At 61.8% G+C, this 57,671-nt stretch carries 46 protein-coding genes (1 of these 46 running past the window's edge); 24 read left to right on the top strand and 22 right to left on the bottom strand.

The features are described from left to right. Positions 1 to 74 precede the first annotated feature (74 nt). Positions 75 to 1,628, bottom strand: coding sequence for a methyl-accepting chemotaxis protein (locus ACO6VD_RS01610; protein ID WP_422416557.1), 1,554 nt, complete (start codon positions 1,626 to 1,628; stop codon positions 75 to 77). Between the two features lie 268 nt (positions 1,629 to 1,896). Between ACO6VD_RS01610 and ACO6VD_RS01615 the strand changes: the two genes are divergently transcribed. Next, positions 1,897 to 2,775: a DUF2242 domain-containing protein gene (locus tag ACO6VD_RS01615; RefSeq protein WP_422416559.1), complete on the top strand. Its 879-nt coding sequence runs from the start codon at positions 1,897 to 1,899 to the stop codon at positions 2,773 to 2,775. Positions 2,776 to 2,990: 215 nt separating this feature from the next. On the opposite strand, the gene ACO6VD_RS01620 is transcribed toward ACO6VD_RS01615, so the two are convergent. Continuing rightward, positions 2,991 to 4,031: an AraC family transcriptional regulator gene (locus ACO6VD_RS01620; protein WP_422416561.1), complete on the bottom strand. Its 1,041-nt coding sequence runs from the start codon at positions 4,029 to 4,031 to the stop codon at positions 2,991 to 2,993. A 7-nt stretch (positions 4,032 to 4,038) separates the two neighbouring features. After that, complete coding sequence (locus ACO6VD_RS01625) at positions 4,039 to 5,160, bottom strand: nitrilase-related carbon-nitrogen hydrolase (protein ID WP_422416564.1); 1,122 nt, start codon at positions 5,158 to 5,160, stop codon at positions 4,039 to 4,041. Between the two features lie 192 nt (positions 5,161 to 5,352). Between ACO6VD_RS01625 and ACO6VD_RS01630 the strand changes: the two genes are divergently transcribed. Together ACO6VD_RS01630 and ACO6VD_RS01635 are read left to right on the top strand one after the other, a co-directional pair. After that, positions 5,353 to 7,389, top strand: a complete 2,037-nt coding sequence (locus ACO6VD_RS01630; RefSeq protein ID WP_422416566.1) for an FAD-dependent oxidoreductase — start codon at positions 5,353 to 5,355, stop codon at positions 7,387 to 7,389. Positions 7,390 to 7,462: 73 nt separating this feature from the next. Continuing rightward, positions 7,463 to 8,359, top strand: coding sequence for a 1-aminocyclopropane-1-carboxylate deaminase/D-cysteine desulfhydrase (locus ACO6VD_RS01635; protein WP_422416568.1), 897 nt, complete (start codon positions 7,463 to 7,465; stop codon positions 8,357 to 8,359). Here the strand turns inward: ACO6VD_RS01635 and ACO6VD_RS01640 are convergent. Further along, complete coding sequence (locus ACO6VD_RS01640; RefSeq protein WP_422416570.1) at positions 8,356 to 8,904, bottom strand: cytochrome b; 549 nt, start codon at positions 8,902 to 8,904, stop codon at positions 8,356 to 8,358. The genes ACO6VD_RS01635 and ACO6VD_RS01640 overlap by 4 nt on opposite strands. Before the next feature lie 169 nt (positions 8,905 to 9,073). On the opposite strand from ACO6VD_RS01640, the gene ACO6VD_RS01645 reads away from it, so the two are divergent. Next, positions 9,074 to 10,360, top strand: coding sequence for an arsenic transporter (locus tag ACO6VD_RS01645; protein ID WP_422416572.1), 1,287 nt, complete (start codon positions 9,074 to 9,076; stop codon positions 10,358 to 10,360). Positions 10,361 to 10,446: 86 nt separating this feature from the next. On the opposite strand, the gene ACO6VD_RS01650 is transcribed toward ACO6VD_RS01645, so the two are convergent. Then, positions 10,447 to 11,388, bottom strand: a complete 942-nt coding sequence (locus ACO6VD_RS01650) for a DUF1853 family protein (RefSeq protein ID WP_422416574.1) — start codon at positions 11,386 to 11,388, stop codon at positions 10,447 to 10,449. Between the two features lie 136 nt (positions 11,389 to 11,524). Between ACO6VD_RS01650 and ACO6VD_RS01655 the strand changes: the two genes are divergently transcribed. The 11 genes from ACO6VD_RS01655 to ACO6VD_RS01705 all read left to right on the top strand — a co-directional run bounded on the left by ACO6VD_RS01655 (position 11,525) and on the right by ACO6VD_RS01705 (position 23,513). Beyond that, positions 11,525 to 12,415 (top strand): NAD(+) kinase, encoded by an 891-nt coding sequence (locus ACO6VD_RS01655; protein ID WP_028945842.1) that lies wholly within the window; start codon positions 11,525 to 11,527, stop codon positions 12,413 to 12,415. After that, positions 12,412 to 13,386, top strand: coding sequence for a metallophosphoesterase (locus tag ACO6VD_RS01660; protein ID WP_422416576.1), 975 nt, complete (start codon positions 12,412 to 12,414; stop codon positions 13,384 to 13,386). Before ACO6VD_RS01655 ends, ACO6VD_RS01660 begins: the two co-directional genes overlap by 4 nt. Continuing rightward, a complete protein-coding gene (locus ACO6VD_RS01665; RefSeq protein ID WP_422416578.1) occupies positions 13,383 to 14,255 on the top strand; it encodes a rhomboid family intramembrane serine protease in 873 nt (290 codons plus the stop codon). Before ACO6VD_RS01660 ends, ACO6VD_RS01665 begins: the two co-directional genes overlap by 4 nt. A gap of 13 nt (positions 14,256 to 14,268) precedes the next feature. Beyond that, entirely contained in the window at positions 14,269 to 14,529 is a 261-nt protein-coding gene (locus ACO6VD_RS01670; RefSeq protein WP_038608730.1) for a YeaC family protein, read from the top strand. After that, complete coding sequence (locus tag ACO6VD_RS01675; protein ID WP_422416580.1) at positions 14,526 to 15,356, top strand: DUF2797 domain-containing protein; 831 nt, start codon at positions 14,526 to 14,528, stop codon at positions 15,354 to 15,356. The genes ACO6VD_RS01670 and ACO6VD_RS01675 overlap by 4 nt, the downstream gene beginning before the upstream one ends. Positions 15,357 to 15,369: 13 nt before the next feature. Beyond that, positions 15,370 to 18,027, top strand: coding sequence for an aminopeptidase N (gene pepN, locus ACO6VD_RS01680; protein WP_422416582.1), 2,658 nt, complete (start codon positions 15,370 to 15,372; stop codon positions 18,025 to 18,027). A gap of 252 nt (positions 18,028 to 18,279) precedes the next feature. Then, entirely contained in the window at positions 18,280 to 19,311 is a 1,032-nt protein-coding gene (locus ACO6VD_RS01685) for a WD40/YVTN/BNR-like repeat-containing protein (protein WP_422416660.1), read from the top strand. A gap of 20 nt (positions 19,312 to 19,331) precedes the next feature. Further along, complete coding sequence (locus ACO6VD_RS01690) at positions 19,332 to 21,713, top strand: efflux RND transporter permease subunit (RefSeq protein WP_422416662.1); 2,382 nt, start codon at positions 19,332 to 19,334, stop codon at positions 21,711 to 21,713. A gap of 103 nt (positions 21,714 to 21,816) precedes the next feature. Then, positions 21,817 to 22,107: a DUF5629 family protein gene (locus ACO6VD_RS01695; RefSeq protein WP_422416583.1), complete on the top strand. Its 291-nt coding sequence runs from the start codon at positions 21,817 to 21,819 to the stop codon at positions 22,105 to 22,107. After that, complete coding sequence (locus tag ACO6VD_RS01700; RefSeq protein ID WP_422416585.1) at positions 22,073 to 23,212, top strand: lactonase family protein; 1,140 nt, start codon at positions 22,073 to 22,075, stop codon at positions 23,210 to 23,212. The genes ACO6VD_RS01695 and ACO6VD_RS01700 overlap by 35 nt, the downstream gene beginning before the upstream one ends. A 121-nt stretch (positions 23,213 to 23,333) precedes the next feature. Continuing rightward, entirely contained in the window at positions 23,334 to 23,513 is a 180-nt protein-coding gene (locus tag ACO6VD_RS01705; RefSeq protein WP_038616324.1) for a hypothetical protein, read from the top strand. Between the two features lie 211 nt (positions 23,514 to 23,724). Here ACO6VD_RS01705 and ACO6VD_RS01710 read toward each other — a convergent pair whose 3' ends face one another. From ACO6VD_RS01710 to ACO6VD_RS01770, 13 genes are all read right to left on the bottom strand, one after another. Then, positions 23,725 to 24,318 (bottom strand): glutathione S-transferase, encoded by a 594-nt coding sequence (locus ACO6VD_RS01710; protein WP_422416586.1) that lies wholly within the window; start codon positions 24,316 to 24,318, stop codon positions 23,725 to 23,727. Further along, on the bottom strand, positions 24,315 to 27,962 hold the full coding sequence (locus tag ACO6VD_RS01715) for an AAA family ATPase (protein WP_422416587.1): 3,648 nt from the start codon (positions 27,960 to 27,962) through the stop codon (positions 24,315 to 24,317). The genes ACO6VD_RS01710 and ACO6VD_RS01715 overlap by 4 nt, the downstream gene beginning before the upstream one ends. Next, positions 27,959 to 29,200 carry an exonuclease SbcCD subunit D C-terminal domain-containing protein gene (locus ACO6VD_RS01720; RefSeq protein WP_422416588.1) on the bottom strand — a complete coding sequence of 414 codons (1,242 nt, stop codon included), beginning with the start codon at positions 29,198 to 29,200 and terminating at the stop codon, positions 27,959 to 27,961. Before ACO6VD_RS01720 ends, ACO6VD_RS01715 begins: the two co-directional genes overlap by 4 nt. Before the next feature lie 63 nt (positions 29,201 to 29,263). Then, the gene (locus ACO6VD_RS01725; protein ID WP_422416589.1) at positions 29,264 to 30,892 is read right to left on the bottom strand and encodes a BatD family protein; all 1,629 of its coding nucleotides are present in this window, start codon (positions 30,890 to 30,892) and stop codon (positions 29,264 to 29,266) included. Further along, positions 30,889 to 32,610 (bottom strand): tetratricopeptide repeat protein, encoded by a 1,722-nt coding sequence (locus tag ACO6VD_RS01730; RefSeq protein WP_422416590.1) that lies wholly within the window; start codon positions 32,608 to 32,610, stop codon positions 30,889 to 30,891. Before ACO6VD_RS01730 ends, ACO6VD_RS01725 begins: the two co-directional genes overlap by 4 nt. Beyond that, positions 32,607 to 33,683, bottom strand: coding sequence for a vWA domain-containing protein (locus ACO6VD_RS01735; protein ID WP_422416591.1), 1,077 nt, complete (start codon positions 33,681 to 33,683; stop codon positions 32,607 to 32,609). The genes ACO6VD_RS01730 and ACO6VD_RS01735 overlap by 4 nt, the downstream gene beginning before the upstream one ends. After that, entirely contained in the window at positions 33,676 to 34,170 is a 495-nt protein-coding gene (locus ACO6VD_RS01740; RefSeq protein ID WP_422416592.1) for a DUF4381 domain-containing protein, read from the bottom strand. The genes ACO6VD_RS01735 and ACO6VD_RS01740 overlap by 8 nt, the downstream gene beginning before the upstream one ends. Next, positions 34,167 to 35,111, bottom strand: coding sequence for a DUF58 domain-containing protein (locus ACO6VD_RS01745; protein ID WP_400173997.1), 945 nt, complete (start codon positions 35,109 to 35,111; stop codon positions 34,167 to 34,169). Before ACO6VD_RS01745 ends, ACO6VD_RS01740 begins: the two co-directional genes overlap by 4 nt. Positions 35,112 to 35,115: 4 nt before the next feature. Then, positions 35,116 to 36,075 carry an AAA family ATPase gene (locus tag ACO6VD_RS01750; RefSeq protein ID WP_400173998.1) on the bottom strand — a complete coding sequence of 320 codons (960 nt, stop codon included), beginning with the start codon at positions 36,073 to 36,075 and terminating at the stop codon, positions 35,116 to 35,118. A gap of 129 nt (positions 36,076 to 36,204) precedes the next feature. Next, positions 36,205 to 37,533, bottom strand: a complete 1,329-nt coding sequence (locus tag ACO6VD_RS01755; RefSeq protein WP_422416593.1) for an MFS transporter — start codon at positions 37,531 to 37,533, stop codon at positions 36,205 to 36,207. Positions 37,534 to 37,578: 45 nt separating this feature from the next. Beyond that, positions 37,579 to 38,772, bottom strand: coding sequence for an L-2-hydroxyglutarate oxidase (lhgO, locus tag ACO6VD_RS01760; RefSeq protein WP_422416594.1), 1,194 nt, complete (start codon positions 38,770 to 38,772; stop codon positions 37,579 to 37,581). Positions 38,773 to 38,890: 118 nt separating this feature from the next. After that, positions 38,891 to 39,601 (bottom strand): FadR/GntR family transcriptional regulator, encoded by a 711-nt coding sequence (locus tag ACO6VD_RS01765; protein WP_422416595.1) that lies wholly within the window; start codon positions 39,599 to 39,601, stop codon positions 38,891 to 38,893. Positions 39,602 to 39,675: 74 nt separating this feature from the next. Next, complete coding sequence (locus ACO6VD_RS01770) at positions 39,676 to 40,029, bottom strand: hypothetical protein (RefSeq protein ID WP_422416596.1); 354 nt, start codon at positions 40,027 to 40,029, stop codon at positions 39,676 to 39,678. A 350-nt stretch (positions 40,030 to 40,379) separates the two neighbouring features. On the opposite strand from ACO6VD_RS01770, the gene ACO6VD_RS01775 reads away from it, so the two are divergent. Further along, positions 40,380 to 45,245, top strand: coding sequence for an NAD-glutamate dehydrogenase (locus ACO6VD_RS01775; protein ID WP_422416597.1), 4,866 nt, complete (start codon positions 40,380 to 40,382; stop codon positions 45,243 to 45,245). Positions 45,246 to 45,402: 157 nt separating this feature from the next. On the opposite strand, the gene ppsR is transcribed toward ACO6VD_RS01775, so the two are convergent. Further along, the gene (ppsR, locus tag ACO6VD_RS01780) at positions 45,403 to 46,221 is read right to left on the bottom strand and encodes a posphoenolpyruvate synthetase regulatory kinase/phosphorylase PpsR (protein ID WP_045195025.1); all 819 of its coding nucleotides are present in this window, start codon (positions 46,219 to 46,221) and stop codon (positions 45,403 to 45,405) included. Positions 46,222 to 46,397: 176 nt separating this feature from the next. Between ppsR and ppsA the strand changes: the two genes are divergently transcribed. The 8 genes from ppsA (at position 46,398) to ACO6VD_RS01820 (ending at position 54,487) form a co-directional block, all read left to right on the top strand. After that, positions 46,398 to 48,773: a phosphoenolpyruvate synthase gene (gene ppsA / locus ACO6VD_RS01785; protein WP_422416598.1), complete on the top strand. Its 2,376-nt coding sequence runs from the start codon at positions 46,398 to 46,400 to the stop codon at positions 48,771 to 48,773. A 111-nt stretch (positions 48,774 to 48,884) separates the two neighbouring features. Further along, entirely contained in the window at positions 48,885 to 49,901 is a 1,017-nt protein-coding gene (locus ACO6VD_RS01790) for an alpha/beta fold hydrolase (protein WP_422416599.1), read from the top strand. Between the two features lie 68 nt (positions 49,902 to 49,969). Continuing rightward, on the top strand, positions 49,970 to 50,458 hold the full coding sequence (rraA, locus tag ACO6VD_RS01795) for a ribonuclease E activity regulator RraA (protein WP_422416601.1): 489 nt from the start codon (positions 49,970 to 49,972) through the stop codon (positions 50,456 to 50,458). A 27-nt stretch (positions 50,459 to 50,485) separates the two neighbouring features. Then, positions 50,486 to 51,481, top strand: a complete 996-nt coding sequence (locus ACO6VD_RS01800) for a zinc transporter ZntB (protein ID WP_422416603.1) — start codon at positions 50,486 to 50,488, stop codon at positions 51,479 to 51,481. A 95-nt stretch (positions 51,482 to 51,576) separates the two neighbouring features. Next, a complete protein-coding gene (locus ACO6VD_RS01805; protein WP_371128640.1) occupies positions 51,577 to 51,831 on the top strand; it encodes a CrfX protein in 255 nt (84 codons plus the stop codon). 2 nt (positions 51,832 to 51,833) lie between these two features. Continuing rightward, complete coding sequence (locus tag ACO6VD_RS01810) at positions 51,834 to 52,658, top strand: mechanosensitive ion channel family protein (RefSeq protein WP_128326090.1); 825 nt, start codon at positions 51,834 to 51,836, stop codon at positions 52,656 to 52,658. A 114-nt stretch (positions 52,659 to 52,772) separates the two neighbouring features. Further along, positions 52,773 to 53,339: an RNA polymerase sigma factor SigX gene (gene sigX / locus ACO6VD_RS01815; protein WP_036990388.1), complete on the top strand. Its 567-nt coding sequence runs from the start codon at positions 52,773 to 52,775 to the stop codon at positions 53,337 to 53,339. Positions 53,340 to 53,449: 110 nt separating this feature from the next. Next, a complete protein-coding gene (locus ACO6VD_RS01820; protein WP_400172177.1) occupies positions 53,450 to 54,487 on the top strand; it encodes an OmpA family protein in 1,038 nt (345 codons plus the stop codon). Between the two features lie 202 nt (positions 54,488 to 54,689). Here the strand turns inward: ACO6VD_RS01820 and cobA are convergent, their stop codons facing one another. The 3 genes in view from cobA to ACO6VD_RS01835 are tightly spaced (at most 29 nt apart) and all read right to left on the bottom strand, a layout consistent with a single transcriptional unit that may run on beyond the window. Beyond that, a complete protein-coding gene (gene cobA, locus ACO6VD_RS01825) occupies positions 54,690 to 55,433 on the bottom strand; it encodes a uroporphyrinogen-III C-methyltransferase (protein WP_422416606.1) in 744 nt (247 codons plus the stop codon). 29 nt (positions 55,434 to 55,462) lie between these two features. Next, a complete protein-coding gene (locus tag ACO6VD_RS01830; protein ID WP_422416608.1) occupies positions 55,463 to 57,133 on the bottom strand; it encodes a protein kinase domain-containing protein in 1,671 nt (556 codons plus the stop codon). Between the two features lie 9 nt (positions 57,134 to 57,142). Continuing rightward, positions 57,143 to 57,671, bottom strand: the 3' portion of a protein-coding gene (locus ACO6VD_RS01835) for a nitrate/nitrite transporter (protein ID WP_422416609.1). 683 nt of this gene lie beyond the right edge of the window; only the last 529 of its 1,212 coding nucleotides appear in the window; its start codon lies off the right edge, out of view; its stop codon occupies positions 57,143 to 57,145.

A 57,671-nucleotide genomic window follows, 5' to 3' on the forward strand; every position in this document is an offset into this window, starting at 1 on the left:
GGGTGTTTTCTTCCCGGGGGTCTGGGTTTGCCACCCACGCGCATTGGGGCCCCCCCCCCGCTCCCACCGAGTTGTTAAACCCTGAATCGCGCCACCAGCTGCTGCAGCTCACCACCCAGCCGTGCCAGCTCCACCGAGGAAGCTGCGGTCTGCTGTGAGGCCGTAGAAGACTGTTCTGCCACATCGCGGACACTGAGCACGCTGCGGTTGATCGATTCGGCCACAGCACTCTGCTGCTCGGCTGCGGTGGCGATCTGCAGGTTCATTGTCTGAATGCTGGTAACCGTCTGGGTAATGGCCTGCAACTCAATGCCCGCTTCGTTGGCCAGTTGCACCGTGGTACCGACCATCTGATGGCTGCTGTGCATCATTTCAGCGGCTTTTTGTGCGCCTTGTTGCAGCGAGACGATCAACGCTTCGATCTGTGCAGTGGATTGCTGGGTGCGTTTGGCCAGCCCGCGCACCTCGTCGGCGACCACGGCGAAGCCGCGGCCGGCATCGCCCGCCCGTGCCGCTTCTATGGCTGCGTTGAGCGCCAGCAGGTTGGTCTGCTCGGCAACGGCGTTGATCACGGTCATGACGCTACTGATGCGATCGCTTTCGGCTGATAGCTGGTTGACGGCATCAGTGGAGCTGCCGATGTCGGCGGCCAGTTGGCCGATCTGGGTCAAGGCTCGCTGCACCACCAGGTTGCCCTGATTGGCCTGGCTGTTGGCCTGGCGGGTGGCTTCACTGGCTTCTTCAGCGTTGCGCGCCACTTCCTGCACCGTAGCGACCATTTCGCTCATTGCCGTGGCCACCTGGTCGGTTTCGAGCTTCTGGCTGCTGATGCCGGCGCTGGTCTGTTCAGTGATCGTCGACAGTTCTTCGGCGGCTGTGGATAACTGACGGGTGACGTTGCCAGCCTGGCCGAGCATCTCGCGCAGGTTGTTGCCGCTTTGCTCCAGCGCTTGCAGTAACTGGCCAAATTCGTCGCGACGCGGCTCGCTGGCGGTGTTGGTCAGGTCGCCTTCACCGATACGTCGGGCAATCGCCACGGCCTGACGCAACGGCTGGGTAATCTGGTGGATGATCACGGCGCTGATGGCGGCCCCCAGTACCAGGGCGCAGAACAGCAGGGCAAGCATCAACGTGCGGCTATTGCTGGACTCCTCGTTGCTCTGCTGGTTCTGCAGGCTGATCAACTGATTGATTGCCTCCAGGCCCTTATGCACCTTCTCCAGCAGTTGGTCGTGGAGCTGTGCCTGTAGCGGGCTGTTGACCACAGCCGCCTGCAACTGCTGGAACTGCTCCAGGTAGCGCTGCAGGTCTTCTCGTGTCGTGCTGAGCAGGCGTTGTGAGTCGGCGTCTGTCAGGTGCTTGAGGTTTTCATCGAGTAGTTGCCTGGTTTCCTGGTGGGCCTTGTTCAACTGGTTGGCGAAGCTGGCCTCACGGCGTTGTTCGAAGCTCAATTGCGCCGCACGCATCTCATTGAGGTTGTCGAGGATGTAATTGACCGACACCAGCCGGTCGGCGCGCTGCGTCAAGGTGTTCAGGCTGTTGATGGCAGTGACGGCGAGTAGCACCATCAGTACCAGGATGGGGGTGAAGCCAAGCAACAGTTTCATTTTCACCGAGAGGTTTTTCACCGAGGTAACTCCTGTTGTCCTGTCCATTTGGGTGCTAGCTACTTGCCAGCGTAGTCGGACATTGGCTTGGTGAGGAGCAAGTTCGATAGGCTGTCTCAGTAAGCCCCCGGTGAATGAATTCAAGATTTTTCGACCAGTGGCGTCCGGCCTCATCTACTTGATTTACTGCCCCGTTGGTGAATTTTCTGTGGTGATTGCCCCGCTGCGGTTTCAGTGACCCGCCGATGTGTTGCACAATAGGCGTTGATCGTTTTACTCAGGATTTGCAATGTCAAAATCAACCGTCTTCAGTGCGCTCGGGCTGGCCCTTGTGCTGGCGGGTGTTTCCGGCTGTTCTTCGAAGAAAGCTGCGATCTACGAACACGAGAATTTCGACGACTCGGGTACCTATTCGCGCAGCTTCCCGGTCAGCGAAGCCAGCACCTGCGAAGCGGCCCGGCGTGCCCTGCTCAGCCAGGGTTACATCATCACCAGCAGCGATGCCGGCCAGGTCAATGGCAACAAGAGTTTTCAGCAGACCGGTGAGTCGCACCTGCAGATCAGCTTCAACGTGGTCTGTGCCCGCGACAGCGGCGACGAGCAGCGCTCGACCATGTTTGCCAACGCCTTGCAGGACCGTTATGCGCTGAAAAAATCCAACACCTCGGCCAGTGTTGGCGTCGGCGTGCTGGGTTCGTTGTCGATGCCGATCGGCTCCACCGACGATTCCATGGTCAAGGTCGCCAGCGAGACCGTGACCTCGGCCAAGTTCTACGAGCGCTATTTCGCCCTGGTCGAGAGCTTCCTGCCCAAGGAGCAGAAGAAAAAGGTCTCGCTTAAGAAGTCGGTAGAGCAGCCAGCGCCAGTCCTGGGGATACCTGAAAATGCACCTGCTCCAGCACCAGCAGCGTTGGCCCCGGTTGAAGCCGCTGCACCTGCGCCTGCAGCGGTGGTCACTGAGCCGACGCCTACGCCTGATCAACAAGTACCGGTCGTCGAGGCTGCGCCAGCGCCTGTAGTCGACGACAGCGCCGGTTCCAAGCCCGTGCCACCGCCGGTCGAAGCGGCGCCGATCAATGTCGAGCAGCCCGCGCCTGCAGCGGCTGAGCCGGTGTCGAGCGTGACGCCGGCAGTACCTTCCAGCAGTCCTGAGCAGGCGCCGCAGTAAGGGCGGATAATTTTTTCATCTGCTGCTACGTTGTCTTGATAAGCGTCATTGTCATTTTTCTTTCATCGCGGCACTTTAGGCTCGATGAAGAATCAATGAAATGAATGAGAAACGACGGAGCAGACGATGGACGACTATCAGGAAGAACTACTCGAATTGCGCGCCTTTGAGCTTGACCCACCCGAGCCTGCCGAAGACGCCACCGAGCTGTAATCTCAGCCGGTACGCCGCTGACTGCGGCGAAACTCGCCCGGGGTCATGCTGTTCCAGCGCTTGAATGCGCGCTGAAAGGCCTCGGCCGAGGCAAACCCGAGCAGGTAGGCAATCTCGCCAAAGGCCAGTTCCGTGTCACGGATATAGGTCATGGCCAGGTCATGCCGGGTGTCGTTGAGAATGGCGCGAAACTGCGTGCCTTCCTCGGCGAGTTTGCGCCGCAGTGTCCAGGTCGGCAGCTGCAGGTGCCGCGCCACTTCCTCCAGATCCGGTTCCCGTCCGCCATTGAGCAGCGGCCCCAGCAAATGCGCGATGCGTTCGCCCAGGCTGCGGATGCGCGTGCGTTGTTCCAGTTCCGCCTCACATAGCTTCAACAGATGCTGCCAGGTGCTCGGGCAATGCGCCGGGTTGCGCAGCGCGAGGCTCGCTGTGCTCAAGCGCAATTGATTGGTCTGCGCGCCAAACTGTACCGGGTTGCTGCACAGCGCCAGGTAGTGGACGGCATAGGCGGGTGCTTCGAATTCGATGTCTACCCGTTCGGCCACCAGATTGATGCCGACAAGGCTCGACAACTGTGCCAGCCAGCCGGACAGCACGGAGTCCACGACAAAGCGATTGTAGGCGTTGTAAGGGCTGATGGAATAGAACCGCAACCAGGCACCGCTGCCGTCCTCATGAAAGCTTGAATGGCCGCGGTAGTTGGCGGCATACAACGGCTCGAAACGCAGCAAAGTACGCGCCGCATCACCGACGGTGGGGGCCTGAGCTGCAGTGACGCCGGCCAGTCCGGCCTGGTTCAGGCGACTGACACGGCCCATGTGCAGGCCCAGCGCCGGGTCAGCGGTCAGTTCGATGGCGGCGTGGCCCAGGTGCATGTAGCGCGGGATGGACAGGCGCGCACCCGCCTGCGCCAGGCGTGCAGAGTCCAGGCCGTAGCGCTCCAGCAGCGCTGTGGGCTCGATACCACGTTCCTGGAGGGTTTCACTGAGGGGCTGGATGAAACCGACTGACAGGTCCCCGAGGCGCATCCGTGGGCGGTTCATGGCCGAGCTACAGCCACAGGTTGAGCAAGCGCGCGCCTGTGGCGCTGTTGCCGTTGAAAGTCAGGCCGGCACGATTGGCAAAACCCTGGCCTTCGGCGACCACGTCCCAGAAGCGCCCGCGCAGGAACACGCTCATGCTGCGCATGTCAGTGGGGTTGGCATGGAGAGTCAGTGTGTGCCAGGCCTGGGCTTCGCTGACTTCGCCGGGCTTGAATGGCAGGGTGGCGGCCAAGGGCTGATGACGGTTACCGCGCCAGGGGCCGTTCCAGCTGTCCTTGCCACCCAGGAACACCGGGTTGGCGAGAATCTGCGCCGACTGGTTGGCCAGCTGTTGCTGATTGCTGGGGTACCAGCTGTCGCTGCCGATCAGCACGCCCAGGCGACCGGCTGGGGTTTGCAGTACTTGCGGTGGCTGGTCGGTGCCGCTGTCGATATAGCGGCGCACGTCGCTGTCCGGGTGTTGTTGACGCTGCGGCTGGCCGAGCACTGAACCGTCGCCGGCGAATACCAGGCTGCTGTTGTACAGGGCGCCCGATCCGACCTTGAGGATGCCGTGTTCGACATAAGGCGAGGGCAGGACAATCGAGCCCGCCACCAGGGTCACGCCGAACTCTTTCGCCAGACCGCCGAACACCTGCTGATAGTCGCTGGCCATCTGCTGCGCTTTCATGCGCAGGTGAGCATCGGCGCGGCGGTCATCACCTTCGGCGGCGAGCATGGCCAGGCCGTAGCGGATCGGATTGCTCAACTCCAGCCATTGCCAGGCCTCACGGCGTTGGGTGACCTGGTACAGCTGGTTTTTCTCACCCCGAGCCCAGAGCCAGGTGCCGATGTGCTCAGGCAGGATGACAATTGTTCGGGAGTTGATCAGGCCTTGGGCGCGGGCCTGCTCCAGATAGGCGGCCAGCTTGCGGTGCAGGCGCTGCAAATTCTGGTAGTCACCGGGAAACAGCTGCGGCTCGACCCCCAGCAAGTTGCCGTGGTCGGCAGGAACGCCCTCGTTCATGGCCAGCTCGATGCGCAGGTCGGACAGGTAATGCCCCGTCGGCCGTTGCTCGGTCCAGAACCCGTAGCCACAGAGCGCAGCAATGACCACCAGCGCCAGGGCGCTTAAGAGAAGTTTTCGCATGAAGCAGCACAGCGCCAACAAGGGATTCGGCCATTAGGGTAGACCCCCGGTGCATTAGGATCAATAACTTGTCACTTTCGGTCATTGAGCCTTGTAGCCCAGCTCTTTAATGTCGGCCTCAGATAACTGACGGGCCCCGCCACCCAGGCGAGGTGCCCGCATCCCGTGATTACGCCTGTTGTGGAGTTCACTATGGCCGCCGCTCGTTACCCGCATTTGCTCGCCCCGCTGGACCTGGGCTTTACCACCTTGCGCAACCGCACCCTGATGGGTTCGATGCACACGGGCCTGGAAGAGAAACCCGGTGGTTTCGAGCGCATGGCGGCCTACTTTGCCGAGCGTGCCCGTGGCGGTGTTGGCCTGATGGTCACCGGCGGTATCGGTCCGAACGTGGAGGGCGGGGTGTACTCCGGCGCGGCCAAACTGAGCACCCCTGAGGAAGCGGAAAAACACCGCATCGTTACCCAGGCCGTGCACGAGGCGGGTGGCAAGATCTGCATGCAGATTCTCCACGCCGGTCGTTATGCCTACAGCCCCAAGTCGGTGGCGCCAAGCGCCATCCAGGCGCCGATCAACCCGTTCAAGCCGCGTGAGCTGGACGAAGAGGGCATCGAAAAGCAGATCCAGGACTTCGTCAATTGCTCGTTGCTGGCACAAAGCGCCGAGTACGACGGTGTCGAAATCATGGGTTCGGAAGGCTACTTCATCAACCAGTTCCTCGCCGCCCACACCAACCAGCGCACCGACCGCTGGGGCGGCAGCTATGAGAACCGTATGCGCCTGGCGGTGGAAATCGTCAGCCGTGTGCGTGAGGCTGTCGGCCCGAACTTCATCATTATCTTTCGCCTGTCGATGCTCGACCTGATCGAAGGCGGCAGTAACTGGGAAGAGATCGTGCAACTGGCCCAGGCCATTGAAAAGGCCGGTGCGACCATTATCAACACCGGTATCGGCTGGCACGAAGCGCGGATCCCGACCATTGCCACCAAGGTGCCGCGAGCGGCCTTCAGCAAGGTTACCGCCAAGCTGCGTGGCGCCGTGCAGATCCCGTTGATCACCACCAACCGGATCAACACGCCTGAGGTGGCCGAACAGATCCTCGCCGAAGGCGATGCCGACATGGTCTCCATGGCGCGTCCGTTCCTTGCAGACCCCGACTTCGTCAACAAGGCCGCGGCGGGCCGTGGTGACGAGATCAACACCTGTATCGGCTGCAACCAGGCCTGCCTGGACCACACCTTTGGCGGCAAGCTGACCAGTTGCCTGGTCAACCCGCGGGCCTGCCATGAAACCGAGCTCAATTACTTGCCGGTCACCCAGGTCAAGCAGATCGCCGTGGTCGGTGCCGGCCCTGCCGGGCTCGCTGCTGCGACCGTGGCTGCCGAACGAGGTCACCAGGTGACCCTGTTTGACTCGGCCAGCGAAATCGGTGGTCAGTTCAACGTGGCCAAGCGTGTACCGGGCAAAGAAGAGTTCTATGAAACCCTGCGCTACTTCAAGCGCAAGCTGCAGACCACCGGCGTCGAGCTGTGTCTGAATACGCGTGTCGATGTCGAGCAACTGGCGGTGGGCGGTTTTGATGAAATCATCCTGGCCACTGGCATCGCTCCGCGTCTGCCGGCGATTCCCGGGATCGAGCACAGCAAGGTGCTGAGCTACCTGGACGTGTTGCTTGAGCGCAAGCCAGTGGGCCAGAAAGTGGCGGTGATCGGTGCCGGTGGTATCGGTTTCGACGTCTCCGAGTTCCTCGTCCACCAGGGCAAGGCCACCAGCCAGGACCGCGAAGCATTCTGGAAGGAGTGGGGTATCGATACCGCACTGGAGGCCCGCGGCGGGGTGGCTGGCATCAAGCCTGAACCTCATGCACCGGCGCGTCAGGTGTTCCTCCTGCAGCGCAAGAAATCCAAGGTCGGTGATGGCCTGGGCAAGACCACTGGCTGGATTCACCGCACGGGCCTGAAGAACAAGCAGGTACAGATGCTCAACAGCGTCGAATACCTGGGTATCGATGATGCAGGCCTGCACATCCGTATCGCCGAGGGCGAGCCGCAGGTGTTGCCTGTCGACAATGTGGTGATCTGTGCCGGCCAGGACCCGCTGCGCGAGCTGCAGGATGGATTGCTGGCTGCCGGCCAGTCCGTGCACCTGATCGGTGGCGCTGATGTGGCTGCCGAGCTGGATGCCAAGCGGGCGATCAACCAGGGTTCGCGCCTGGCCGCTGAGCTCTGAGTGCTGCGCGCGGCGGGATGCTCATCCCGCCGCGCTGTTAGACTGCTGTTTCCCTGCGGCAGTGATCTTGTACATGAGCGGTTTTGACACACTTCCCATCGCCCCCCTGCAGCGCCTGGAGTTGAACTGGTTACGCCCGTTCGGCGTCGAGCTGGCGCTGCTGCGCCTGGACCTGATTGACCCGCTGATCAGCGGCAACAAGTGGTTCAAACTTCTTGAACACCTGCGTTTGGCCAGACAACTGGGCGCCCCCGGCGTCATCAGCCTGGGCGGCGCGCATTCCAATCACCTGCACGCGCTGGCAGCGGCCGGAAAACGCTTCGGCTTTGCTACCGCAGGCCTGTTGCGCGGCCATCCGCAGGACACCCCCACCGTTCGTGACCTGCAAGACTTCGGCATGCACCTGCACTGGCTGGGGTATGGCGGCTATCGCGCGCGTCACCAACCGGACTTCTGGTTGCCCTGGCAAGCGCAGTACCCGGGTTGGCACTGTGTGCCCGAAGGGGGTGGCGGCGCGCTGGGCGCCAAAGGCTGTGCCTTGATCGTTGAACAGGCGCGGGCACAATTGGCGGCGTTGGGCTGGCTGGACTATGACGCCTGGTGGCTGGCAGCGGGAACCGGCACTACCCTGGCGGGGCTGGTGTTGGCAGAAAGAGGTGAACATCAGGTCCACGGCGCGTTGGCGGTACCGCTCGACCATGGCGTACCGGCCCAGGTCGAAGCCTTGGCCGGGGCTGATGGATACCGCTTGTACGATGCCAGTCGTGGAGGTTTTGCCAAGGTCGATGAGGCGCTGCTGGCGTTTATCGCCGCCTGCGAAGCCGAGTCCGGCGTGCCACTGGAGCCGCTTTACACCGGAAAAGCCCTGCTGGCGCTACGCGAGCAGGTTGAAGCCGGTGCTTTCACCCCCGGCACTCGCCTGATCTTCCTGCACAGCGGCGGCCTGCAGGGCCGCCGCGGTTTTGCCTAGTTGTTGCGTGGCAGCATGCGCACCAGGGTGTTATCCCGCTGTACATAGTGATGATAGAGCCCGGCCAGGGCATGCAGGCCGATCAGCCAGTAACCCCAGCTGCCGATGCGTTCGTGCCAGCCCTTGATGAATTTGGCCATGTCCGGGTCCGGCGCGATCAGCGCGGGCAGCTCAAAGCCATAGAAGGGAATCGGTTTGTTGGCCGCGCTGAGAATCAGCCAGCCGGCCAGCGGCAGGCCGATCATCAGCAGGTACAAGGCCAGATGCATCAGGTGCGCAAGGCCGGTCTGCCAGGCCGGAGGGGCCGGGACGATCGGCGGCGCCGGCCGGCCCAGGCGCAGCGCCAGACGCAGCCAGACCAGCACGAATACCGTCAGGCCGAGCATGAAATGCAGGTCTTTCATCAGGTTGCGCTCGACGCTGTCCTTGGGAAACAGTCCGCGCAGTTCGATCAGCGCATACACCGCCGCCAACAGCACCAGCATCAACCAGTGCAAGGTAATCGACAGGCCGCCATAGCGAGCCGGGGGAGTCTTCAGGGTCATGGTCATTCCTCGTGATCAGGTCTGGATCCGCGCTCTTTTGGCGCAGTGATATCACTGTAATCGGCGGGCAGCTGATTACTTGCTTATTGCAACAAATAATTGCCAACACCACATTGATCTGTCGCTAGAATCCGCCGTTTCGCCCACTTTTATTTCCAAGGCTTCTGTAATGCTGATGGCGTCGCTGATTTTCCTCCTGACCATTACCCTGGTGATCTGGCAACCCCGGGGCCTGGGGGTTGGCTGGAGTGCAACGGGGGGGGCCTTGCTGGCATTGCTCAGCGGCGTGGTGCAGTGGGGCGATATCCCGGTGGTCTGGCAGATCATCTGGAATGCCACCGGCACCTTCATTGCACTGATCATCATCAGCCTGTTGCTCGATGCTGCCGGCTTCTTTGCCTGGGCGGCGCTGCATGTGGCGCGCTGGGGGCGGGGCAGTGGGCGACGGTTGTTCTGTTACATCGTGCTGCTCGGGGCGCTGGTTTCGGCGTTGTTCGCCAATGACGGGGCGGCCTTGATCCTCACACCGATTGTGGTGGCCATGCTCCTGGCCTTGCGCTTCAGTCCCGCGGCGACTTTGGCCTTTGTCATGGCTGCAGGCTTTATCGCCGATACCGCAAGCTTGCCGCTGGTGGTGTCGAACCTGGTCAACATCGTTTCGGCGGACTTCTTCGGCATCGGTTTCAACCGCTATGCCGCGGTGATGCTGCCGGTCAACCTGGTCAGCGTGGCGGCAACCCTGGCGGTGCTGCTGTGGTATTTCCGCCGCGATATCCCGGCCGACTACGACCCGCTGCAACTGGATCGCCCGCGTAGCGTCGTGCACGACCCGGCGACCTTCGTTGCCGGCTGGTTGGTGCTGGCGATCCTGCTGATCGGCTGCTTTGCCCTGGAGCCGCTGGGTATCCCCATCAGTGCAATCTCGGCGGTGTGTGCCGCAGTCCTGCTGCTGGTGGCCGCGCGCGGGCACAAGATATCCACACGCAAGGTGCTCAAGGAGGCGCCCTGGCATATCGTGGTGTTCTCCTTGGGCATGTACCTGGTGGTCTATGGCTTGCGCAACGCGGGGCTGACCGATTACTTGGCCGGCTGGCTCGATGATTTCGCCGCAGGCGGAGTGTGGGGCGCCGCGATGGGTACGGGGTTGCTGGCGGCATTGCTGTCGTCGGTGATGAACAACTTGCCGACCGTGCTGATTGGCGCGCTGTCGATTGACGCCAGTTCCGCCAGCGGTGTGGTCAAGGAAGCGATGATCTACGCCAACGTGATCGGCAGCGACCTGGGACCGAAGATCACCCCGATTGGCAGCCTGGCCACCTTGTTGTGGTTGCATGTGCTGGAGCGCAAAGGGTTGAAGATTGGTTGGGGCTACTACTTCAAGGTCGGGATTGTGCTGACCGTGCCGGTGTTGCTGCTGACCTTGGCGGCGTTGGCGCTGCGTTTGAGCTTGGGGTAGTGGTGGATTTGATCGCGGGGCAAGCCCGCTCTCACAGGAGCAGTGCAGAACCGGTGGGAGCGGGCTTGCCCCGCGATCAACTGCAGTCACCCCGATAAATTCGGCCACACATCAGACACCAGAAACACCCGCTGCGCTTCCTCCCAGTCTCCGTCCAGGCCTTCGACCAAACGCACCAGCAGCTGTGCAGGTGCCAGCGGATCAAGCTCCTGCAACCAGGCACTAAAGCGTGCCTGAATCCAACGCTCCTCAGGCATACACCGCGCCGGCGCCAGCCAGGCCTGGCGCGGCAACGGCTGCCAGCATCCAGGGTTTTGCTCGACAAAGCCCTGCCAATCCCGCTGATGCAACCACTGTCCACGCAAATGCTGTGGGTGTGAGCCCTCGGGTGAATCGGCATGACCGGGCCAGGGATAGAACAGGTAGCCCGCGAGCCAGAGCTGGGCACTGAACTGCTCGATATCCAGTGCGGCCAGGGCTTCGCGGCTCTCTGCCCGGGCGGAAATTGGCAGTTGGTGACCGGTCAGATGCGCCAGCTTGCGGTCCAGGCGGTCATGGCAGCCTGGGCCGAGCCAGTGCGCCGGATCCTTGCCATCGCCGCCGGGTGGCCCCAGATAAAGCTTGATGGCCAGTTCCAGGTGATGCACGCCTTCAGCATCGCGCAGCAGAATATCCAGCTCACCCAGGGTGTGGCCACCGGTACGGATCGGCAGATTGGCGGCCAGCAACTCGACCCCTGGGGCCTGCTGCAAGGCAAACTGCCAGAGACGTTCGTAGTACAGACCCAGGCGCCGGGTGGTGACTAGATTCAACCAGTGATCCAGTGCGCTGCGGTCGCGATCAAGGGCATGCAGCCACTGATGCAGACGCCCGGGGTGCGCGACCCAGTCGCTGGCAGCCAGCGGATGACGCTGGGGCCAGGGCGTGTCGTGGAGCATCGGTGGCGCGAGGATGACCCAGGCCAGGTCGCGCACTTGGGGCTGGCGCAACTGGCGGGGCAGGTCGATCAGGCCGGGAAAAGGGTTCATCCAGCGAGCATAGTCCCTAAGCCCCGGGCCTTGGCGATTTTCTCCGGTGTTTGCCGCTACCCGGCGCTTTCGCCCATAATCGAACTCTTTGGCGAACCTCGCCTCTTTACCCGCCGTAGTGCCTAGCAGGAGCCCCATGGAGCAATTTCGCAATATCGGTATCATCGGTCGCCTTGGCAGCTCCCAAGTGCTCGATACTATTCGCCGACTGAAAAAATTCCTGCTGCAACGGCATCTGCACGTCATCCTCGAAGACACTATCGCCGAAGTCCTGCCCGGCCACGGCCTGCAGACCTCATCGCGCAAGCTGTTGGGCGAGGTCTGCGACCTGGTCATCGTCGTCGGCGGCGATGGCAGTCTGCTCGGCGCCGCCCGTGCGCTGGCCAAGCACAACACGCCAGTGCTGGGGATCAACCGCGGCAGCCTGGGCTTTCTCACCGATATCCGCCCTGACGAGCTGGAGGTAAAGGTCGCCGAAGTGCTCGACGGTCATTACCTGGTGGAAAACCGCTTTCTGCTGCAGGCCGAAGTACGCCGTCATGCCGAAGCCATCGGTCAGGGCGATGCGCTCAACGATGTGGTGCTGCACCCGGGCAAGTCGACGCGGATGATCGAGTTCGAAATCTACATCGATGGCCAGTTCGTCTGCAGCCAGAAGGCCGACGGCCTGATCGTCGCGACCCCGACCGGTTCGACCGCCTACGCGCTGTCGGCGGGCGGGCCGATCATGCACCCGAAACTCGACGCCATCGTCATCGTGCCCATGTATCCGCACACCCTGTCCGGACGGCCGATTGTGGTCGATGGCAACAGTGAGCTGAAGATCGTGGTGTCCAAGGACCTGCAGATCTATCCGCAGATTTCCTGTGACGGCCAGAACCACTTCACCTGCGCGCCGGGCGATACCATCACGGTGAACAAGAAGCCGCAGAAGCTGCGCCTGATCCATCCGCTGGACCACAATTACTACGAGGTCTGCCGGACCAAACTCGGTTGGGGCAGCCGCCTGGGTGGTGGAGGCGAGTGATGCTCGATCCAGCCCGTAGTTACGACCTGATTGGTGACGTGCACGGCTGTGCGCACACCCTCGAACGCCTGCTCGATGCCCTCGGCTACAAACGCCAGGGCGGGGTCTGGCGCCATGCCCAGCGCCAGGCACTGTTCCTTGGCGATATCATCGACCGCGGCCCGCGGATCCGCGAGGCGCTGCATATCGTCCATGACATGGTCGATGCCGGCCAGGCCCGCTGCATCATGGGCAATCACGAGTACAACGCCCTGGGCTGGAACACCCCGGCCTTGCCCGAGAGCGGCAAGCAGTTCGTGCGCGAGCACAACCCGCGCCACGGCCGCCTGATCTACGAAACCCTGACCCAGTTCGAGAACCATCCAGGTGACTGGCACGATTTTCTCGAATGGTTCTACGAGCTACCGCTGTTTCTCGATGCCGGGCGTTTCCGCCTGGTCCACGCCTGCTGGGATCCACGATTGATCGGGGAGTTGCGCAAGCATCACCCCGATGGCTGTATCGACGAGCATTTCATTCAGGCCTCTGCGGAGCCCGACAGTTTTGCCGCGACCGTGTGCAACCGTTTGCTGCGGGGCACCGACATGCGCCTGCCGGACGGTCTGACCCTGACCGGAGGCGACGGTCTGACCCGCGCCTTCTTCCGCACCAAGTTCTGGGAAGAAGACCCGCAAACCTACGGCGATATCGTCTTCCAGCCCGATGCCTTGCCCGAGAAGGTTGCCAGTACGCCGCTCAGTCACACTCAGAAGAACGCCTTGCTGCGTTACGGCGAAGATGAGCCGATGTTGTTCGTCGGCCATTACTGGCGCAGTGGCAAACCGGCACCGATTCGCTCCAACCTGGCCTGCCTGGATTACAGTGCAGTGCTGTATGGCAAGCTGGTCGCATACCGTCTTGATGATGAAACCCGAATCGACCCGCGCAAATTCGTCTGGGTCGATGTGGACCGGCCGGAGGCCAGCCAATGAGTGCAGTGGTGGTGTTACGCATGCCCTTGAACATTGACCTGAGTGGCTTTGTCGGGCTGCTGCGGCGCCTGCAGGTGCCCCATCGGGTCAGCGAGGAGGGCGGCGAACAGGTGCTCTGGGTGGCGGAAAACCTCGCCGAGGATGTCCGCGACCTGTACCAGCGCTTTCCCGAGGGCGATGCCGACTTCCAGTTGCCGGCCGATACCGCGCTGGCGCCACCGGCAAGGCCATCCATCGCGGAACAGCTGCGGACCAGCAAAGCCACGGCAGTGGTGCTGCTGTTGTGCCTGATCGTGGCTGGGCTGACCGGGCTTGGGGACAACTTTGCCACCCTGAGCTGGCTGACCTTTCTCGATTTTCGCGTGCAGGGCGACTACCTGTATTTCACCCCGCTGGCCGCAAGCCTGGCAGACGGCCAATGGTGGCGCCTGTTCACGCCGATGCTGGTGCATTTCGGCATCCTCCACCTGGCCATGAACGCCCTGTGGTACTGGGAACTGGGCCGGCGCATCGAGCTGCGCCAGGGGCCCTGGTCGCTGCTGAGCCTGACCCTGCTGTTCAGCCTGGTATCCAACGTCGCGCAGTACCTGTTCGGCGGACCGAGTCTGTTCGGCGGCCTGTCGGGCGTGCTTTACGGGCTGCTCGGGCATCTCTGGGTGTACCAATGGCTGGCGCCCAATGCGGTCTATCGCATGCCGCGTGGGGTATTGGTAATGATGCTGGTCTGGCTGCTGCTGTGCCTGTCCGGACTGGTCAGCCTGCTGGGCTTCGGCCAGATCGCCAACGCCGCCCACGTCGGCGGGTTGTTGGTCGGTTGCCTTAGCGGGCTCTTGGGCGGGGCGTTGGCCCGGCGTAAACTGACGATTTGATTTGGGAGACGCTATGTCCACTTTTGCGCAAATGATCGAAAACATCACCCCGGAAATCTACGAGAGCCTGAAACTGGCCGTGGAACTGGGTAAATGGGCGGATGGGCGCAAGCTCACCACCGAGCAGAAAGAACTGTCGCTGCAAGCGGTGATCGCCTGGGAGATGCAGAACCTGCCGGAAGAGCAGCGCACCGGTTACATGGGCCCGCAAGAATGCAGCTCGAAGTCGGCACCGGTCGCCAACATCCTGTTCAAGTCGGATGCGATCCATTGATCGAACTTGGCCGCGGCTCCATCAGTAAAATGTCGGCGCGTCTCGACGCGCCGGTGGTGCAGTACGCTTTTCGTCTGGGCGAGCAGGAAGTACCGGTCAATCCGCTGATCGGCAAAACCCTGCGCCTGGAATACCTCGGTGCCATCCATTGCAGCCACTGTGGTCGCAAGACCAAGACCAGCTTCAGCCAGGGTTACTGCTACCCGTGCATGACCAAGCTGGCCCAGTGTGATGTGTGCATCATGGCCCCGGAGAAATGCCACTACGATCAAGGCACCTGCCGCGAACCTGCCTGGGGCGAGCAGTTCTGCATGACCGATCATGTGGTGTACCTGGCCAACTCCTCGGGTATCAAGGTCGGCATCACCCGTGCCAGCCAGCTGCCCACCCGCTGGCTTGATCAGGGTGCAAGCCAGGCCCTGCCGATTGTGCGGGTCGCCACGCGCCAGCAATCGGGGCTGGTCGAAGACCTGTTCAGAAGCCAGGTCGCCGATCGCACCAACTGGCGTGCGCTGCTCAAGGGCGATGCCGAGGCGGTTGACCTGCTGGCTGTGCGCGATCAATTGTTCGATAGTTGTGCCGAGGGCTTCAGCGCCCTGCAAGCGCGCTTCGGTCTGCAGGCCATCCAGCCGCTGAGCGACGCCGAAGTCCTGGAAATCCGCTACCCGGTCGAGGCCTACCCGAGCAAGATCGTCAGCTTCAACCTGGACAAGAACCCGGTGGCTGAGGGCACGCTGCTCGGCATCAAGGGCCAGTACCTGATCTTCGATACCGGTGTGATCAATATTCGCAAATACACGGCGTACCAGATCGCCGTGCATCAGTAAAAAGGACCGCCACATGCGTACCGAACAGCCGCAAGTGATCTACCTCAAGGACTATCAGGCACCCGAGTACCTGATCGACGAGACGCACCTGACCTTCGAACTGTTCGAGGACCACAGCCTGGTCCACGCGCAGCTGGTCATGCGCCGCAACCCCGCTCGTGGCGCCGGTCTGCCGCCGCTGGTCCTCGATGGCCAGCAGCTGGAGCTGCTCAGCGTGGCACTGGACGACCAGGCCCTGAGCGCTGGCGACTACCAGCTCGATGACAGCCACCTGACCGTGCAACCCAAGGCCGCGACCTTCACCCTCGACACCAGCGTGAAGATCCACCCGGAAAGTAACACCGCGCTGGAAGGGTTGTACAAATCCGGCAGCATGTTCTGCACCCAGTGCGAGGCCGAAGGCTTCCGCAAGATCACCTATTACCTCGATCGCCCGGACGTAATGAGCAAGTTCACCACCACGGTGATTGCCGAGCAGCATCGCTACCCGGTGCTGTTGTCCAACGGCAACCCGGTCGGTACCGGGCCGCAGGAAGATGGCCGGCACTGGGCGACCTGGGAAGACCCGTTCATGAAACCGGCTTACCTGTTTGCTCTGGTAGCCGGTGACCTGTGGTGTGTCGAAGACAAGTTCACCCGTCAGTCGGGTCGTGACGTAACCCTGCGCATCTATGTCGAGCCGGAAAACATCGACAAATGCCAGCACGCCATGACCAGCCTGAAGAAGTCCATGCGCTGGGACGAAGAGGTCTACGGTCGCGAATATGATCTGGATATCTTCATGATCGTCGCGGTCAACGACTTCAACATGGGTGCCATGGAAAACAAGGGCCTGAACATCTTCAACTCCAGTTGCGTGCTGGCCCGCGCCGAAACCGCGACCGATGCCGCGCACCAGCGGGTCGAGGCGGTGGTAGCGCACGAATACTTCCACAACTGGTCGGGCAACCGCGTGACCTGCCGCGACTGGTTCCAGCTGTCGCTCAAGGAAGGCTTCACGGTGTTCCGCGACTCGGAATTCAGTGCCGACATGAACTCGCGTACGGTCAAGCGTATCGAGGACGTGGCCTACCTGCGTACCCACCAGTTCGCCGAAGATGCCGGCCCCATGGCCCACGCCGTGCGCCCGGACAGCTTTATCGAGATCTCCAACTTCTACACCCTGACCGTCTACGAGAAGGGCTCGGAAGTGGTGCGCATGGTGCGTACCTTGCTGGGGGCTGACGGTTTCCGCAAAGGCAGCGACCTGTACTTCGAGCGCCACGACGGCCAGGCCGTGACCTGCGACGACTTCATCAAGGCCATGGAAGATGCCAACGGCGTCGACCTGACCCAGTTCAAGCGCTGGTACAGCCAGGCCGGTACCCCGCGTCTGGCGGTCAGCGAGTCGTACGACAGCACCGCGCAGACCTACAGCCTGACCTTCCGTCAAAGCTACCCGGCGACCCCGGACAAGGTCGAGAAGAAGCCGTTCGTGATCCCGGTCGAGCTCGGCCTGCTCGATGCCCAGGGCAACGACATTGCCCTGCGCCTGCAAGGTGAAGCGGCGGCTGCCGGCACCTCGCGTGTGCTGTCGGTGACCGAGGCCGAGCAGACTTTCACTTTCGTCGACGTTGCTGGCAAGCCGTTGCCGTCGCTGTTGCGCGGCTTCAGTGCGCCGGTGAAGCTGAGCTTCCCCTACGATCGCGATCAGCTGATGTTCCTCATGCAGCATGACAGCGACGGTTTCAATCGCTGGGAAGCTGGCCAGCAGTTGTCGGTGCAGGTGCTGCAGGAACTCATCGCCCAGCATCAGCAGGGCAGTACGCTGGTGCTCGACCAGCGTCTGGTTACTGCACTGGGCACGGTGCTGGCCAACGAGCAACTGGATCAGGCCATGGTCGCCGAGATGCTCTCGCTGCCAAGCGAAGCCTACCTCACCGAAATCAGCGAAGTGGCGGATGTCGATGCCATTCACGCCGCTCGCGAGTTCGCCCGCAAGCAGATCGCCGATCAGCTGTTCGACGCCCTGAATGCGCGCTACCAGGCCAATCGTGGCCTGTCGCGCAGCACCGAGTACGTCGCCGAGGCCGAGCATTTTGCCCGCCGTAGCCTGCAGAACATCGCCCTGTCGTACCTGATGCTCAGTGGTAAACCTGAGGTGGTGGCCGCGACGCTGGAGCAGTTCGACGCCTGTGACAACATGACCGAGCGCCTGACCGCGCTGGCCGTGCTGGTCAACTCGCCATTCGAGGCGGAGCGCGCCAAGGCGCTGGAAGTCTTTGCAGAAAACTTCAAGGACAACCCGCTGGTCATGGACCAATGGTTCAGTGTGCAGGCGGCCAGCACCCTCCCGGGTGGCCTGGCGCGGGTGAAGGCGCTGATGCAGCATCCGGCGTTCACCATGAAGAATCCAAACAAGGTTCGCGCCCTGATCGGTGCCTTCGCCGGGCAGAACCTGGTCAACTTCCATGCCGCTGATGGTTCTGGCTATCGCTTCCTGGCCGACCTGGTGATCGAGCTCAACGCCCTCAACCCGCAGATCGCTTCGCGCCAGCTGGCGCCGCTGACCCGCTGGCGCAAGTACGATGGCGCCCGTCAGGCGCTGATGAAGGCTGAGCTTGAGCGCATCCTGGCCTCCGGTTCGCTGTCCAGCGACGTGTATGAAGTCGTGAGCAAGAGCCTGGCCTAACGGCTATATCGCGGGGGAAGACCCCTCCCCCCACCCCAACGGGGGAGGGTGTGGCCGGTGGGAGGGGGGTTTCCCCGCGATTGTTTCCCGCTTAACAAAAGATAACGTCCCGTTCGTTGTCAGCCCTTCACAAACCCCGATAGGATTGATCTCAGCTATTGCGGGGCTCTGGAACACGGTTTTTGGCAGTACCTGCAAATAGATTGACCCACATAACAATAATCGGGGAACAGATCTATGACCGAGCCGTACATGGCAGGTACCGGTGACGCAGTGCGCGTACGCCCTTGGACATTGACCGCCGGCGCAGCGCTGGTGCTGGCAATTGGACTGTGGGCCGGCACGGTCGAGGCGGCAGCGTCCGAGACACCGGTCTACTCCACCGAATCGGCCAAAGCCGAAAAAAGCCTGTTGCTGGACGTCACCCGCGCAGGTTCACGCCTGATCGCCGTCGGTGATCGCGGCCATATTCTGTTCTCCGATGACCAGGGCAAGTCCTGGACCCAATCCAAGGTGCCTACCCGGCAACTGCTCACCTCTGTGTATTTTGTCGACGACAAGCACGGCTGGGCGGTCGGCCATGATGCGCAGATTCTCGTCAGCGCTGACGGTGGTGTGACCTGGACCAAGCAATTCGAAGACCTGCAACGTGAAGCCCCGCTGCTGGATGTCTGGTTCAAGGACGTCCAGCACGGCTTTGCCGTGGGTGCCTACGGTGCGCTGCTGGAAACCAGCGACGCTGGCAAGCAATGGAACGATGTCGCCGACCGCCTGGACAACGAAGACCAGTTCCATCTCAATGGCATCGCCCAAGTGAAAGACGCCGGCCTGTTCATTGTTGGCGAACAGGGCAGCATGTTCCGTTCCAGCGACGACGGCCAGACCTGGCAAAAACTTGAAGGCCCTTACCAGGGTTCGCTGTTCGGCGTGATTGGTACTGCCCAGCCACGTACGCTGCTGGCCTATGGATTGCGCGGCAACCTCTACCGCTCCAGCGATTTTGGCGACAGCTGGCAACAGATCGAATTGAACGGTGCCCGCGGCGCCCTCGAATTTGGCCTGGCAAGCGCTACGCTTCTCGATGATGGCAGCCTGGTGCTGGTCGGCAATGGCGGCACCGTCCTGCGCAGCAGTGACGACGGCCAGACCTTCAGCGTTTACAACCGTTCGGACCGTATCGCCCTGGCGGGTGTCAGCGGCAAGAACGGCGATGGCCTGGTGCTGGTTGGCCAGGGTGGCGTACACCTGGCCTCGGCCCAGGGCGCCGAAGGAGTACAGCCATGAGCCGGCAGGAGCAGTTCAACATGAATCAGCAGCAACACCATCAGGACAAGGCGACGCTGCTCGAGCGCCTGATCTTCAACAACCGCCCGGTGGTGATCCTCATCTGCCTGCTGGTCAGTGTGTTCCTGTTCTGGCAGGCCACGCAGATCCGTCCTTCGACCAGTTTCGAGAAGATGATTCCGCTTGAGCACCCCTTCATCGAGAAGATGCTCGAGCACCGCAACGACCTGGCCAACCTCGGCAACACCGTGCGTATCTCGGTGGAAGCCACCGATGGGGATATCTTCAGCAAGGACTACATGGAGACCCTGCGTCAGATTCACGACGAGGTGTTCTACATTCCCGGCGTCGACCGCTCCGGGCTCAAGTCGTTGTGGAGCCCTAGCGTACGCTGGACCGAGGTGACCGAAGAGGGCTTTGCCGGTGGCGAAGTCATTCCCAACACCTACGATGGTTCGGGCGACAGCCTCGAACAATTGCGCAACAACGTGCTCAAGTCCGGGCAGGTCGGGCGTCTGGTCGGCAACAACTTCAAATCGAGCATCATTGATGTGCCGTTGCTGGAGTCCTACCCGGATCCGCAGGACCAGAGCAAGCTGATCAAACTCGACTACCAGCAGTTCTCCCATCAGCTGGAAGAGAAGATACGCGACAAGTTCCAGGCCCAGAACCCCAATGTGAAGGTGCACATCGTCGGCTTTGCGAAAAAGGTCGGCGACCTGATCGATGGCCTGGTCATGGTGGCGATGTTCTTTGCCATCGCCCTGGTGATCACCTGGATCCTGCTGTACTGGTTCACCTGGTGTATCCGCAGCACCATCGCCGTGCTGATCACCACCCTGGTGGCTGTGGTCTGGCAGTTGGGGCTGATGCATGCGGTAGGTTTCGGCCTTGATCCGTATTCGATGCTGGTGCCGTTCCTGATCTTCGCCATCGGTATTTCCCATGGGGTCCAGAAGATCAACGGTATCGCCTTGCAGTCGAGCGACGCCGACAACGCCCTGACCGCGGCGCGGCGCACTTTCCGCCAATTGTTCCTGCCGGGGATGATTGCCATCCTGGCTGACGCCGTGGGCTTCATTACCCTGCTGATCATCGACATCGGCGTGATCCGCGAACTGGCCATCGGCGCCTCGATCGGCGTGGCGGTGATCGTGTTCACCAACCTGATCCTGTTGCCGGTGGCGATCTCCTATGTCGGCATCAGCAAGAAGGCTATCGAACGCAGCAAGAAGGACGCGACCCGCGAACATCCGTTCTGGCGTCTGCTGTCCAACTTCGCCAGCGCCAAAGTTGCGCCGGTGTCCATCGTCCTGGCCTTGCTGGCCTTCGGTGGTGGCCTCTGGTACAGCCAGAACCTGAAAATCGGCGACCTCGACCAGGGCGCGCCGGAGCTGCGTCCGGATTCGCGCTACAACAATGACAACAGCTTCATCATCAACAACTACTCGACCAGTTCCGACGTACTGGTGGTGATGGTCAAGACCCCGACCGAGGGCTGCTCGATCTACTCGACCATGGCGCCGATCGACGAGCTGATGTGGAAGATGGAAAACACTCCGGGCGTGCAGTCGGCAATTTCCCTGGTCACTGTCTCCAAGCAGATGATCAAGGGCATGAACGAAGGCAACCTGAAATGGGAAAGCCTGTCGCGTAACCCGGACGTCCTCAACAGCTCCATCTCCCGTGCTGATGGCCTGTACAACGCCGACTGCTCGCTGGCGCCGGTACTGGTGTTCCTCAACGACCACAAGGCCGAAACCCTGGACCGAGCGGTCAAGGCAGTGCAGGAATTCGCCGATACCCACAACAAGGAAGGCCTGGAATTCCTCCTGGCCGCCGGTAACGCCGGTATCGAAGCGGCCACCAACGAAGTGATCAAGTCGGCCGAGCTGACCATCCTGATCCTGGTGTACATCTGTGTGGCGGTAATGTGCATGATCACCTTCCGCTCCTTTGCCGCGACCCTGTGTATCGTGCTGCCGCTGGTGCTGACGTCGGTACTGGGTAACGCGCTGATGGCCTTCATGGGCATCGGCGTCAAGGTTGCGACCTTGCCGGTGGTGGCGTTGGGTGTGGGCATCGGTGTGGACTACGGCATTTACATCTACAGCCGCCTGGAGAGTTTCCTGCGTGCCGGGTTGCCGTTGCAGGAGGCTTACTACCAGACCCTCAAGTCCACCGGTAAAGCGGTGCTGTTCACCGGTCTGTGTCTGGCCATCGGTGTGTGCACCTGGATCTTCTCGGCCATCAAGTTCCAGGCCGACATGGGCCTGATGCTGACCTTCATGCTGCTGTGGAACATGTTCGGTGCGTTGTGGCTGTTGCCAGCACTGGCGCGTTTCCTGATCAAGCCGGAGAAGATGGCGGGCAAGGCGGGGGGATCGATTTTCGCCCATTGATAGATGCTAATCGCGGGGTAATTCGGGTCGCCGCACTGCTGCGACCCGAGTTGCCCCGCGATGCTTTCAGGTATCATAAGTTTTTTCTGACGATACCCGCCTGATGACAACCCTTTCCCACGCCCTGCAGTCCTGCGACATGCTCCTGATTGACGGCCTGCACGCCTTCGGCTTCACCTTCGACGACACCGGCCTGCACATCGAATGCATGGACGGCCGCGCCCTGAAGAAGTGGTCCTTCACCCCCGAGCAAATCGCCGCCGCCCGTGCAGACGGTGGGGAGTGGCTGATCGCTGCCGACAGCGCCGAGCATCGACTAGTCTGTATGAGTGCCTTGCGCGCCCCGGACGAGGATGACGATGAAACGCCAGCTGACGACCCTGCTGATCGCTAGTGCCATGAGTGTGTTTGCCACCGCCCACGGCGCGCAGTTGCTGGTGGGCAGTTACACCGAGGGTGCCAGTGAGGGGCTCTACCGTTACGCGTTCAACAGTGACAGCGGCCAGATTGATGCAAAGCCGTTGCAGGTTCTCAAGAGCGAAAACCCCTCCTGGCTGACCCTCTCAGTCGACAATCGCCTGCTGTTTGCGGTCAACGAGAATGGCGCGGGCAAGGGCCAGGCCAGCAGTTTTTCCATCAGCGCCAAAGACGGCACCCTGAAGCCCCTGAATCAGGTCAGCAGCAACGGCGACGAGCCGACCCATGCCAGCCTCAGCCATGACCAGCGCTACCTGTTCGTGGCCAACTACGGTGTCCAGCCGACTCCTGGTGGCAGCCTGAGTGTGCTGCCGGTGGCCAAGGACGGCAAACTGGCGACCTCGGTGCAGCAGGACCAGCACAAGGCCAGCGGTGCCAACCCGCAACGCCAGGCCGGGCCGCATGTACATTCGGTGGTGTCTTCGCCGGATGGGCATTACGTGTTTGCCAGCGATCTGGGTGCCGACAAGGTGTTTGTCTACCGCTATGACGGCGCCAGTCCCAAGCACCCACTGAGCCCCGCCGAGCCAGCGGCGGTCGATCTGCCGCCGGGTAGCGGGCCACGGCACCTGCTGTTCAGCAGTGATGGCAAGCAGGCTTACCTGACCCTGGAGATGAGCGCGCAAGTGGTGGTCTTCGCCCATGAGGACGGCAAACTGGTGGAGCTCCAGCGTTTGCCGCTGACCGAGCAGAATGACGCGTCGGCCAAGGCCGCGGGCGCCTTGCATTTGTCGGCGGACGGGCGCTTTCTGTATGTCAGTAACCGCGGTACCGCCAACGAGCTACTGGTTTTCGCCGTCGATGAAGACAGCGGCAAGTTGATGCAGGTGCAGCGCCGCAGCGTTGAGGGTGACCATCCTCGGGAATTCACCATCGACCCTTCCGGCAAGTTCCTCCTGGTGGCCAACCAGAAGAGCAACGAGATCGTGGTGATCCGTCGCGATCCGCGTAGTGGCATGCTCGGTGAGACGCTGCAGAAGCTGCCTCAGGATGCGCCGTCGGACCTGAAGTTTCTCGACTGACTATCAACAGCCTTGATAATGGCTACTGCTGCAATGAATTTCTGTGCGCCGCGTGAGCGGCGTAAGTTTGGACCACGGCCTGAAACGGCCACTTCAAACCACAGACTTCGAGGTCAGCGCCATGAACTTCAATCTCTTCCCGGTCATCGCCGCTTCTGCCATTTCTGCTTCGGTTGCCCTGCCTGCTCACGCGCAAGTTGAAATCAGCGAACGTAAATCCTCCACCCTCAGCTACACCCAGAAATACCTGCAGCAAAGCGCCAACTTCTATGCCGCGCTGGACCACAAGTCGCAGCACTGAGGCGTGTAAATTTTCTGGTAATAGCATATCGCCATGCGATTGAATTTGACGCTAATTTATTGACGTTTGTCCTTAGGGGATAAAGACATGAAATGGCGGATCCTGGCGGTGTTGCTGTTCCTCTATTCTTCGCCGATTCTGGCATTGTAATCGCGGGGCAAGCCTGCTCCTGCCTGGGTGGTGGGAGCGGGCTTGCCCCGCGATACGGGCGTCACCGCATCATGATCGCCTTGAACAGTGCCGACTCCAACCAGCCCTGCAGCCAAGCATGCAGGTGCGGGTAGGGCGCGCTGGCGAACCAGTCCGGCTCGACTCCGGCAAACTGGCGCATCAACGGCAGCAAGGCGGCGTCGGCCAGGCTCGGATGTTCGGCGAACAGGTAGGACCGTTGCGCCAGTCGTTCATCCAGTTCAGCCAGCCAGGGTTCAGCCTGCGCCCGGTAATACTCGCGTGAGTGCTGCGGGTAGCGTTCGGCATATTTGTACAGGTTGACCTGTGCCTTGAACACGCGATCATTGCGTTCGATCAGCGCATCGGCCGCCCGTGCGCCCTGAGGATCGGCGCGCAGCAGCCAATCCTGCGGATCATGCCGGGCCAGCGCCCAGCGCATGATATCCAGGCTTTCTTCGAGCACCTGATCACCGGCACTCAACACCGGCACCGTGCCTTTGGGCGAAAGCTCAAGCAGCTCCGGCGGTTTGGCCTTGAGGCTGACTTCGCGGATTGCCACCGGGCACTCGCTGTAGCGCAGGGCCAGACGTGCGCGCATGGCCCAGGGGCAACGACGGAACGAGTAGAGGATCATCCGCTGACCTCCACGGTACTCAAGCCATTACCCTGACGCCGCACCTGGATCTGTACCGGGATGCGCTCGTGCATTTCCTGCACATGGGAAATCACCGCGACCTTGCGGCCTTGAGCCTGCAGGCCATCGAGGGCATCCATGGCCAGTTGCAGTGATTCCGGATCCAGGCTGCCGAAGCCTTCGTCGATAAACAGCGATTCGATGCGCAGGGTACTCGACGCCATCGACGCCAGGCCCAACGCCAGGGCCAGGGACACCAGAAAGGTCTCGCCACCGGACAATGAGTGCACCGAACGCAGCTCATCACCCATCTCGGTATCCATCACCAGCAGGCCCAGCAGACTGCCGCCGCGCTTGAGTCGATAACGCTTGGCCAGCTGGCGCAACTGGGCGTTGGCATGATGCACCAGCAAATCGAGGTTGTAGCCCTGGGCGATCTTGCGGAAGGTGTCACCGGTGGCCGAGCCGATCAAGGCATTGAGGCGCGCCCAGCGTTGCCATTCGGCGTAGGCCTGAGTAATCCGGTCGGCCAACGCTTGGTTGGCGTGCTGGCGGCGCTGGTCGTCAGCTTGCTCGGCACGCAGTTCGGCGCAGGTCTGTTCGCTGCTGGCCAGTTGTTCCTGCAGGGCTTGCAGTGCGTGTTCCAGCGCTTCGGCTGGCAGTTCCGGCGTGGCCAGGTTCTGGTGCTGCTCCAGGCGCTGCTGGCGTTCCTTGAGCAGAATCTGCGCTTGCTCCAGGGCTTTTTCACTGTCCTGCAAACGCTGGCGCAACTGGCTGACGGCGTTGTCATCCAGGGCCAGCAACTGTTCCAGGCCGCTGTCATCCAGCTCGGGATGGTGCTGGCGCCACTGCTCGATCTGACTGCGCACTTCAGCGTGTTCTTGTTCCAGCGCGCTCAAGTGTTCGCCCTTGGCCTTGAGGTCGCTGGCCAGCTCGATCAACCGTGCCTGGGTGTGTTGTAGCTGTTGGCCTGCCTGGGTCTCTTGCTGGCGGGCGTGTTCGACTGCCTGCTCCAGATGCTGCTGCCACTGCTCGGCACCGGGTTGCTCACCGAGCAGTGCGCTGAGGTTGGCCTGGCTCTGCTGCTGTTGGCGCTCAAGCTCGGCGAACTGTGCCTGCAGCTCCTGCTGCTTTTGCGTCCGCGCCTGTTGCTGGAGCTGCGCTTTGTCCAGGGTTTGCTGGCGCTCGTTGTGTTCGTGCTGTTCATCCTTGTGCCGTTGCAGCAGGTCCAGGCGCAGGGCCAGTTGTTGGTCCAGGCGCAGGAACGCGGCAGCCGGTTCACGGCGCAACTCATCGAGGGTGTCAGCGGGTAGCAGAGTGGCGAAGCTCTCCAGCTCCTGCTCCAGACGCTCCTGATCAGCGCCAAGGGCTTGTTGTTGTTGCTGCAGGTGCTGATTGGCCTGCTGGCTGGCGTCGCTCGCGGCCTGCACTTGCTGCTGCAGGCGGGCAGCGTCTTTCTGCAGGGTCAGCAAGGTGCTTTGGCGTTGTTCGTCGCGATTGATGTCATCGCTCAGGCGGCGCGACTGCAGTGCCAGCCAGGCCGTGCGCTGGCTGACCTCCTGGTCGGACAGCGCCGGGTACAGCGGATGCGCCTGCAGGCTGGGCGCCAGGCTTTGCAATTGTTCGGATAGCTGCTCCTGCTGGTGCAGGTATTCCTTGATCTGACCGTTGACGCCGCCCAGTTGCGTGCGCAGTTCGTCCAGCTGTTTCTTCAGCTCATCGACCGTCTGCTGGGCGTTCTGTTCTTCATCCTGATCATGCCGCCCCAGACTCTGCAGCAAGGCTTCCGGTTGATGGTAGGGGTGCTCCTGGCTGCCACAGACCGGGCAAGGCTGATCGTCTTCCAGCTGTGCGCGCAGCTCTTCGACACTCTGGCTGCGGGCCAGGCGCTGGCGTTCGAGCAGTTGCCGGGTGACATTCAGGGCCTGCTCGGCAGCGGTCAGCTGGTTCTTGCCGTTGAGGCCTGCACTGATCAGTTGCTCACGCTGCTTGAGGGCGCTCTGTTGGCGTTCGCGCAGGGCATTCAGGCGTTGTTCGAGGTCCTGCTGCTGATTCCACAGGCGGCTGAGCTCCTCCACCTGGCGCTGCTGCTGGCGATTTTTCTGCAGCAGTTCACCGAGCAGGCCGATTTGCTCTGCCAGGGCCTCGGGTTCTGCCTGGGCTTCGTGGTAGAGCAGGGCGATGGCCGCGCGTTGTTGCTCCAGCTCGGTGCTGCTCGCATTGACCCGCGCTTGCAGCCCCGGCAACTCGGCGCGCCCCTGGTTGAGGCGGTTGCCCAGTTGCATCAGCTGTTGCAGGCGATCGCGGTACGCGTTCCAGGCGTCACCCAGGCCGGCGAGGGATTCACTCTGAAGCAGCTGTTCACTGATCTGGCCGAGGCGTTGTTCAGTCAGTCGCTGCTGTTCTGTCAGTTGCAGCAACTGCTGCTGGCCTTCGCTACAAGCCTGTTCGGCCTGCTGTTTGAGTGACTGGCAGTTGCCCAGTTCTTGTGACAGGCGGGCCAGGGTGTTCTGCTCGGCAAAGGCTTGACGCAGCATCGGTGCGCTTTCACTTTGCTGGCTCAAGGCCTGGCTTAGCGCCTGCTGGGCGTTGTGTTGATCATCCTGCAGCTGTTGCTGGCGCGTCTGCAGTTCGCTGTGCTGTTGGCTCAAGCTGCTGATGCTGGCAGCCAAGGGCGCAAGCTGGCTGCTCAATGCCTGCTGTCGGGCGAACTGATGACGTTGCGGAGCCAGTTGCTCCAGGCGCAGCAAGTTCAAGCGCTCGTGTTGCAGGCTGTCGCTGTGTTGCTGGGCGCTGAGCAGTTGTTCGTTGCTGGTCTGCACCTGAGCTTGCAGTTGCTGCAGTTCGGTCAGCCAGGCGCGTTGCAGTTCGAGCTGGCGCAATTGCGCCTGTTCGCCTTTGAGCCGCTCCAGGGCCTCGGTGTAGCGTTGGTCAAGCTCAGCCCGTGCTTCGGCGGCCATGGGCATAACCCCGGCGGCTTGGTCTTGCAAGGCTTTATGAGCCTCTTCGGCCTCTTTGCTCTTGCTGTAGGCGCGACGCCCCAACTGACTGTAGATCGCGGTGTTGGTGAGCTTTTCCAGCAGCTCGCTGCGGTCTTTGTCATCGGCCTTGAGGAAGGCACTGAACTCGCTCTGGGCGAGCATCACGGCGCGGGTGAACTGTTCAAAGTTCAGGCCCAGGCAAGATTCGATCAGTTGCTTGTATTCGCCCTTGCTCTGGTTGCTCAGCAGTTGCTCGCTGTCCAGGTCGTGTAGGCTCTGGCGGCTGCCTTGCAGCTTGCCATTGGCTTTGTCGCGGGCGCGGTTGGCTTCCCAGCGTGCGCGGTAGCGGCGGCCATCGATGCCGACGAAGTCGACTTCGGCAAAACCGCTACCGGTGCCGCGACGCAACAAAGTGCGCGGGTCGCTGGTGAGAATGTCACTGTCGACTTCCGGCAGCTTGGTTTCGCGGCCGATATTACTCAGCCGCGGCACCGTGCCGAACAGCGCCAGGCACAGGGCATCGAGCAGTGTGCTCTTGCCGGCGCCGGTAGGGCCGGTGATGGCGAACAGACCCGCGCTGGCCAGGGGTTCGGCGGTGAAATCAAGTTCAAACGGGCCGGCCAGGGATGCCAGGTTCTTCAGGCGGATGGCGAGAATCTTCATGGCTGTTCCTCTTGTTGCTGAACGTCCTGCAACAACAGGGCGAAGTCGGCCAGGGTCTGTTCGTCCACGGCGTTGCCGTAGGCCTGGGCCCAGGCGCGACTGAACAATTCCTGCGGGGTCATCTGGCCCAGTTCCACGAGTGCGGCATCATCCATGTCCTCACCTTCGCGGTTGCCGGCGTACTCGGCACCGATGCGCACCAGGCGTACGGCTTTGCCATCCAGGGCACTTTCCAGTTGCTGGCGCAGGTCTGGCTGCGGTTCGTCCAGGCGCACCCGCACCTCCAGCCAGGGTTGGCGTTGCGGGTCATCGAGCAGGTCAACCACCGGCAAGTCGGCCAGTTGCTCAAGTATCTCCGCCAACGGGGCCGGGCCCAGGCGTTGCAGGTGAACAGCGCGCGGAATCAGGCGCGATTCGACGCTGGCCAAGGTGCTGCCGTCGAGTTCGATTTCGAGAATCTGATGCTGATAACCGATTTCGGAGAACGACAACGGAATCGGCGAGCCGCTGTAGCGGATGCGCTCCTCGCGGTTAACCCGCTGCGGCTTGTGCAGGTGACCCAGGGCCACGTAGCTGATGTCCTTGCTGAACAGGCTGGCGGGCAGGGCTTCGGCGTTGCCGATGATCAGGCTGCGTTCGGAGTCCTCCGACACCGAACCACCGGCCATGTGCGCGTGGCTGACGGCAATCAGTGCCTGGCCCGGCTTGCGCCGTTCCAGCGCGGCGGCGATCAGGCGCTCGTGTACCTGGCCGATGCCGCGCAGGTAGTCTTCACCCAGATGCGCACCGGTCACTTCGGCCGGGCGCAGGAAGGGCAGCGCCAGGCACCAGGCCGTGACCTTGCCGCGTGCGTTGGTCAAGGGGATCAGCAGGCGATCGCTGTCCAGCACGCCGTCATCGAGCCATTGCACCCGCCCCAGGGCGTGAGTGCGCAGGCGCCGCATCAAGGGCGCCGGCAGCTCGATGCGCGAGCCCGAGTCGTGGTTACCGGCGATCATCACAATGTTCAGCTTCGGCTGTTGCTCATGGGCCTGAACGATGAAGTCGTAGAGGCGCTCCTGGGCTTTGACCGGTGGGTTGACCGTGTCGAAGATGTCGCCCGCGATCAGCAGCGCATCCGGCTGGCGCAGTTTGAGTTGGCCGAGCAGCCAGTCAAGGAAGCAGGCGTGTTCGAAGTCGCGTTCCTGGCCGTGCAGGGTTTGTCCCAGGTGCCAGTCGGAGGTGTGAAACAGACGCATGAAGGGTTCCGCAGAGTGCGGGCGCAACGCAGCGGGCGTCACGCCTTGGGTTATTTGGGCTGCCTATTTGGGGTACAACGGCGGCAGGCTGCCGTTTTCGCTCGCAGTCGGCTGGGTTTGCTCAGCCGCCGGGATGGTGCCGATGGCACGCCAGAGTTCATCACCTTGCCAATACTGCCCGCTTTCGCTGTAGAGAGCACCGTTGAGTCCGTCCAGGGCATCGGACAGCGGCACAAAGCGGGCAGCCATTTCGGCCAGGGTTTCCGGTTGTTGCCGGGCCCAGGCGTCCAGTGCCTGGCGGGTGGCGTGCGAGTCGTTGGCCTGGCACGCCCGCTTGAGATCGTCCAGCAGGGTACGCGGGCTGGGCCCGGCCTGAGCAGCGCGCAGAATCGCCGGTTGCGAACGGGCACGCCACCACAGGGTAAAGCCGAGCAGGGTGGTCAGGGCGAACAGCAAGGTGCTCAGTTGCCAGGGCCAGAGCGGACGCGTAGTCACCCGGACCGGATCGATATTCGCCGGTTTGTCGGCGCTCAGGGCCGGATTGTCCTGAATCTGCAGGGTGCGCGCAGGCAGGCTGCTGTGCTCCAGGTGATCTTCACGGGTGTTCCACCAGAACACTTCCTGGGCCGGTATTTCCAGGCTGCCGCTGTGGGTCGGGACCAGCGCTTCGCGCTCTTCACGGATGCCGAGCAAACCGCGGTCATTGACCTGGTTACGCAGTTGCGGCTGGTCCGGGTAGCGGCGCAGGCCGGTCACTTCGGTCGCCGGTAAGGGTGGCAGCTGGGCACTGGACAGACCCTCGGCCTGCACCGTTACGGTACGAGTCAGGGAGTCGCCGATCTGGGTCTGTTGCTGGGCCGGGTCGGGGCTCCAGTGCTCTTCCAGGCTCAGATTGCTGGTCGGCAGCCAGGGCGCATTGGCCGGGTAGTCGGCGGGAATCGGGTTGACCGTCAATACCAGTGGTGTGGAATTGACCTGCACTTGTTTGCCAGCCCGTGGCGCATTGAGTTCCTGCTCGACATCATTCTGCGCAGCCGTGGCGCTGAACACCAGGGCCGGGATGCTGAGGTCGCCGCTTTGCTGCGGGTAGATCGCATAGCGCATCTCGATCACACCGTGGCGCACCCCGTCGATTACCTTCTCGAAGGTGCGCGACTCACCCAGCGGCTCGACCTTGGCGTTGGCGATCTGCAGCGGGCTCAGGCTGCTGTCATCGTACAGCGGCACCGAGTGGTAGATGCTCAAGGTCAGCACCGCCTGGGCCTGCACATAGACCTCGGGTTGATCGAGGCTGGCATCGATGAACACCGGGCCGTGATTTTCGCTGCTGGCTTCCTGAGCCAGTACTTGCAGGCTGATCGGCTCGCTGCGCAACTCGCCCAGCTGCAGCGCAGGAATTTCCACGCTGCCGGTTTGGCGCGGCAGCAGGGTGATGATCCAGCGGGTGCCGGCTGCACTCTGGTCATCCAGGCTGTTCAGGCTGTTGACCTGACGGGTACCACGCACTTCGAAGTTGGCGTCCAGGGGGCTGAGGTCCGGTTTGCCGAACTGGGTCACGTCCTGGGTCTGCAAGGTCAGTTCAAGGGTTTCGCCAGCATTCAGGCGTGCGCGATCGACACTGGCAAGCAGCGATGCAGCGTGCACCTGCAAGCTGAGAATGAGGCCAAGTACAAAGACGCAGACGCGACTCATCGATGGGGTTCCTGATGTTGTTGCTGTTCATACCAGAATTTACGCCGTAGCAATTCGGCCGGGTTGTCCGGGATCTGCCGCAGCCATTGTTCCAGGGCCTGGCGCTGTTCGGCATCCAGGGTGCTGTCGAGCGGGCGCTGGGGTGGCCGGGTGGTTTCATCGTCGTCAGCGTCACTGGCCTGGTTCTGTGCCTGTTCGCTGGCGTTGTCATCCTTGTGGGTGTCGCTGGGCTGCTGCGAAGGCTTTTCGCTGGCCGGGTCCTGATCGTTCTGCGTGCTGCTGGCGTCTGATTGTGCGCTGGGGTCGCTCTGCTGGTTTTGTTCGGACGGTTGTTCGGGTTGTTTGGACTGCTCGGCCTGGCGCTGTTGCAGCACCTGTTCGACCAGGGCTTTGTTGCTCAAGGCAGGTTGCAATTCCGGTTGACGCTCCAGAGCCTGTTCATAGGCATCCAGAGCGGCCTCAAGTTCCCCGCTGCGGGCCAGGGCATTACCGCGATTGTAGTGGTCTGCAGCACTGTTGCCCTGGGCGAACAGGCGTGCGGCGGCGTCGTAGTTACCGGCCTCATAGAGCGCCAGGCCTTTCCATTGGCGGTCTTCGAAGTGCTGGGCGGCTTCATTGGGTCGCTGCTGTTCGAGCAGGCGTTGCCCTTGCTGGTCGGGCCGCAGCCACAGATCGTTGAACTCGAAGGCGTAACTGGGTTGTGGCAGTACCAGCAATAACGGCAGGCAGAACAGCCAGCCGCGGCGACCGGCGCAGGCAGCCAGCAGCAACAAAGGCAACAGCAGCCAGTAGCCCTGGTCGGCCCAACTGTCCAACTGCAGTGTCTGACCGCCGTCGCGCAAGCTTTTCGGGTTCTCGAACAGACGCAGGCCGCGCAGGTCGAGGTCATCGATGCGGGCATTGCGGTAGCGCCCACCGCTGCTGCTGAGAAAGGCCTTGAGGCTGGCGCTGTCCAGGCGCGGCATGAGGATGCCGCCCTGATCGTCTTTGAGGAATTCGCCATTGGCCTGCTTGACCGGTGCGCCTTCAGCCGTGCCGATGCCCAGCATCAACAGGCTCGGGCCCTGGCGTCCCAGGGCCTGGCTGATGCCTTCGCGCTCTTGAGGGCTTAGCGATGAGCCCACCAGCAGCAAGCGACCCTGGCCCAACCCGGCCTGGGCCAGCAAGGCCAGGCCTTTGCGTACGGCAAGGTCGGCGCGCTGACCGGTCTGCGGCATGATCGACGGTTCTAGGGCTTCAAGCAGATTGCGGCTGGTGGCCAGGTCGTCCGACAGCGGCACCAGGGTATGGGCGCTGCCGGCATAGACGATGATCGCGGTCTGGCTGTCGCGGCGATGTTCGAGCAGGTCGAGGATCTTGCGCCGCGCCTGTTCCAGCCGGTTAGGCGCGACATCCTCGGCGAGCATTTGCGGGGTCAGTTCGAGCAGGATCACTAAAGGATCGGCCGGGCGCTGGCGGGTTTCCTCCAGGCGCTGCCAACTAGGGCCGACCAAGGCCACGACCGTGAGCAGCCAGGCCAGCCCCAGGGCGATCCACGGCAGTTTGCTGTCGCGACCATTGCCGCCGCCCAGGAGCACGGCATGGAAGTGGGGGGGCAGGATCATCTGCCAGCGCCCGGCGCGTTTTTGCCGGTGCCAGAGCTTGAACAGCAACCAGGCGAGTAGTGGCAAAACGATCAGCCAGGCCGGGCGCAGCCATTGCGGCCATAGCGCAATCATCGACGTCTCCTCAGGCGCAGGCGCTTGAGCCGTTCACGCCATTGCGGATGCGGCACGAGAAAACTCGGCCGGCGCAGCAGGCGCTGCAGGCGATTGTCCGGCCATTGTTCGTGGATCACCAACAGCACGCTGAGCAGCAAGGCCAGGGCCAGCGGCCAGCTGTACAGCGCCTGGGCGGTGCGCGTCTGAGTGGGTTGCTGGGCGACCGGTTCGAGGCGGTCGAGGGCTGCGTCGATGTCCCTGAGCTCCTCGCCGTCACGGGCGCGGAAGTACGTACCTCCGGTCAGCTCGGCAATTTCCTTGAGCGAGGCTTCGTCCAGATCCAGGCTCGGGTTGATCCCAAGCAATCCGGCGGTACCGGTTTCTTCCGGGTCGGCACCGATACCGATGGTGTAGATCCGTACGTTTTCCTGGGCAGCCAGGCGCGCGGCAGTCAGCGGGTGGATCTGCCCACCGTTGTTGGCCCCGTCGGTAACCAGCACCAGTACCCGACTCTGTGCCGGACGCTGGCGCAGGCGCTTGAGGGCCAGGCCAATGGCATCGCCGATCGCGGTGTTCTTGCCGGCGATGCCGATCTGCGCTTCGTCGAGGAAGGTGCGTACGGTGCGTCGGTCAAACGTCAGCGGTGCCTGCAGGTAAGCCTGGCTGCCGAACAGGATCAGGCCGACGCGGTCACCCTGACGCGCTTCGAGGAAGTCGCCGAGCAGCGCCTTGACCAGGGCCAGACGACTGACTTCTTCGTCTTGCCACTGCATGTCGGGAAAGTCCATGGATCCAGAAACATCCACGGCCACCAGCAGGTCGCGGCCGCTGGCGGACACCGGTACCGGCTCGCCCAGCCACTGCGGACGGGCCGCGGCGAACAGCAGCAACAGCCAGATCAGTACATAAGGCGCCTGCTGGCGCCAGGTAGGCAGGTTCAGGCGGGCGCGGCGTCCGGCCAGGCCTTCCAGTTCATTGAGGAAGCTGACCTTGAGGACCGGCTCGCCGCTGTCGGCAGCCGGCAGCAGCAAGCGCGCCAGCCAAGGCAGCGGCAACAGCACGAACACCCACGGCCAGGCCAGTTCAAACATGCTTGCGAATCCAGGTTTCAACGGCTTGATTGAGCCCGGCGATGGCCTTGTCGTCGAGTTTGCATTCAGGCTTGTAAGCGCCTTCGACCAGAACCATCCAGCGCGTCAGGCCAGCGGCCGGGCAACGGTTGTCGAGAAATGCCAGCCACTGCCGGCCGTTGAGGGTATGGCTGTGGCTGCCGGGGTAATGATTGCGGCACAGGCGCTTGAGCAGGGCGTTGATCTGCTGCAACCAGGCACCGGCCGGTTGACCGTCATAGGGCTTGGGCAGGCGCGCGAGTTCGGCCAGGGCTTCGATGCGGATCGGGTCCAGGGGCAGCTCGGCGCGCACGATGGGCTTTTTGCCCGGGCGCCAGTGGCGCACGCGCCACAGGCCCCAACCCAGCAACGGCAACAAGGCCAGCAGCGCCCACCAGCCTGGCGCCAGTGGCCACCAGGCGACCGGCGGCGGGGCGATCAGCGGCTGCAGTTGCTCCAGTGGGTTCACTGGCCTTTCCCCGGTCGTTGCGCGTTGAGGTACTCACGCAGTTGCTCGATCATTTCGCTTTGGGTGCTCAAGGGCATCAGCACCACCCGCAGTTTTTGCGCCAGCAGTTCCCAGCGCTCGATGCGCGCTTCGCTCTGTTGACGGTAGCTGCGACGCAGGGTCGGGTCGAGGGTATCGAGCTCCAGTTGCGCGCCGTGCTGGGCAAAGCGCAGCAAACCAGCGGCGGGCAGGGCATGGTCAAGTGGATCGGAGAGTGGCAGCAGAAGCAAATCGCAGTGGCGCGACAGCAGGCTCAATTGCTGTTCAACCGCCGGGCTCAAGGCGCGCTCGTCACAAATGATGATGGCCAGACTGCCTGGGCGCAGTACTTCGCGGGCACGGCGCAGGGCAAGTCCGAGGCTGTCGGCCTGGGGTCTGGCTTCGGTGTGCAGCGACTGGTTGACCCGCGCCAGGCGGTTGAGCAATTGCAGCAGGCTCTGCTTGCTGCGCCGCGGTTTGATTTCGTAGTGCTCGTTGTCGCCGAACACCAGGCCGCCGATGCGATCGTTATGACCCAAAGCTGCCCAGCCGATCAGCGCCGCAGCCTGGGCGGCGAGTACCGATTTGAACATCAATCCAGAGCCGAAGAACAGGCGCTGGCTCTGTTCGACAAGAATGAAAATCGGCCGCTCGCGTTCTTCATGGAAGAGCTTGGTGTGCGGTTCCTGCGTGCGTGCGGTCACCCGCCAGTCGATGTTGCGCACATCGTCACCGGCCTGATAGACCCGCACCTGGTCGAAATCGACCCCGCGGCCACGCAATTTCGAATGGTGCAGACCCACCAGCGGGCTGCGCTGGCCGGGCCGGGAGAACAGCTGAACTTCGCGCACGCGATGACGCATCTCGATCAGCTCGGTGAGGCTGATACGGATTCCGGGCGCGGCCAGCAGGCGATCAGGCATGGCGTCAGGCGACGGCGACGACGTCGAGGATGCGCTGGATCACCCGGTCTTGATCAATCCCGGCGGCCTCAGCCTCGAAGGAAAGAATGATGCGGTGGCGCAGCACGTCGAACAACACTGCCTGGATGTCTTCGGGGCTGACGAAATCGCGTCCGGCCAGCCAGGCGTGAGCGCGCGCGCAACGGTCCAGGGCAATCGAGCCACGGGGACTGGCGCCATAGGCGATCCAATCGGCCAGCTCCGGGTCGAATTTGGCTGCGGTACGGGTGGCCATGACCAGCTGCACCAGGTATTCCTCCACCGCATCGGCCATGTACAGACCGAGGATTTCCTTGCGCGCGGCGAAGATCGCCTGCTGGCTGACCCGGCGTTCGGGCTTGGTTTCGCCGTTGAGTGCTTCACCCCGGGCTTGCTGGAGAATCCGGCGCTCCACGGAGGCATCCGGGAAGCCGATTTTCACATGCATGAGGAAACGGTCGAGCTGGGCTTCGGGCAGCGGGTAGGTGCCTTCCTGCTCGATCGGGTTTTGCGTGGCCATCACCAGGAACAATGGCGACAGTTCATAGGTGCTGCGCCCGACGCTGACCTGACGTTCGGCCATGGCTTCGAGCAGGGCCGACTGAACCTTGGCCGGGGCCCGGTTGATTTCGTCGGCCAGCACCAGGTTGTGGAAGATCGGCCCTTGCTGGAACACGAAGCTGCCGGTTTCCGGACGATAGATTTCGGTGCCGGTGATGTCGGCCGGGAGCAGGTCGGGGGTGAACTGAATACGATGGAACTCGGCTTCGACGCCTTCGGCCAGTTCCTTGATGGCCTTGGTTTTGGCCAGGCCGGGAGCGCCTTCGACCAGCATGTGGCCGTCGGCCAGGAGCACGATGAGCAAGCGCTCGACGAGTTTTTCCTGACCCAGGATCTGGGTGGAAAGAAAGGTGCGCAGCGCGATCAGCGCCTCACGGTGTTCCATCAATGAAGGTTCCTGGACAAAAGCCAGGGCGTGCAGCGTAAAAGCGCCCGGGCGGGGGCTGATACTTTAATCCATCCGGGGGCGAAAAGCATCGCGGGGCAAGTCGGGTCGCCCCGCGATGCTGACCACTCAGTTCTTGAATGTGGAATGTTTGCGCCCTTGGTCACAAAGGGCAAACACCACCACCAACACACCAGCAATGGCGAGAATTACTGCCACACCGTCGGTGGAGTGAGTCGCGGAGCTGGCCACCAAAGCCAGGCCACCCAGCGGTGCCAGGCCACCCGCCACGGCGGTGCCGATCTCTCGACCGGTGCCGAAGCCCGAAGAGCGGGTCTGGGTCGGGAACTGGCGGCTGAGGAACGAGCCCTGAGGCGCGAACATCATCGGTGCGAGAATGCCGGTACCGATGGCGATTGCGAGGTAGACCATCGTCGGCTCGCCGGTGTTGAGCAGAGCCAGGAACGGATAGGCGAACAGCACCGAGAAGGCCCCGCCGAGCATCAGCACGGCCTTGCTGCTCCACTTGTCGCACAGCCAGCCGAAGAACGGTACGGCAATAATCGCTACCAGGCTGGCGATGGTCACCGACAGCGACGTGACATGGGCTTCAACACCTTTGTACTGGGTCAGGTAGGCCAGCGAGAAGGTTTTGAAGATGTAGCTCAGGGCGTTGTAGCCAATGGCAACGAAGAACACCACTGCCAGGCCTTTGAGGTCGTTTTTGAACAGCAGCTTGAGCGGTGACACCTGCGCTTTGCTCGCGGTCTTGTCCAGCTCTTTGAAGTCCGGGGTTTCCGGGATGCTTCTGCGCACCCAGAGGCCGACCGCGACCAGCACGATGCTGCAGATGAACGGGATGCGCCAACCGCCGGAAAGCAGGAAGTCGTTGCCGTTCATGGTCAACAGGTACACGGTCAGCGACGACAGCAACAAGCCCAGGTTCAGGCCCAGTGCCGGCCAGGCGCCCTGGCTGCCGCGCTTGCCTTCGCTGGCGTGCTCATAGGAGGTGACCGCCGCGGCGGAGAGTTCGGCACCGGCCCCCAGCCCCTGAATGATTCGGACCAGGACCAGAATGATAGGTGCCCAGATGCCGATGGAGGCGTAGCTGGGGATCAGGCCGATCAGGGTGGTGCACACGCCCATCAGGCAGAAGGTGATGACCAGTACCTGCTTGCGTCCGAAGCGGTCGCCCAGGTAACCGAACAGAATGCCGCCAAAGGGCCGGGCGATAAAGCCGATGGCAAAGGTGGAAAAGGCCAGCAGCGAGGCCACCGCCGGATTGCTCGGGTCGAAGAACACCTTGGAGAAAACGATCGCCGCCATGGTGGCGTACAGGTAGAAGTCATACCACTCCAGCATCGAGCCGAAGATGGTGGCAGCAGCGACCTTGCGCAGGCGCTTTTTCTTCTGTTGCGGGGTTTCTGTCGCGGCCGCAGCCGTCTCGTGTACCGACATCTGGAGTTTCCTTTTGTCTTTGTAATTATGGTGTGCAGCAGGGGTTCAGCGGGTCTTGAGGATCCTGTCGGCAATCATCTGGCCGATCGGGATTGCCGAGGTGGCGGCCGGCGACGGGGCGTTGCAGACATGCACCATGCGTGGCGTCTCGGCGAACAGGAAGTCGTGGACCAGGGTGCCGTCGCGCATCACCGCCTGGGCGCGAATGCCGGCTTCATAGGGCAGCAGATCTTCGATGTTCAGCGAGGGGCAGTACTTGCGGCATTGCTCCAGATAGCCGCCTTTGAACAGCGAGTTCTTCATCTCGGTGGTGCCGGAGCCAAGGTTGGCCCAGATGGTTTTCCAGAAGCCGGGGAAGCGGGCGTACTCGGCCACGTCGCGCCAGTTCACCGAGAACTTCTTGTAGTTCTCCCGGCCCAGGCCGAGCACGGCGTTGGGGCCGACGGTGACGCTGCCGTCGATCATCCGCGTCAGGTGCACGCCAAGAAACGGCAGTTCCGGGTCGGGGATCGGGTAGATCAGGTGGTTGACGATGTCGTTCTTGCTGGCCGGCAGGCGGAAGTATTCGCCGCGAAAAGGGATGATCTGGTGATTGATCTTGACCCCGGCCAGTGCCGCCAGGCGGTCCGACTGCAGGCCGGCGCAAGCTACCAACTGACGGGCACGCCAGACCTTGTCGTCGCTGCTGATGGTGACATCGTCGCCACTTTCGACAATCGCTCGCACGCTTGTCGACAGATGAACTTCGCCACCGGCGGCCTGGATCACCCGGGCCATGGCCTGGCACACCTGCTTGTAATCGACGATGCCGGTGGCATCGAGGAACAGCCCGCCGAGGCCGACGATGTTCGGTTCGCGGCGTTGCAGTTCGGCAGCGTCCAGTTGCTCGACCTTCAGGCCGTTTTGCTGCGAGCGCTCGTAGAGGGCGTGCATGCGTTGGACTTCCAGGGGCGTGGAGGCCACCAGCAACTTGCCGCATACATCGAACTTGATCTTGTGTTCGGTGCAGAACGCCTTGGTGGCTTCGGCGCCGCGTTTGCACAGATCAGCCTTGAGGCTGCCGGGGGCGTAGTAGATGCCCGCATGGATAACGCCACTGTTGTGACCGGTCTGGTGCCTGGCCAGGCTCGCTTCCTTTTCCAGGATCAACAACGAGGCGCCCGGTTGGCGTTCGAGGAGCGCCATGGCGGTGGCGAGGCCGACAATGCCGCCGCCGATGATGCAGTAGTCGTAAATCATGCAGGTGTCACCTTGGCTTGTTCTTATCAGAGAGTCTGCTTATCAGGTTGTCAGACTAAGTCGGTCAAGCAAAAGGGCGCTGTGCAGCAGCGCCCGCTAGGTACGGCAATTCACAGGGTCAGTCGATACTCGGAAGGTCCAGTTTCAGACGTTTGGCCGAAGCGCGCAGATGGGCTTCGGCACAAGCGGCAGCGGCATGCCGGTCGCCATCGGCAATGGCCTGGTACAGCGCCTGGTGTTCACGGTTGGCGTCTGCCGATCCGCCCACCGAGTGTGCTGCGGAGTTTTCCCAGGCGGTCTTGCGTGCAGTGGCCAGTTGGCCACGAAGAAAATCGTGGAAGGCCACGAAGTAATCGTTTTTGCTGGCCTCGGCGATGGCGCGGTGAAACTCGACGTCAGCGGCGGCCGCGGCGGCAAAATCGCTGCGTTTGTCGAGCATCTCCTGCAGAGCTTTGTTCATCCGCGCCAGGTCTGCGCCATCACGGCGCTGGGCAGCCACGGAGGCTGCCTGGGTTTCGATCCACAGGCGCACTTCGAACATCTGCACCAGGTCCGGGCTGCGGCCCTGGGCTGAGGGAAAGCGAAACACCGTGCCTGTCGGGGTTTGCGAAATGTACGAGCCCAGGCCACGGCGGGCGATCAACACACCATCGGCCTTGAGCTGGGCCACCGCCTCGCGCACCACCGAACGGCTGACGTTCAGCTGTTCGGCCAGTTGCTGTTCGGTGGGCAGGCGCGATTCGGCGGCCAGGCGCCCGGAATCGATCTCTGCACGGATGGCACCGACGACGCGTTCGACCAGCGTGTCGGGGCGCTGAAGCTCAAGCATGGGGTATTGCTCATTAATCAGGTTGTCAGACAATGCCTTTGGCGCGGTAGCTTGTCAAGAAACCGCTGTCGCGATTACAGCTCGCTGACGTAGGTGCCGGTACCCTTGAGAATGTTTTGCAGGGTTTCTTCGACTTCGATCAGGTCAGTGCCGTCGCTGCTCAGGGTGATTTCCAGGTGGTCGTCGCCACCGAGGGCGTCGGCATCCAGGGGGGCAACCTCGATCAGCAAGCGGGTTTTGCTCAGGGTGACCTTCAAGCCTTCGACGGGTGCGTAGTGTTCGTCGAGGGTGATGTCCACGCGGTCTTCGTCCGGGTAGCGGGTCATGAGGAACATCTGGCCCTTGTCGCTGTGGCAGCACAAGGTGGCCATGTTGTCTTCTTCATCATCGCAGGGGGTGGCGAAGAGCAGGGCGGTGGTCAGTTGCATGAGTGGCTCGATCAATAAGTTGAAACACGATTCTGCCAGTCTTCGGCCCCAGGATAAACGTGGACCTGCACCTCAATGACCGAATATGTCGCAGCACCGCAAGCAGGGGCGGGCGGGCACTCGTTAAGCTGCGCTGTCGATGGTCACCCGTAAAGACACAGCTCCGCCTGGAGCAGTCGTTTTTGCAGATGCCCATCCGTGGAGCGGGTGAATGTGACTTATCAGTCGCGTTTTGCGCCTGTTCTTTAGGTTTTACCGTCTTCCTGCTACGGGTTGGCTATTGTTGATCCGTAGATGGCGGACGCGCGCGACGCTTCACTCCATAACAAAGCCCAAGCGGAGTACCACAGATGGCGTTTTTCACCGCAGCCAGCAAAGCCGACTTCCAGCATCAACTGCAAGCGGCCCTGGCGCAGCACATCAGCGAACAGGCACTGCCACAAGTGGCGATGTTCGCCGAACAGTTCTTCGGCATCATTTCTCTTGACGAGCTTACCCAGCGCCGCATGTCGGATCTGGCCGGTTGCACCCTGTCTGCCTGGCGCATCATCGAGCGCTTCGACCCTGCCCATCCTCAGGTTCACGTCTACAACCCCGATTACGAGCGTCATGGCTGGCAGTCGACCCACACGGCGGTCGAAGTCCTGCACCATGACCTGCCATTTCTGGTCGACTCGGTACGTACCGAGCTCAACCGCCGCGGCTACAGCATCCATACCCTGCAGACCACCGTCCTGAGCGTGCGTCGCGGGGCCAAGGGCGAGCTGCTGGAAATCCTGCCCAAGGGCACCCAGGGTGAGGGCGTTTCGCAAGAATCGCTGATGTACCTGGAAATCGACCGTTGCGCCAACGCCGCTGAACTCAATGTGCTGACCCGCGAGCTGGAGCAGGTACTGGCCGAGGTGCGCGTCGCCGTTGCCGATTTCGAGCCGATGAAAGCCAAGCTGCGTGAGCTGCTGACGCTGGTCGAGCAAACCGCTTATGCACCGGCCCAGGCCGAGAAAGCCGAAGTAAAAGACTTCCTCGAATGGCTGCTGGGCAACCACTTCACCTTCCTCGGTTATGAAGAATTCGTTGTCCGTGCCGATGCCCAGGGCGGGCAACTGGTGTACGACGAGCAGTCGTTCCTCGGCTTGACTCGCCTGCTGCGCGCCGGCCTGACCGCCGAAGACCTGCGCATCGAAGACTACGCGGTCAACTACCTCAACGAACCGCTGCTGCTGTCTTTCGCCAAGGCCGCCTACCCAAGTCGCGTACACCGCCCGGCCTACCCGGATTACGTTTCGATCCGCCAGCTGGACGCCGACGGCAAAGTCATCAAGGAATGCCGCTTCATGGGCCTGTACACCTCTTCGGTGTACGGCGAGAGCGTGCGTTCGATCCCGTACATCCGTGGCAAGGTCGCCGAAGTCGAGCGTCGTTCCGGTTTTGACCCCAAAGCTCACCTGGGCAAGGAACTGGCGCAGGTTCTGGAAGTTCTGCCGCGCGATGACCTGTTCCAGACCCCGGTGGACGAGATGTTCAGCACGGTGATGTCGATCGTGCAGATCCAGGAGCGCAACAAGATCCGCGTGTTCCTGCGCAAGGATCCGTACGGCCGCTTCTGCTACTGCCTGGCTTACGTGCCGCGGGACATCTACTCCACCGAAGTGCGGCAGAAGATCCAGCAGGTGCTGATGGATCGCCTGAAGGCCAGCGACTGCGAGTTCTGGACCTTCTTCTCCGAGTCGGTGCTGGCCCGTGTGCAACTTATTCTGCGCGTCGATCCGAAGAATCGCATCGATATCGACCCGCAACAGCTGGAAAACGAAGTGATCCAGGCCTGCCGTTCGTGGCAGGACGACTACGCCAGCCTGACCGTCGAAAGCTTCGGCGAAGCCCAGGGCACCAATGTCCTGGCCGACTTCCCGAAAGGCTTCCCGGCCGGCTACCGCGAGCGCTTTGCCGCTCATTCGGCGGTGGTCGACATGCAGCATCTGCTCACCCTGTCCGAGCGCAAGCCGCTGGTCATGAGCTTCTACCAACCCCTGGCCCAGCTCGGTGAGCGCCAGCTGCACTGCAAGCTGTACCACGCCGATACGCCGCTGGCGCTGTCGGACGTCCTGCCGATCCTGGAAAACCTCGGCCTGCGCGTGCTCGGTGAGTTCCCGTATCACCTGCGCCATGCCAGCGGCCGCGAGTTCTGGATTCACGACTTCGCCTTCACCTACAGCGAAGGCCTGGACCTGGACATCCAGCAGCTTAACGACACGCTGCAGGACGCCTTCGTCCATATCGTCAAGGGTGACGCCGAGAACGACGCGTTCAACCGCCTGGTACTCACTGCCGGCCTGCCTTGGCGTGATGTCGCGCTGCTGCGTGCTTATGCCCGTTACCTCAAGCAGATCCGCCTGGGTTTCGACCTCGGTTACATCGCCAGTACCCTGAACAACCACACCGACATCGCCCGCGAACTGACGCGGTTGTTCAAAACCCGTTTCTACCTGGCGCGCAAGCTCACCAGCGACGACCTGGACGACAAGCAGCAGCGCCTGGAACAGGCCATTCTGACTGCCCTGGATGATGTCCAGGTGCTCAACGAAGACCGTATCCTGCGGCGCTACCTGGACCTGATCAAGGCCACCCTGCGCACCAACTTCTACCAGACCGATGCCCACGGCCAGGCCAAGTCGTACTTCAGCTTCAAGTTCAACCCCAAGCTGATTCCTGAGCTGCCCAAGCCGGTACCGAAGTTCGAAATCTTCGTCTATTCGCCGCGTGTCGAAGGCGTGCACCTGCGTTTTGGCAACGTCGCCCGTGGCGGTCTGCGCTGGTCGGACCGTGAGGAAGACTTCCGCACCGAGGTGCTGGGCCTGGTAAAAGCCCAGCAGGTGAAAAACTCGGTCATCGTGCCGGTCGGTGCCAAAGGTGGCTTCCTGCCGCGGCGCTTGCCTCTGGGCGGCAACCGTGACGAAATTCAGGCCGAAGGCATCGCCTGCTACCGGATCTTCATTTCCGGTCTGCTGGACATCACTGACAACCTCAAGGACGGCGCCCTGGTGCCGCCGGCCAACGTCGTGCGTCACGACGATGACGACCCGTACCTGGTGGTGGCGGCCGACAAGGGCACCGCGACCTTCTCCGACATCGCCAACGGTATCGCCATCGATTACGGCTTCTGGCTCGGCGATGCCTTCGCGTCCGGTGGTTCGGCCGGTTACGACCACAAGAAGATGGGTATCACTGCCCGTGGCGCCTGGGTTGGCGTCCAGCGTCACTTCCGTGAGCGCGGCATCAATGTCCAGGAAGACCCGATCACCGTGGTCGGTGTCGGCGACATGGCCGGTGACGTGTTCGGCAACGGCTTGCTGATGTCCGAGAAGCTGCAACTGGTGGCCGCGTTCAACCACCTGCACATCTTCATCGACCCGAACCCGGAACCTGCCAGCAGCTTCGCCGAGCGTAAGCGCCTGTTCGACTTGCCGCGTTCGGCCTGGAGCGATTACGACACCAGCATCATGTCCGAAGGCGGCGGGATCTTCCCGCGCAGCGCGAAAAGCATCGCGATCAGCCCGCAGATGAAAGAGCGTTTCGCCATCGAGGCCGACAAACTGACCCCGACCGAGCTGCTCAATGCCTTGCTCAAGGCGCCAGTGGACCTGCTCTGGAACGGTGGTATCGGTACTTACGTCAAATCCAGCGAAGAAAGCCACGCGGATGTTGGCGACAAGGCCAACGACGCCCTGCGTGTCGACGGTGACGAGCTGCGCTGCAAGGTCGTGGGCGAGGGTGGCAACCTGGGCATGACCCAGCTCGGTCGTGTCGAGTTCGGCCTCAATGGCGGCGCCACCAACACTGACTTCATCGACAACGCCGGTGGTGTGGACTGCTCCGACCACGAGGTCAATATCAAGATCCTGCTCAACGAAGTGGTGCAGGCCGGCGACATGACCGAGAAGCAGCGTAACCAGCTGCTGGGCAGCATGACCGACGAAGTGGCCGGCCTGGTGCTGGGCAACAACTACAAGCAGACCCAGGCGCTGTCCCTGGCTGCCCGTCGTGCCCGCGAGCGCATTGCCGAGTACAAGCGCTTGATGGCGGACCTGGAAAGCCGTGGCAAGCTGGACCGCGCCATTGAGTTCCTGCCGACGGAAGAGCAACTGGCCGAACGCCTGGCTGCCAACCAGGGTCTGACCCGGGCCGAGCTGTCGGTGCTGATTTCCTACAGCAAGATCGACCTCAAGGAAGCCCTGCTCAAGTCGCTGGTGCCGGATGACGATTACCTGACCCGCGACATGGAAACGGCGTTCCCGCCGTCACTGGTGAGCAAGTTCGCCGAGGCGATGCGCCGCCATCGTCTGAAACGCGAAATCGTCAGCACCCAGATCGCCAACGATCTGGTCAACAACATGGGCATCACCTTTGTTCAGCGTCTGAAAGAGTCCACCGGCATGAGCCCGGCGAACGTCGCCGGCGCCTATGTGATCGTGCGTGACATCTTCCACCTGCCGCACTGGTTCCGTCAGATCGAGGCTCTGGACTATCAGGTGCCGGCTGAAATCCAGCTGACCCTGATGGATGAACTGATGCGTCTGGGCCGCCGCGCAACCCGCTGGTTCCTGCGCAGCCGTCGTAACGAGCAGGACGCCGGACGTGACGTGGCGCACTTCGGGCCGAAGATCGCCGCCTTGGGTCTGAAGCTTGACGAGTTGCTGGAAGGGCCGACCCGTGAGCGCTGGATGACTCGTTACCAGAGCTTCGTCGACGCCGGTGTACCGGAGCTGCTGGCGCGCATGGTGGCCGGTACTACGCACCTGTACACCCTGTTGCCGATTATCGAAGCGTCCGACGTCACCGGCCAGGACCCGGCCGAAGTGGCCAAGGCCTTCTTCGCGGTCGGCAGTGCCCTGGACCTGACCTGGTACCTGCAGGAAATCAGCAATCTGTCGGTGGAAAACAACTGGCAGGCTCTGGCCCGCGAGTCGTTCCGCGATGACATCGACCTGCAGCAGCGGGCGATCACCATCTCGGTCCTGCAGATGGCCGATGCACCGCAAGACATGGATGCCCGCGTGACACTGTGGCTGGATCAGCACCGTGTGATGGTCAACCGCTGGCGCGCCATGCTGGACGAGCTGCGTGCCGCGACCGGTACCGATTACGCCATGTATGCGGTGGCCAACCGCGAGCTGGTGGATCTGGCCATGAGCGGGCAGGCGGCGGTGGTGCCGTCCTGAGTCTGAGCTGAGATGAAAAAGCCCCGGCAATTGCCGGGGCTTTTTGTTGGGCGGGTGAGAACAACTGCCTTACCCCCAGTGGGAGCGGGCTTGCCCCGCGAATGCGGGCTGTCAGCTACATCGCAATCGCGGGGCAAGCCCGCTCCTACCGAAGGGGTTATTTGAAGCGCCGTTCCACGCCTTTTTCCACCAGGATTTTTGCCGCAATCTCCTCCACCGAGAAGTGCGTGGAGTTGATGTGGGCAATATTCTCGCGGCGGAACAGGTTCTCCACCTCGCGCACTTCGAACTCGCACTGGGCGAAGCTGGCATAACGGCTGTTGGGTTTGCGCTCGTGACGAATGGCAGTCAGGCGGTCCGGGTCGATGGTCAGGCCGAACAGCTTGTGCTGGTGGTTTTTCAACGCCTGAGGCAGTTGCAGGCGTTCCATGTCGTCTTCGGTCAGCGGGTAGTTGGCCGCGCGGATACCGAATTGCATGGCCATGTACAGACAAGTCGGTGTCTTGCCGCAACGCGAAACGCCCACCAGGATCAGGTCGGCCTTGTCGTAGTAATGGGTGCGGGCACCGTCATCGTTGTCGAGGGCGAAGTTGACTGCCTCGATGCGCTCCATGTAGTTGGAATTGCCACCAATGGAGTGGGACTTACCCACCGAATACGACGAATGCGCTGTCAGCTCCTGCTCCAGCGGGGCCAGGAAGGTCGAGAAAATGTCGATCATGAAACCGTTGGAGGTGGCCAGGACCTCTCGGATATCCTGATTGACGATGGTGTCGAAGATGATCGGACGGACACCGTCCTTTTCAGCGGCGCTGTTGATTTGCTGTACCATGACCCGCGCTTTTTCCACGCTGTCGATGTACGGGCGTGTGAATTTATTGAACGGAATGGTATCGAACTGCGCTAGAAGACTTTGTCCCAGCGTCTCGGCTGTGATGCCGGTGCCATCGGAGATAAAGAAAGCAGATCGTTTCATTTGCGCCTTGGGCCTTAAGCTGATGACGAATCTTGGATATGATAGGTTCGGTTTACCGAACAGCGTGTTCGGCATTCTCACTTATTTTCCAGGTCCAGGCCACAAGCGCCCGGCCAAGCCAGAGCTGGCAGGCGGGCGACCTGAGCTTTTCCAACACAGTTAGTGGAGAGATCACCTTGGTAGAGTACGTAGTTTCCCTCGATAAGCTCGGCGTCCATGATGTAGAGCATGTGGGGGGCAAGAACGCATCCCTCGGCGAGATGATCAGTAACCTCGCGGGCGCCGGTGTATCGGTCCCCGGCGGCTTTGCCACTACGGCTCAGGCGTACCGTGATTTTCTCGAGCAGAGCGGGCTGAACGCCCAGATCCACGCCGCGCTCGACGCGCTGGATGTCGATGACGTCAACGCCCTGGCCCGCACCGGTGCGCAGATCCGTCAGTGGATCATGGAAGCCGAGTTCCCTGAGCGCCTGAACGCTGAAATCCGCACCGCCTTTGCTGAAATGTCCCAGGGCAACCCGAACATGGCCGTTGCCGTGCGTTCTTCGGCCACCGCCGAAGACCTGCCAGACGCCTCGTTCGCCGGTCAGCAGGAGACCTTCCTGAACATCCGTGGCGTCGAAAACGTTATCCGCGCCGCCAAGGAAGTGTTCGCTTCCCTGTTCAACGACCGCGCCATTTCCTACCGCGTCCACCAGGGTTTCGACCACAAGCTGGTGGCCCTGTCGGCCGGCGTACAGCGCATGGTGCGTTCGGAAACCGGCACCGCCGGCGTAATGTTCACCCTCGACACCGAGTCGGGCTTCCGTGACGTCGTGTTCATCACCGGCGCCTACGGCCTGGGCGAAACTGTGGTGCAAGGCGCGGTCAACCCGGACGAGTTCTATGTCCACAAAGGCACGCTGGAGGCCGGCCGTCCGGCGATTCTGCGTCGTAACCTGGGCAGCAAAGCAATCAAGATGATCTACGGCGACGAGGCCAAGGCCGGTCGTTCGGTCAAGACCGTTGACGTCGACAAGGCTGATCGCGCGCGTTTCTGCCTGAGCGACGCTGAAGTCAGCGAGTTGGCCAAGCAGGCGATGATCATCGAGAAGCACTACAAGTGTCCGATGGACATCGAGTGGGCCAAAGACGGTGATGACGGCAAGCTGTACATCGTTCAGGCCCGTCCTGAAACGGTGAAGAGCCGCGCCCAGGCCAACGTCATGGAGCGTTACCTGCTCAAGGAAACCGGCACCGTACTGGTTGAAGGTCGTGCCATCGGCCAGCGCATCGGCGCCGGCAAGGTCCGCATCATCAAGGACGTGTCGGAGATGGACAAGGTCCAGCCTGGCGACGTGCTGGTTTCGGACATGACCGACCCGGATTGGGAACCGGTGATGAAGCGCGCCAGCGCCATTGTCACCAACCGTGGCGGGCGTACCTGCCACGCGGCGATCATCGCCCGTGAACTGGGTATTCCGGCCGTGGTCGGTTGCGGCAACGCCACCCAACTGCTCAAAGATGGCCAGGGTGTGACCGTTTCCTGCGCCGAGGGCGACACCGGTTTCATTTTTGAAGGTGAGCTGGGCTTCGACATCCGCCAGAACTCGGTCGATGCCATGCCTGATCTGCCGTTCAAAATCATGATGAACGTCGGCAACCCGGACCGCGCGTTCGATTTCGCCCAGCTGCCCAACGCCGGTGTCGGCCTGGCGCGCCTGGAGTTCATCATCAACCGTATGATCGGCGTGCACCCCAAAGCCCTGCTGAACTACGCCGGTCTGCCGGCCGAGTTGAAAGAAAGCGTCGACAAGCGTATCGCCGGTTACAACGATCCGGTCGGCTTCTATGTCGAGAAGCTGGTCGAAGGCATCAGCACCCTGGCCGCGGCGTTCTGGCCGAAAAAGGTCATCGTGCGCCTGTCGGACTTCAAGTCCAACGAATACGCCAACCTGATCGGCGGCAAGCTTTACGAGCCAGAAGAAGAAAACCCGATGCTGGGCTTCCGCGGCGCTTCGCGTTACATCAGCGAAACCTTCCGTGACTGCTTCGAGCTCGAGTGCCGTGCACTCAAGCGCGTACGCAACGAAATGGGCCTGACCAACGTCGAGATCATGGTGCCGTTCGTGCGTACCCTGGGTGAAGCCAGCCAAGTGGTCGACCTGCTCGCCGAAAATGGCCTGGCCCGTGGCGACAACGGCCTGCGTGTGATCATGATGTGCGAGCTGCCGTCCAACGCCATCCTCGCCGAAGAGTTCCTCGAGTACTTCGACGGCTTCTCCATCGGCTCCAACGACCTGACCCAGCTGACCCTGGGCCTGGACCGCGACTCGGGGATCATCGCTCACCTGTTCGACGAGCGTAACCCGGCGGTCAAGAAGCTGCTGGCCAATGCCATCCAGGCCTGTAACAAGGCTGGCAAGTACATCGGTATCTGCGGTCAGGGTCCATCCGACCACCCGGACCTGGCCAAGTGGCTGATGGAGCAGGGTATCGAAAGCGTCTCGCTGAACCCGGATTCGGTACTCGAAACCTGGTTCTTCCTGGCCGAAGGCCAGGCTGCGAACTGAGGCGTTGAACCGGAACCTTCACCTTGGCCCGCGGTGGCCGGTGAAGGTTTCCGACCGTATTCCAGGGCGTGTTCCAGTGATGGATCCCGCCCTTTTTCGTGCAAGAAACCTATGCAAAGCAGCAGTACTCTATTTCCCGTGGCCTTGCTCAGTGCCGAGCGTCGCGGTGATCTGAGCGAAGATGTCTACCGGATCAAAGCCGGTAACAGCCCGGATCGCAGCGTTGAACTGGCGGTTACCCGCCTCGGTCTGGCAGACCAGTCCGAGGTGCGCGGCACTCCGGTGATTCTGCTGCATGGCAGCTTTTCCAACCGGCGCTTCTGGTATTCGCCCCGGGGCATTGGCCTGGGCGCTTACCTGGCACGCGCCGGTTTCGATGTGTGGATACCAGAAATGCGCGGTCACGGCCTGTCACCGCGCAACCGCGAATATCGCCATAACCGCGTCGCCGACTATGCGCGTTACGATTTACCGGTGATTGCCGCCTTTGTCAGCGAGCAGTGTGGCCGCGCCGCACACTGGATCGGTCACTCGCTGGGCGGGACCACCCTGGCAGCGGCCCTGGGCGGTCAGTATCTAGGCGCCGAGCAGGTCGCCAGTGCGGCGTTTTTCGGCACCCAGGTCAGCCGTACCTACTGGCCATTGAAATTGCCGCCGGTGGAGTGGGGTGGACGCCTGTTGCTCAAGCGTTTCGGACAGATTTCCGGCTCACGACTCAAACGCGGCCCGGAGGACGAGCCGATTGGCCTGGCCCTGGAAAGCATGCGCTGGTTTGGCCTGTTCGGCCGCTTTGGCGACAAGGATCGCGATTGGTGGGTCGGGCTTGCCGAGGTTGATGTGCCAGTGCTGGCGGTCGCCGCTGCAGGTGATCATCAGGACCCGGTATGGGCCTGCCGCAAGCTGTTCGAGCAGCTGGGCGGTGAGCACAAGCAGTTTGTACGTTTGGGGCGCGAGGAAGGTTTCGACAACTTCGGACACGTCGATATGCTGGTCAGCAAGCCCGCACAGGTGCAGGTATGGCCGCTGGTCGAGCGCTGGTTGCGTGATCCCTTGACGGGATTGCTTGCTGACGCTGCGCAGCAGGTGACCGGATCGTTGCCGACGTGTAGCCTTGAGCCTAAAGCTTGACCGCTGGGCCTCGTTAATTGATTGAAACTGTGACATCCCTTTGTCTTGGCAACTGACAGGAGTTTCCCATGCATTACATCACCCCCGATCTGTGCGACGCCTACCCGGAACTGGTACAGGTACTGGAGCCGATGTTCAGCAACTTCGGCGGCCGCGATTCCTTCGGTGGTGAGATCGTCACCATCAAGTGCTTCGAGGACAACTCGCGGGTCAAGGAGCAGGTCGAGCTCGATGGCACGGGCAAGGTTCTGGTGGTCGATGGCGGCGGTTCCCTGCGTCATGCCTTGCTGGGCGACATGCTGGCCGAGAAGGCGGCGAAGAATCACTGGCAAGGCCTGGTGATCTACGGCTGCGTGCGTGATGTCGATGTCCTGGCGCAGACCGACGTCGGCGTGCAGGCCCTGGCCAGCCACCCGTTGAAGTCCGTACGCCGCGGTGTCGGCGAGCTCAACGTGGCGGTGACATTTGCCGGCGTGACCTTCCGCCCGGGCGAATACATCTATGCCGACAACAACGGTGTGATCGTTTCGCCATCTCCGCTTAAAATGCCGGAATAAGTACTGAAACCGCGAAGTGGAGCAGGAATGTTCGAGGAAGAAAACGCGCAGTGGGGGCTGGTTCATGCCCTGGTGCTCGATGGCAAAGGCGGTGCGCGTTCAATTGCTCGAACCGAGCTGGATGACCTGCAACTGCAGCCGGAGCAGAGTCTCTGGCTGCACTGGGATCGCAGTCATCCGCAAACCCGGACCTGGCTGCGGCATGACAGTGGCCTGAGCGAGTTCGCCTGTGACCTGCTTCTCGAAGAAAACACCCGTCCACGGCTACTGGCCCTGCCCGAAGCACAGATGTTGCTGTTTTTGCGCGGGGTCAACCTCAATCCCGGCGCCGAGCCTGAAGACATGGTCTCGGTGCGTATTTTCGCCGAGGCGCAGCGGGTGATCTCGCTACGCCTGCGGCCGTTGCGCGCCAGCGATGAGCTGCTGCAGCAGCTGGCCGATGGCCGCGGGCCGAAAACCGCTTCCGAACTGCTGCTGAGCATGGCGCAACTGTTGACCGAGAAGGTCCAGGCGCTGATCAGCGACCTGTCGGAAGTGGTCGATGTCGAAGAAGAGAAGCTTGAAGCCGACAAACGGTACGCCCCTGACCAGGGCAGCCTGCAGCAGATCCGCCGGCGTGCGGCCGGACTGCGGCGTTTTCTCAACCCGCAGCGGGAAATCTATGCGCAACTGGCACGCAACAAGTGGAGCTGGTTCGCTGCAGATGACGCCGACTACTGGAACGAGCTCAACAACAGCCTGACGCGCTATCTGGAAGAGCTCGAACTTAACCGCGAACGCGCCGCCCTGGTGCTGGAGAGCGAAGACCGGCGACGGGCCGAGCGGATGAACCGGACCATGTACCGGTTCGGCATCATCACCTGCATTTTCCTGCCCATGAGTTTTGTTACCGGGCTGCTGGGGATCAATGTGGGTGGTATTCCTGGCTCCGACAGCCCCTATGGCTTTCTTTTCGCCAGCTTGCTGGTGCTGGGCCTGGCGCTAGGGCAGTGGTGGTTGTTCCGCCGCCTGCGTTGGGTGTGATTCGGTGCATTTTGTGAATACCCAGTCATTAACTGTCCGGCAGGTTCATGTGACCCGTGCGGTGACGACCTCGTCTTTGACAGATATTGCGCGAGGTGCCCATGCACGATCCGTTTGAAGAATCCCTGCGAGACCTGCTCAAGGCTTCGCCGTCCGGCCAGGACCGCGACGACGATGCCTGCCTTGGGCGTGTCCTGAAAACCGCCAACCGTCAGGTCGGCGCGGGCGATCTGTTCAGCCTGCTTGGCCGCTGGAGCCAGGCGTTGATGATCGCCGTCAACAATGGTTCGGCGCACGTTGCGCCGGTCCGCCGTAACGCTACCGCTCGTAAAGCTGATAAGGCCGATTGAATATGGAACTTAATCTCTGGACCCAGAGCTTGCTCACCGCGATGACCGCGTTGTGGACCAAAGTGGCGAACTTCATCCCCAATCTGTTTGGCGCGCTGGTCGTGGTGCTGCTGGGCTTCGTCGTCGCCAAGCTGCTCGACACCTTGCTGTCCAAGCTGTTGGCGAAACTGGGGCTGGATCGCCTGATGGGCGGCACCGGTTTGACCAAAATGCTCGATCGGGTTGGTATCCAGGTACCGATTTCGACCTTGATCGGCAAGATCGTGTACTGGTTCGTGTTGTTGATTTTCCTCGTCTCGGCCGCGGAATCCCTGGGGCTTGAGCGGGTTTCTGCAACACTGGACATGCTCGCCCTGTACCTGCCGAAGGTGTTCGGTGCAGCGCTGGTGCTGCTGGCAGGCGTGCTGCTGGCACAATTGGTCAATGGCCTGGTGCGCGGTGCCGCCGAAGGTATCGGCCTGGAATACGCGGCCGGGGTCGGACGTATAGCCCAGGGTCTGGTGATTATCATCAGTATTTCAGTGGCAATCAGCCAGCTTGAGGTCAAAACCGACCTGCTTAACCATGTAATCGTCATCGGATTGATTACCGTTGGTCTGGCCGTTGCCCTGGCGATGGGCCTGGGCAGCCGCGAAATTGCCGGGCAGATTCTGGCTGGAATCTATGTGCGAGAGCTCTATCAAGTGGGCCAACAAGTGCAGGTTGGAGAGGTCGAAGGGCAGATCGAGGAGATCGGCACGGTCAAGACGACCCTGCTGACCGATGACGGCGAGCTGGTTTCGTTGTCCAACCGGATTCTCCTGGAACAGCGAGTCAATAGCCGCTAACCGGGTAAATCCTGCTAATGTATGCCGCCGCAAAATTGCCCCAGGCAGGGGTAAGCGGCGACATTGACCTGACTGTCGGCCAGATTCGTTTTGAATAAAGTTCACTCGCTGCCCATGCGTTACGACCCCCGCGAGCTCACTGATGAGGAGTTGGTGGCGCGTTCGCATGAGGAGCTGTTTCATGTTACTCGCGCGTATGAGGAGCTCATGCGACGCTACCAGCGGACTCTTTTTAACGTGTGTGCACGTTATTTAGGGAACGATCGGGATGCTGATGATGTCTGTCAGGAGGTGATGCTCAAGGTGCTCTATGGTCTGAAGAACTTCGAGGGTAAATCCAAGTTCAAGACCTGGCTCTACAGCATCACCTATAACGAATGCATCACCCAGTACCGCAAGGAGCGGCGCAAGCGTCGACTGATGGATGCCTTGAGTCTTGATCCACTCGAGGAAGCCTCGGAAGAGAAGGCGCCGAAACCTGAAGAGAAAGGTGGGCTAGATAAGTGGCTAGTGCATGTGAATCCGATTGACCGTGAAATTCTAGTGCTACGATTTGTCGCGGAGCTGGAATTTCAGGAGATCGCCGATATCATGCATATGGGCCTTAGCGCAACGAAAATGCGGTACAAGCGTGCGCTAGACAAGCTACGTGAGAAATTTGCGGGCCTTGCTGAAACTTAGTGGCGCGCAAATATCTCTAACGTACCGGCAAGTTCTGCTAGACTTGTCGTCGAGTTGTCCCCCGGATGTTGGTGGGACTGCTTAACTATCACCAGATGGGGATTTAACGGATGAAATTGAAAAACACCTTGGGCTTGGCCATTGGTTCTCTTGTAGCCGTAACTTCGCTCGGCGCTCTGGCACAAGGCCAAGGCGCGGTTGAAATCGAAGGTAACGTTACCAAGCAGTACTACGATAGCGAGCGCAATTTCAAAAACGACGGCACCAACCCTGGTGTTCGCCTCGGTTACTTCCTGACCGACGACCTGTCCCTGGACCTGGGCTACAACGAGACTCACAACGCTCGTGGCGAAGTCTTCAACAAAGACATCAAAGGTTCTAAAGCCAAGCTCGACGCTACCTACCACCTGGGTACCGTAGGCGACGCAGTGCGTCCTTACGTCTCGGCTGGTTTCGCGCACGAAAGCCTGGGCCAAGCGACCAACAACGGTCGTGACCACTCCACCTTCGCCAACCTGGGCGCCGGTGCCAAGTGGTACATCACTGACATGTTCTTCGCCCGTGCTGGCGTTGAAGCCATGTACAACATCGACAACGGCAACACCGAGTGGGGTCCAACCCTCGGTCTGGGTCTGAACTTCGGTGGTAGCGGTGGCAAGGTTGCTCCTGCTCCAGCTCCAGTTGCTGAAGTCTGCTCCGACAGCGACAACGACGGCGTTTGCGACAACGTTGACAAGTGCCCTGACACCCCAGCCAACGTTACCGTTGACGCTGACGGCTGCCCGGCCGTTGCCGAAGTCGTACGTGTTGAGCTGGACGTCAAGTTCGACTTCGACAAGTCGGTCGTCAAGCAGAACAGCTACGGCGATATCAAAAACCTGGCTGACTTCATGAAGCAGTACCCACAGACCAGCACCACTGTTGAAGGTCACACTGACTCCGTCGGTCCTGACGCTTACAACCAGAAGCTGTCTGAGCGTCGTGCAAACGCCGTTAAGCAGGTTCTGACCAACGAATACGGCGTAGAATCGAGCCGTGTTGAGTCGGTAGGCTACGGTGAAACCCGTCCGGTTGCTGACAACGCCACCGACGCTGGTCGCGCTGTTAACCGTCGCGTAGAAGCACAAGTAGAAGCTCAAGCCAAGTAATTGGTAAGCGCTTCACAGAAAAGCCCGGCTTAGGCCGGGCTTTTCTTTGCCTGCGATTCGGTGGGAGCGGGCTTGCCCCGCGATTGCAGGCAGTCAGTTACATCGCATCGCGGGGCAAGCCCGCAACAGCAGATCAATGCACGGCCTTGATTGATGGTGAACCTATAGCGGGGCAAGCCCGCTCCCACCGGGGGAATGCCAATCACCCAGTTGCTCCCACCAGCCTGCGTACCCCGCCATTCTCTGCAGCCACTTCACCAATCACCAGGATCGCCGGGCTGCACAGCTGAAAGCGCGTAGCGTCTTCACAGAGCTGTATCAACGTGCTGCGCTGTTCGCGCTGTTGGGGTAGCGAGGCATTCTCGATCATTGCTACCGGCGTTTCGGCCGCGAGGCCACCTGCAAGCAGTCCCTGCTGGACTTCATCGAGTTTACTGACGCCCATGTACACCACCAGAGTGGTCCCGCCTTGGGCGAGCGCCTGCCAGTTCAATGGACTGTCATCCTGGGTGTGTGCGGTGATCAGGGTCACGCCACGGCTCACCCCGCGCAAGGTCAGGGAAATGCCGCATTGTGTTGCCCCGGCCAAGCCGGCGGTAATGCCGTTGACCAGTTCAGTCTCAATGCCGCGGGCCTGTAACCACGCGGCTTCTTCGCCGCCGCGGCCGAAAATGCATGGATCGCCGCCTTTGAGCCGAGCCACGCAACGTCCCTGGCGGGCATAGCGCAGCATCAGGCGCTGGATGAAGGCCTGAGGAGTGGAGCGGCATCCGCCGCGCTTGCCGACGGCAATCACCCGCGCCTGAGGGCAGTGTGCGAGGATCAGTGGATTGACCAGGTCATCAATCAGCACCACTTCGGCTTCACTCAGGGCGCGCACGGCCTTGAGAGTCAGCAGCTCCGGGTCACCGGGCCCCGCACCAATCAGCCAGACTTTCGCATTCATCGGGTATTCCTCATCGGCAAAGGGTGCTGTCAGCCTTTTAGCAGGCAGATCAGCAGGACCATATTGAGTAGCAGCGATAACAGGGCCAGGCCGCGCCAGACCTTCAGGGGTTCACGTTCCAGCAGCGGGCGCGGGCGTACGCTCAGGTGTTGGCGTTCGCCTTGTTCGAGCAGTAACAGCCATTGTTCGGCGGTCTCAAAACGTTGCTGCGGATCGGCCACCAGGGCCTGGCTCAGGTTATGTTCCAGCCACTCCGGCAGGTCCGGGCGATAGCGTGCGGCACTGGCCGGCTGGATAAAGCGGGGGCGCTGGAACGCTTCGATTTCGCCATAGGGGTAATGGCCGGTCAGCAGGTAGAACAGCGTCACGCCGACGGCGTACAAATCCTGTTGGGCACCGGGCGACGCGCCGTCGAACGCTTCCGGGGCTATGAATGACGGGGTGCCTGGCAACTCATGGGCGCGGTCCTCGGAAAGCCCGGGACAGAACGCCAGGCCAAAATCCAGCATCCGTAATTGGCCGTCATCGCCCAGGTGCAGGTTTTCCGGTTTGATGTCGCGGTGCAGGATGTTGCGCCGGTGTAAAAGGCCTACGGCCTGCAATAGTTGCTGAGCAAGCGCTTGCCACTGTGCCAGCGGCAGTGGACCGGTGTCGGCGAACAGCTGCGCCAGAGTCCGGCCAGGGTATTCGCGCATCACGTAGTACAAGTGCTGGCGTTGGCTGGCGGGATGCACTTCGGGGAAGTAACGCCCGGCCACACGTCGCAGGAACCATTCTTCGAGGAGCAGGCTTTGCAGCGCGCCAGGTTCGTCCTTGCGTTGCACGGGCAGGGTTTTCAGCAGCCAGGGTTGTTGCTGGTTGTCGTGAACACGGTAGAGCAGTGATTGACGGCTCTGGCCGAGCTGCTGCGCAACCGTCCAGCCTTCGATCGATTGTCCTTGGCGCAAAGCGAGCGGCAGCGGCCACTGCTGCAGTTGCGCCAGCGAGTCGCCAAGATTGCTCGCGCCCAGCTGTTCGACCCGCACCAGCAAGGCACTGGCATTGTCCTGGCTGCCACTGAGATGGGCCGAGCTGACCAGGGTCTGGGCGGCATCCTGCAAGTCGATTTGCTCGCGTAATACGGCCCTGATCTGCGATTCGCTGAGGCTGGACCAAACGCCATCGCTGAGAAGCACGAAGCACTCACCGGCCTGCAGTTCGCCTTCCAGGTAGTCGACCTGCAGATGCTGATCAAGGCCGAGCGCGCGCTTCAAGACGTGTTGCATGCCCGGCTGGTCCCAGACGTGGTCTTCGCTGATGCGTTGCAGTTGCCCGGCGGCCCAGCGATAGATCCGGCAGTCGCCAACATGGGCCAGGGTGAAGCGCCGACCACGCAGTACCAGCGCGCTGAGGGTAGTCAGCAACGGTTGGCCACCGCCGTTGGCACGTAACCAGCGGTTCTGCGCCAGCAACAGACGGTCCAGCGCCTGCGCCACGCCCCAGGTCGGCGGCGTGGCGTAGTAGTCCAGGGCCAGCGCCTGCAAGCTCGTGCGTGCCGCCAGGCCTCCATCGGCGCACTGGCTGACGCCGTCGGCGAGGGCGAACAGGTAGCCTTTGCTGGCGGCCAGTTCCGGGTTGGGCGTGACCAGGCGCAAGGCATCCTGGTTCTCCTCGCGAGGCCCGGTGGCGCTGGCTTGGGCAAAGCTCAGTTGCAGGCTCATTGTGCTGCCTCAGACCCGCGCCGCAGTCACAGCCGCGGAGCCCCAGGTGGTGCGCCAGCGTTGCTTGACCCCGTGCAGGCCGAACCAGGCCAGTACACCGAGGCTGGCAAACAACCACAGGCCCAACTGGTAGTCGCCACTGTGCTGTTTGATCGCACCCAGGCCTGCGGCCAGAAGGAAACCACCGATACCTCCGGCCATGCCGATCAGGCCGGTCATTACGCCGATTTCCTGGCGAAAGCGTTGCGGTACCAGCTGGAACACCGCGCCATTACCTGCGCCAAGACCGAGCATGGCGCTGACGAACAAGGCCAGCGCTGCCACCGAACTGGGCAGATTGAAACCGACTGCGGCGATGCAGATGGCAGCCACGGTGTACATCGCCAGCAAGGTACGGATACCACCGAAGCGATCGGCCAGGGCGCCGCCCAATGGGCGCATCAGACTGCCGGCGAATACGCAAGCAGCGGTGTAGTAGCCGGCAGTAACCGGACTCAGGCCGTACTGGTCGTTGAAGTAGCCGGGCAGGGCGCTGGCC

It is taken from the genome of Pseudomonas sp. GZD-222, assembly GCF_049310525.1.
Classification (GTDB): domain Bacteria; phylum Pseudomonadota; class Gammaproteobacteria; order Pseudomonadales; family Pseudomonadaceae; genus Aquipseudomonas.

What these genes read in the sequence shown, in the direction of transcription:
- lhgO (WP_422416594.1), bottom strand. Translation starts at nt 38,772, where the DNA reads ATGATTTACGACTACTGCATCATCGGCGGCGGCATTGTCGGCCTCGCC.
- ACO6VD_RS01765 (WP_422416595.1), bottom strand. Translation starts at nt 39,601, where the DNA reads ATGCTTGAGCTTCAGCGCCCCGACACGCTGGTCGAACGCGTCGTCGGT.
- ACO6VD_RS01745 (WP_400173997.1), bottom strand. Translation starts at nt 35,111, where the DNA reads ATGCCTGATCGCCTGCTGGCCGCGCCCGGAATCCGTATCAGCCTCACC.
- ACO6VD_RS01735 (WP_422416591.1), bottom strand. Translation starts at nt 33,683, where the DNA reads ATGTTTGAACTGGCCTGGCCGTGGGTGTTCGTGCTGTTGCCGCTGCCT.
- ACO6VD_RS01800 (WP_422416603.1), top strand. Translation starts at nt 50,486, where the DNA reads ATGTTCGAGGAAGAAAACGCGCAGTGGGGGCTGGTTCATGCCCTGGTG.
- pepN (WP_422416582.1), top strand. Translation starts at nt 15,370, where the DNA reads ATGCGTACCGAACAGCCGCAAGTGATCTACCTCAAGGACTATCAGGCA.
- ACO6VD_RS01830 (WP_422416608.1), bottom strand. Translation starts at nt 57,133, where the DNA reads ATGAGCCTGCAACTGAGCTTTGCCCAAGCCAGCGCCACCGGGCCTCGC.
- sigX (WP_036990388.1), top strand. Translation starts at nt 52,773, where the DNA reads ATGCGTTACGACCCCCGCGAGCTCACTGATGAGGAGTTGGTGGCGCGT.
- ACO6VD_RS01755 (WP_422416593.1), bottom strand. Translation starts at nt 37,533, where the DNA reads ATGTCGGTACACGAGACGGCTGCGGCCGCGACAGAAACCCCGCAACAG.
- ACO6VD_RS01710 (WP_422416586.1), bottom strand. Translation starts at nt 24,318, where the DNA reads ATGATCCTCTACTCGTTCCGTCGTTGCCCCTGGGCCATGCGCGCACGT.
- ACO6VD_RS01775 (WP_422416597.1), top strand. Translation starts at nt 40,380, where the DNA reads ATGGCGTTTTTCACCGCAGCCAGCAAAGCCGACTTCCAGCATCAACTG.
- ACO6VD_RS01720 (WP_422416588.1), bottom strand. Translation starts at nt 29,200, where the DNA reads ATGCGTCTGTTTCACACCTCCGACTGGCACCTGGGACAAACCCTGCAC.
- ACO6VD_RS01640 (WP_422416570.1), bottom strand. Translation starts at nt 8,904, where the DNA reads ATGACCCTGAAGACTCCCCCGGCTCGCTATGGCGGCCTGTCGATTACC.
- ACO6VD_RS01645 (WP_422416572.1), top strand. Translation starts at nt 9,074, where the DNA reads ATGCTGATGGCGTCGCTGATTTTCCTCCTGACCATTACCCTGGTGATC.
- ACO6VD_RS01715 (WP_422416587.1), bottom strand. Translation starts at nt 27,962, where the DNA reads ATGAAGATTCTCGCCATCCGCCTGAAGAACCTGGCATCCCTGGCCGGC.
- ACO6VD_RS01690 (WP_422416662.1), top strand. Translation starts at nt 19,332, where the DNA reads ATGAATCAGCAGCAACACCATCAGGACAAGGCGACGCTGCTCGAGCGC.
- ACO6VD_RS01730 (WP_422416590.1), bottom strand. Translation starts at nt 32,610, where the DNA reads ATGATTGCGCTATGGCCGCAATGGCTGCGCCCGGCCTGGCTGATCGTT.
- ACO6VD_RS01820 (WP_400172177.1), top strand. Translation starts at nt 53,450, where the DNA reads ATGAAATTGAAAAACACCTTGGGCTTGGCCATTGGTTCTCTTGTAGCC.
- rraA (WP_422416601.1), top strand. Translation starts at nt 49,970, where the DNA reads ATGCATTACATCACCCCCGATCTGTGCGACGCCTACCCGGAACTGGTA.
- ACO6VD_RS01725 (WP_422416589.1), bottom strand. Translation starts at nt 30,892, where the DNA reads ATGAGTCGCGTCTGCGTCTTTGTACTTGGCCTCATTCTCAGCTTGCAG.
- ACO6VD_RS01685 (WP_422416660.1), top strand. Translation starts at nt 18,280, where the DNA reads ATGGCAGGTACCGGTGACGCAGTGCGCGTACGCCCTTGGACATTGACC.
- ppsR (WP_045195025.1), bottom strand. Translation starts at nt 46,221, where the DNA reads ATGAAACGATCTGCTTTCTTTATCTCCGATGGCACCGGCATCACAGCC.
- ACO6VD_RS01630 (WP_422416566.1), top strand. Translation starts at nt 5,353, where the DNA reads ATGGCCGCCGCTCGTTACCCGCATTTGCTCGCCCCGCTGGACCTGGGC.
- ACO6VD_RS01635 (WP_422416568.1), top strand. Translation starts at nt 7,463, where the DNA reads ATGAGCGGTTTTGACACACTTCCCATCGCCCCCCTGCAGCGCCTGGAG.
- ACO6VD_RS01655 (WP_028945842.1), top strand. Translation starts at nt 11,525, where the DNA reads ATGGAGCAATTTCGCAATATCGGTATCATCGGTCGCCTTGGCAGCTCC.
- ACO6VD_RS01770 (WP_422416596.1), bottom strand. Translation starts at nt 40,029, where the DNA reads ATGCAACTGACCACCGCCCTGCTCTTCGCCACCCCCTGCGATGATGAA.
- ACO6VD_RS01620 (WP_422416561.1), bottom strand. Translation starts at nt 4,031, where the DNA reads ATGAACCGCCCACGGATGCGCCTCGGGGACCTGTCAGTCGGTTTCATC.
- ACO6VD_RS01670 (WP_038608730.1), top strand. Translation starts at nt 14,269, where the DNA reads ATGTCCACTTTTGCGCAAATGATCGAAAACATCACCCCGGAAATCTAC.
- ACO6VD_RS01700 (WP_422416585.1), top strand. Translation starts at nt 22,073, where the DNA reads ATGAAACGCCAGCTGACGACCCTGCTGATCGCTAGTGCCATGAGTGTG.
- ACO6VD_RS01705 (WP_038616324.1), top strand. Translation starts at nt 23,334, where the DNA reads ATGAACTTCAATCTCTTCCCGGTCATCGCCGCTTCTGCCATTTCTGCT.
- cobA (WP_422416606.1), bottom strand. Translation starts at nt 55,433, where the DNA reads ATGAATGCGAAAGTCTGGCTGATTGGTGCGGGGCCCGGTGACCCGGAG.
- ACO6VD_RS01695 (WP_422416583.1), top strand. Translation starts at nt 21,817, where the DNA reads ATGACAACCCTTTCCCACGCCCTGCAGTCCTGCGACATGCTCCTGATT.
- ACO6VD_RS01625 (WP_422416564.1), bottom strand. Translation starts at nt 5,160, where the DNA reads ATGCGAAAACTTCTCTTAAGCGCCCTGGCGCTGGTGGTCATTGCTGCG.
- ACO6VD_RS01810 (WP_128326090.1), top strand. Translation starts at nt 51,834, where the DNA reads ATGGAACTTAATCTCTGGACCCAGAGCTTGCTCACCGCGATGACCGCG.
- ACO6VD_RS01790 (WP_422416599.1), top strand. Translation starts at nt 48,885, where the DNA reads ATGCAAAGCAGCAGTACTCTATTTCCCGTGGCCTTGCTCAGTGCCGAG.
- ACO6VD_RS01650 (WP_422416574.1), bottom strand. Translation starts at nt 11,388, where the DNA reads ATGAACCCTTTTCCCGGCCTGATCGACCTGCCCCGCCAGTTGCGCCAG.
- ACO6VD_RS01665 (WP_422416578.1), top strand. Translation starts at nt 13,383, where the DNA reads ATGAGTGCAGTGGTGGTGTTACGCATGCCCTTGAACATTGACCTGAGT.
- ACO6VD_RS01750 (WP_400173998.1), bottom strand. Translation starts at nt 36,075, where the DNA reads ATGGAACACCGTGAGGCGCTGATCGCGCTGCGCACCTTTCTTTCCACC.
- ACO6VD_RS01615 (WP_422416559.1), top strand. Translation starts at nt 1,897, where the DNA reads ATGTCAAAATCAACCGTCTTCAGTGCGCTCGGGCTGGCCCTTGTGCTG.